Source organism: Nocardia niwae NBRC 108934 = DSM 45340, assembly GCF_001613465.1.
GTDB classification, from domain to species: Bacteria; Actinomycetota; Actinomycetes; order Mycobacteriales; family Mycobacteriaceae; genus Nocardia; species Nocardia niwae.
Window position 1 is genome coordinate 57672 of sequence record NZ_BDCK01000025.1, and the last position, 54597, is coordinate 112268.

Below are 54597 nucleotides of genomic sequence, written 5' to 3' on the forward strand. Positions count from 1 at the left end.
GATCGAGGCGGTCCAGGCGGCGCTGCGCACCCTGTCCGGTCCCGGCATCGGGGCGCGGTTGCTCTCGGTGCTGCGGCAGCTGCCCGCGATCGGCGAGCGCGGGCCCGACGCACTGGACGTGCTGTTGCCGGGGGAGAGCGCGCGGCCACCGGCGGAGATCACGGCGGACGTGCGTGGCGTCACCGTGTGGGAGCTGTTCGCGCGCCAAGTGGCCGCCACGCCGGACGCGCTCGCGCTCAGCACCGAGCGCGAGCGCTACACCTATCGCGAATTGGCCGACGCCGCACTCCGAGTCGCGGGTGAGCTCGCAGCACACGGCGCCGGTCCGGAAGACGTCGTGGCCCTGGCGTTGCCGCGGTCGGCACGGTCGATCGTCGCGATCCTCGCCGTCCTCGCCACCGGCGCCGCCTATGTGCCCGTCGATACCGCGCTGCCCGCCGCCCGCATCGAATCGATCCTGCGGCGATCCCGTCCACGCTTGATCCTGGTCGACGATTCCGCCTCGTCCGTGCTCGGCGCGATCGCGGACGGCTCGCGGGTACTGCGGATGGACGAGATCTCCGAGGACGCAGCGGGGTTCGCGCCGCCGCCCGGACGAGCCGACCAGTCCGCCTACCTGATCTTCACCTCCGGTTCCACCGGGGAACCCAAAGGCGTCGTTGGTACCCACGCCGCGCTGGCCGCGTACTTCGCCGACCACCGCGACCGGGTGTACCGGCCCGCCGTGACGCGGCTCGGGCGGCCACTGCGGATCGCGCACGCCTGGTCGCTCAGCTTCGACGCGTCCTGGCAGCCGCTGATCGGGTTGCTCGACGGACATGCCGTCCACCTGTTCGACGCCGAGGAAATGCGCGACGCTCGCCGCCTCGTCGACGGCATCGTGCGGCACGGCCTGGACATGATCGACACCACACCGTCGATGTTCGCCCAGCTCGCCGCGGCCGGACTGGTCGACGCGGGTACGACGCCGCTGTCGGTGCTCGCGCTCGGCGGCGAGGCCATCGGGGTGCCGCTGTGGAAGCAGCTGTGCGCGCTGCCCCGCACCGCTGTGCACAACTGCTACGGCCCCACCGAGACGACGGTGGAGGCGGTGGTCGCCGCGGTAGCCGACGGCGACGCCGACCCGTCCATCGGGGCGCCGGTCACCGGGATGACCGGCTATGTCCTGGATTCGCGGCTGCGGCAGGCGCCGGTCGGCGTCGTGGGCGAGTTGTATCTCTCCGGCGCGCAGGTCGCCCGCGGCTACATCGGCATGCCGGAGAGCACCGCAGGGCGATTCGTCGCCGATCCGCATCGCACCGGCGAACGGATGTACCGGACCGGCGACTTGGTGCGCCGTTTGCCCTCGGGCGATCTGGCCTACGTCGGCCGCGCGGACGACCAGGTGAAAATCCGCGGCTACCGGATCGAGATCGGTGATATCGAGACGGCGCTGCTGGCCTTGCCGGGCGTGCGGGCCGCCGCGGTGATCGTGGTGCGTCGCGCGGGCGGTCCCAGCCTGGCCGCATTCGCGGTGGGTGACGGTCTCGACGCGGTGCGGCTGCGCGTGGCGCTGGCCGAGCGGCTGCCCGGGTACATGGTGCCGAACCGGATCCTGGTCGTGGAACGACTGCCGGTGACCAGCAACGGAAAACTCGACGCTCAGCGGCTCGCGGCGCTGGCCGACGACCGTGCCGCCGGTACCGCAGCCGCGGCAGCGCCCGCGCGCACCGGCACCGAACACCGCCTCTGCGCCGCGGTGGCCGAGTTGTCCGGCGGTCGGGTTCCGAGCATCGATGACGATCTGATCAGCCTCGGCTTGGACAGCATCGTGGCCATCTCGCTGGTGAACCGGCTACGGCGCGACGGCCTCTCGATCAGCCCGAAAGCGGTGCTGAGCGCTTCGACGATCCGCGAGCTCGCCGCGCGGATCGACGCGGGAGCCCACCGGGAACGCACGACGGCCTCGGAGGGCTACGGGCCGGTCGATCCCACCCCGATCGTGTCGTGGATGCACGAGTACGGCGGCTACCGCAGGCTCGCCCTCAGCAATCTGCTCGAACTGCCCGACGGCATCGATCAGGACGGGCTGACCGCCGTGCTACAGGCGCTGCTCGACGGACACGACATGCTGCGTGCCCGCTTCGTGACAACGCCGTCGGGATACGAACTCCAGACGCGAGCGCCGGGCAGCGTACGCGCGCAGGACATCTTGTCCCGGGTGGAGGAAAGCGAACACTTCGAGGCGACACTGGCGGCTCGCGGCCGTGCGGTCGCCGACGAGATCGATCCCCGCACGGGTGATCTGGTGCGCGCCGTGCGGTTCGTCCGGTCCGGCGCCCCTGACGTGCTGCTGCTGACCATCCATCACCTGGCCGTCGACCCGGTCTCCTGGTACGTCATCTCCGCCGACCTCGCCGCCTCCTGGGCCGAGGTCGCCGCGGGGCGCACGCCGACCCCGGCGGTCGAGCACACCGGCTACCGGCGATGGGCCCGGCTGCTTGGCGCACGGGTCGGCACGGAAGCGGTTGCGGCGCAACGCGAGTACTGGGCCCGCCAAGTCGCCGCGCCGGATCCGGTGCTCGGGCGCCGGCTGCCCGACCCGAGAACGGACACCTGGGCTTCCTACCGGGTCCACCCCGTGCCCACCTCGGCGGCGACCAGCGCGGCGATTCTGGACAACCTCGGCGGCGCCACGGGAGTGCGCGAGTTCTTGCTCGCCGCGCTGACGATGACGCTGGCGAGCTGGCGTCTGGAACGCGGCCAGGACGCGGCGGCGGGCGCGTACGTCGCGATGGAAGGTCACGGCCGGGAGGACGCGGTCCTCGGCGCCGATGTGGACAGCGCGCACACGGTGGGCTGGTTCACCAGCATCGTGCCGGCCAGGCTCGCGGCGGGCGCGGAAAGCGTGGACGTGGCGACGGCGCTGGCGGATCCGGCTCGTGCCGCCGCGCTGCTCGAACATGTCACGGCGCATCTGGCGGACCTGCCGAACGGCGGTATCGATTACGGCGTGCTGCGCTATCTCGGCGCAGCGCCCGAACTGGTGGACGCACCGCAGCCACAGGTGTTGTTCGACTATCTGGGCCGGTTCGATCTGGCCGGTGCGGGCCGGCCCTGGGCGCCGATCCCGGATCTGGCGTTGCACGAATGCCTACCGCTCGTGGCGGAGCCCGACTTCCCGCTGCGCTACGCGCTCGACGTGGTTTCGGCGGTGCGCACCACCGGGGAGGGGCCGCAGCTGGTCACCATGCTCCGCTGGAGCGAAGCGGTGTTCACCGCGGCGGAGGTCGACCGGCTCGCCGAACTGTGGCGCGAGGCCGTCGCGGCACTCGAGCGGGCGGTCTCCGCGGTGACCGTCGGCGCCGACTGACCGCGATTCCACCAGCCACTCAGCTCCCTTCGAACTCCCAGCCTGGAGGACCCACCATGTCAGACGAGATCCTCGAGCGGCGCAAGCGGCTGCTCCAGCAGCGACTGCGCGATCAGCAACTCGCACCCGCGGCGAAAGCGGAGCCGAGCAGGCGTCCCGGGGAACCGTCCGCGCTGTCCTCCGCGCAACAGCGGATGTGGTTCCTGCAGACGGTGGCGCCGGAGGACACCACGCTCAACGTCTGCGTCGGCTACCGTCTCGACGGTCCGCTGGAGGTCGCGCGCCTGCGCGCCGCCTTCGACACCGTCCTCGCGCGGCACGAGATCCTGCGCACCACCTACCACGTCGGCGCGGACGGGAACCCCTACCAGGTCGCGCACGCCGATCTGGGACTCGGATGGCAGCAGCACGATCTCACCGATCTCACCGAGGAAGGCCGCGGCAGGCGGCTCGAGGTGCTGGCCAGGCGGGAGTTCACGCGTCCGTTCGACCTGACGTCGGAGTCTCCGTTGCGGGTGACGCTCGCGCGCACGGGTCCGGCCGAACACGTCCTGGTGCTGACGATCCACCACATCGGCTGGGACGACGATTCCTGGTCGATCTTCTTCGCAGAGCTGAACGCCGCCTACCGCGGTGATTCGCTCGCGCAGATCCGAGCGCAGTACGTCGACGTTTCGCCGGTCGAACGACCCGCCGAAGACGACGCCGACCTGGCGTACTGGCGCGAGCGGTTGACACCGCTGCCGGACCGGCTCGAGCTGCCCGGCGCGCTCGGCGCGACCGGGGCCACGCGCAACGCCGACAAGTGCGTGTTGCCGTTGCCGCCGGAACTGCTCGATCAGGTCACCGAAGTGGCGCGTGATCGCTCCGCCACCCCGTTCATGGTGCTGCTGGCGGCCTTCCAGGCGCTGGTGCAGCGGTACACCGCGGCGACGGACTTCCTCGTCGCGGTGCCGGTGACCGACCGCCGCGGCCGCGACGCCGAGGCGCTGATCGGCTATTTCGGCAACACGCTGCTCTTGCGCGCCCGTATCGATCCGGCGCAGACCTTCGGCGAGCTGGTCGACGCGACGCGGGACGCCGCCCGCGACGCGTTCGCGCACCAAGGGGTCGGCGTCGAACGAGTCGTCCGCGAGGTGAGCGCCGACCGGATCGCTGGCAGCGACGGGCTGGCCCAGCTCGTGCAACTGAGCTTCAGTGTGCGCGGTGGGGCCAACGGCTTCGATCTCGCCGATGTCCGCTCCACCGAGCTGTCCTGGGGCAGCGCGGTCGCCCAGGAGCCCTTGGGGCTGATGGTCGTGCTCGACGACGCGGGCGCGCGGGTCGAGGCCACCTATCTGGTCGACGAGCTGGACCGGTCGGTGGTGGCCCAATTGCTGCGCCACTACCTGGCCTTGCTCGCCGATGCGGTGGGCGATCCAGGGCAGCCGGTCCGCGCGATCGATATGCTCGGCGCCGCCGACCGCGCCGAGATCCTCGCCGCGTCGCACGGTCCGCTCGTCGACGCGCCCGCGACCACGTTGGCGGAACTGGTCCAGCGGCAGGCCGCGGCGACCCCGGACCGCGTCGCGGTGGTGTCCGAGAAAGCCGAGTTCACCTACGCCGAGTTGAACCAGCGGGCCAATCGCTTGGCGCACTGGCTGATCCGGCGCGGCGTCGGCGCCGAGCGGCTCGTCGCGCTGCGCATGGCGAACTCCGTGGAGTTCATCGTCGCGGCCCTCGCGGTGCTCAAGTCGGGCGGGGCGTACCTGCCGATCGATCCGGCCTATCCACCGGACCGCATCGAATACCTGCTGTCCGATGCGCGGCCTGCGCTTTCGTTCGACGCCGAGGCGATCGCCGCGGCGATGACCGAGGCCGCCGGATTGCCGCCCACCGATCCGACCGACGCCGACCGCGAGTCGCCGCTGCGCCCGTCGAACATCGCCTACGTCATCTACACCTCGGGCTCCACCGGCCAGCCCAAGGGCGTGCCCGTTCCGCACGACGCGATCGCCGATCACCTGGTGAACTTCGCGGCGGACTGGGACGCGACCATCCCGGAGCGGGTCCTGCAGGCGACCTCGGTGAGCTTCGACGCGTCGCTGGCCGACATCTTCCTCCCCCTGATCGCGGGCGCGAGCATCGTCGTTCCGAAACCGAACGCCTACCGTGACATTCCGTATGTCGCCGAGTTGATCGCCGAGCACGGGATCACCGTGTTGCACATGGTGCCCTCGCTGCTGGCGACGTTCCTCATGCTCCCGGAGGCCAACGACTGGCGGGCGTTGCGGCACGTGCCGGTCGGCGGCGAGGCGTTGCCCGGCGAGATCGCCGACCGCTTCGCCGCGCAATTCGACGCCGACCTGCGTAACCACTACGGCCCGACCGAAGCGGTGGTGTGCTCCACCTCCATGCCGGTCGACGGGCCGCAGGGAACCAGGATCGTGCCGATCGGGTACCCGAACCGCAACGTCTACGTGTATCTGCTCGACGAGTCGATGCGGCTGGTGCCGCCGGGTGTGATCGGCGAGATCTATCTCGGTGGACGCCAGCTCGCCCGCGGCTACCTGGACCGGCCCGCCCTGACCGCGGAGCGGTTCGTCGCCGATCCTTTCCTCCCCGGCGGCAGGCTGTACCGGACCGGCGACCTGGCCCGGCGCACCGTCGAGGGTGAGATCGAATTCGTCGGCCGCGCCGACGAACAGGTGAAGGTTCGCGGTTTCCGCATCGAACTCGGTGAGGTGGAAGCGGCGGTGGCCGACCATCCCGATGTCGCGCAGTGCGTGGCGATCGTCACCGAGCACGAGCGGCTCGGCCCGATCCTGGCCGCGTACCTCGTACCGGCCCCGGGACACGAGATCGATGTGCAGCAGGTGCGCGCGACGGTCGCGGCGACACTGCCCGAGCACATGGTCCCGGCGGCCTTCGCCGTGATCGATGAGGTGCCGCTGAGCGCGCACGGCAAACTCGATCGCCGCGCGCTACCCGAACCGGTGCTGGCGAAGACCCGCACCTACCGGGAACCCGAGTCGCCCACCGAGATCCGCGTCGCCGCACTGTACGGCGAGCTGTTCGACACCGACCGGGTGGGCGCCGACGACTCGTTCTTCGAACTCGGCGGCCATTCCCTGCTCGCGGCCCGGCTGGTCGCCCTGATCCGCGATGCCTTCGGGGTCGACGTCGACGTGCGCGCGCCGTTCGACACCCCGACGGTCGCAGGTCTCGCCGCGCATCTGGTCGCCCGGTACCAGGATCAGTTCGGGGAGAATCTCGACGAAGTCGCTCCCACCGCACGACCCGTCGGCGAGGACCTCACCACGCCGACGAAACAGCAACGCCCCGAGCGGGTTCCGTTGTCGTACTCGCAGCGGGCGTTGTGGCTGCGCCGCAAGCTGGAAGGCCCGTTCGGATGGGAGAACTTCCGGTTCGCCATCCGCTTCGACGGCGAACTCGACCTCGCGGCGCTCGCCGACGCGGTCGCCGATGTCGTCGCCCGCCACGAGTCGTTGCGCACCAGCTTCCCCGAGCACGACGGGACGCCGTATCAGCGGGTGGCCCCGGCCGGCCCGGTCGAGCTGCCCCGCACCGTGCTCGAGGGCGCGGCGGACACGGTCGCGGTCCGCCTGGAAGAGGCTCTGGAAGCCGAGGCCGACCATGTCTTCGACTTGGCCGGGGAGTCGCTGGTCCGCTTGCGGCTGTTCGTCCTGGACGAGCGGACCCATGTGTTGTCGGTGCTGGCCCATCACATGGTCACCGACCGGGAATCGTGCCGGGTGTTCATCGAGGACCTGACCGCCGCCTACCGGGCGCGGGTGAGCGGCACGGCTCCGGCCTGGCCGGAGCTGACGCTGCAATTCGCCGACTTCGCGGTGTGGCAACGAAACACCTTCGACCACGCGCCGGGCCGCGACGATCTCAGCGACCACGGCAGGAGCCGGCTCGACTACTGGCGTGGCGCACTGGCGGAGCTGCCGGTGGAGATCGCGGTCGGGCACGATCGCCCGCGTCCCGCGCGACTCGGCCACGCCGGGACGAGCGCGACCAGGGTGGTTCCGGCCGAGACGTGGCAAGCGTTGCGAGCGCTCGCCGAGACGACGGGCGCGACGGAATTCATGCTGTGCCAGGCGGCGGCCGCGGTGCTGGTGCACGCGCTCGGCGGCGGTGACGACGTGCCGATCGGGGCCACGGTCGCCAACCGGCCCGGACGGTCGGTGGACCGGCTGATCGGGCTGTTCGCCGACATGATGGTCCTGCGCAACGATCTGTCGGGCGACCCGACGCCGCGGACCGTGCTGGAGCGGGTGCGCGAGTCCGCGCTCAGCGCCCTCGGCCACCAGGACGTGCCCTTCGAGCGGATCGTCGAAACGCTCAACCCGCCCCGGGTACTCGGTCGCAATCCCTTGTTCCAGGTGATCATGCAGTTCGGGCACACCGCGCCGACCGTCGAGTTCACCGCGCGTGGCGAGACGACCCTGACCCCGCTCACGCCACAGTACGACGCCGCGTTCATGGACTTCCATCTGGATTTCCTGGTGCAACCCGGCGGCGAGCTGCTGACCCGGGTCGTGGTCAACTCCGAGCTCTACGAGCCGGCCACGGGGCAGATCTTCGCCGACACGCTGGTGCGAATCCTGACCGCGTTCGCCACGAAACCCGATGTGGCGCTCGCCGACTCGAATGTCGTGCCGCCGGGATGGGACACCTCGCGCACCGTGGTACGCCATTCGGCGTCCGAGGTCGCGGCCGGCGAGGCCGAGTCGGGGCCGCCGCGGACCGAGACCGAGCGCGCCCTCGCCGCGCTGCTCGAGGAATTGCTCGAGATCACCGACGTGAGCCGCACGGACGGATTCTTCGCCCTCGGCGGCGACAGCGTCATCGCCATCCAGTGGGCGGCGCGCGCGGGCGAGGCGGGTCTTGCCCTGACCCCGCAGATGATCTTCGAGCACTTCACGCTCTACGAGCTGGCGGCGGCGGTGGACGCGGCCACCGCTGCGGGCGCGGGCGCGCCGGCGCGGGCGGCGCAGGAGCATCGGTACGAGCCGATGTCGGCCTCGGGCCTGTCCGGTGACGCGCTGGCCATGCTGCGCGAATCCTGGTCCGCGCAGCGGTGACTCGCGGTGAGCCGGTCGCACACCTGACCGGCTCACCGCGATTGGCGTGGCGGGCGGCGGCGATTAGGGTCTGATGCCGATGGATTCGGTGCCTGTTTGGATCATGCTCCCGGTCATTCTGGTGGTCGCGGCGATCGCGGCGGGGCGATGGCTCCTGGTCGCGGACACCTTCACCGATCGCATGATCAACCATGCATGGGCGTGGAATCTCGGTGGCCTGGCGCTGTATATCCTCGCCGCGGCGGCGGGCTTTCCCGGGCTGGGGCAGCGGCTGTTCCTGTGCTGCGGCTTGATGACCACCGCCATGGTCCTGGTGCTCGCGCAACTGGCCGCGGGCGCGGACGCGGAGGTGATGCTGCGCAGGCAGAAAACCTACAGCGTCGTCGCCGCCGTGACTTCGGCGGCGCTGCTGGCGTTTTCACCCGCCGCACACGGTGTGTTGCACGTCGGTCTCGACGAGATCGTGTGGACGCTCTCCGAGCTTCCTATGGCCGCGAGCGGATACCTCGTCGCACGGGCCAGTTTCCGTGAACTGCGTACCGCCGCTCGTATGGCGAAAGAGAAGCTGACGTATTCGGTCCTTTTCATCCTCGCGGCGTACTGGGCGGCGGCGGCACTGCTGACTGTCGTCCGCGCGCTCTGCGGTGTCCCGCCGAGTCATCCGGGCAACGCTCTGGCGGTCTCGTCGTTCGTCTGCGTGCTCGTCATCGCCACACTCACGGCGATACCGCTGGTGACCGCCTTGTTGGTCCGAGCGGGGCTGGACCGAGCCGGTCGGCGCTGCCGTCGTCTGCGTCCGCTGTGGTGTGACCTGACCGCCGCGGTCCCGGAAGTCGTCTTGAGCCGCACCGACGACGGGGACAGCGGTGCGGCGTCCCGGCTGTATCGGATGACGGTGGAAATCCAGGACGCCCTGTTGCATCTGAAGCCGTATATGCCGTCCCCGGCCGAGGAGCCGGGAGCCGCCGACGCCGGGCAAGGCATCGGCGACTACGCGCGTCGAGTCGCCTATGCCGTCCGATGCAGAGCCGCCGGACTGCGTCCGGTGGCGCAGGCCGCCCCGCTCGCCGCCGCGCCGACCGGCGGCCACGATCGGGCCAACGGCCTGCGGCAGTTGCTCGACTTGGCGCTCGAATGGCCGAAAGCGCGCGCCGATGTAGGTTAGGCAAACCTATTTAGGCTCGGCTAAGCTATGCCCGGCAGTCTCGGTCCGCCGGTTCCGGCGGCAGGCAAGGAGTGGCAGCGCGATGGAGTCGACACAGCGTCGGGCAGAGGGAATGGTGGACATCGGCCTGGAGGAGATCCGGGCCGCGGTGGCCGGTCAACTGGGGCTCGACGCCACGGAGATCGCCGATCACGACGACCTCATCCAACTGGGTCTGGACTCGATCCGCACCATGAAGCTCGCGGGCGGCTGGCGTAAACGCGGCGCGGACATCAATTTCGCCCAACTGGCCGCCGATCCCACGGTGGCCTCCTGGCATGGCTTGCTCGGCGCGAAAGACGCGGCAGGCGCTCAGGCGTCCGGCCCGGCCTCGGTCGAGACGGCCGCCGAGGCAGCGGACGACGACCCCGCGGCGCCCTTTCCCTTGGCCACCATGCAGCACGCGTACTGGATCGGCCGCTCCGACGAGCAAGAACTCGGCGGAGTCGCGGCGCACCTGTACGTCGAATTCGACGGCGGCCGCATCGATCCCGCACGTCTGGAGCGCGCGGTGGCCGACTTGGTCGCCATGCATCCCATGCTGCGCACGAGGTTCCTGCCGGACGGCACACAGCAGACCATGACGGCCCCGGGTCAGCCGGTGTTCGATGTCGTCGACCTGCGCGGCCGGTCGCCGGAGGCGGCCGAGGCCGCGCTGACCGAGCTGCGCGACCGCAAGACCCATCAGCGCCTGGCCATCGAAGACGGCCAGGCCATCGACGTCACACTCACCCTGCGCGACGGGGACCGCAGCCGGTTGCATCTGGACGTCGACATGCTCGCGGGCGATGCCATGAGCTACCGGATCCTGATCTCCGATCTGGCCGAGCTCTACCACGGGACGGCCCTGCCGGTCCCCGGTTACACCTACCGGCAGCACCGCACCGAGCACCGCGAGGACGTCGCCGCACGCGAGCGCGACCGGCAGTGGTGGCAGCGGCGGATGCCGGAATTGCCCGGCGCACCGGAGCTTCCCACGGTGCCGGTCAGCGAGCGCACCGATCCGAATCGCACCGTGCGCTACGACCACTGGCTGTCGCCGGAAGCCAAGCAGCGGTTGCTCGCCGCCGCACACGAGCGCGGCATCACTCCCGCGATGGCGCTGGCGGCGGTGTTCGCCGAGACCATCGGCGGTTGGTCGGCGCAGAGCCGCTTCTTGCTGAATGTGCCGCTGTTCCATCGCGATCCGGTGCACCCCGACATCGATCGGGTGATCGGCGACTTCACCTCCTCGATCATGCTCGAGGTCGACGTCACCGACAGCATGTCGGTCACCGATCGCGCCCGCGCGCTGCAACGCAGCATGCACGAAAGCGGCGCCCACACCGCCTACTCCGGGCTCGAGGTGCTGCGTGATCTGGGCAGGCATCGCGGGGAGCCCGTGCTCGCCCCCGTCGTCTACACCAGCGCGCTGAACCTGGGCGAATTGTTCGCCGACAAGGTCACCGAGACCTTCGGCGAACCCGTGTGGATCATTTCGCAGGGACCGCAGGTGCTGCTCGACGCGCAGGTCACCGAGGTCCGCGGCGGACTGCTGCTGAACTGGGACGTGCGCGCGTCGGCCTTCCCCGAGGGCATGATCGACGCCATGTTCGCTCGATACTGCGCGGCGATCGGGCGGCTCGGCGACGGTGCGGCGGGGTGGAACGCGGAGGCCGCCGTGCGGCTGCCGGTGGCTCAGGCCGAAGTGCGGGCCGCGGTCAACGCCACCGACGGCCCAGTCAGTGAGCGTTGCCTGCACCAGGGCTTCTTCGAACACGCGGCGGCGCATCCCGAGGCGCCCGCCGTGCTGTGGGGTCTGGGCGACCAGCGGGGGATGTGCAGTTACGGGGAACTGGCCGCCCGCGCGCTGGCCGTGGCGGGCGCGCTACGCGCCGAAGGTGTGCAGCCCGGCGACGCGGTCGCCGTCCAGTTGCCGAAAGGGCCGGACCAGGTGCTTGCGGTGCTCGGCGTACTCGCGGCCGGAGCGACATACGTGCCGATCGGAATCGATCAACCGACGGGTCGTCGTGCGGAGATTCTCCGCACCGGAGCCGTCGACACGGCATTGACCGTCGAGGGCGCAGAGATGGACGCGCCGATCACGTGTGTGTCCATCGACGCCGCCCGCGAACACCCGCAGCCGCTCGCGGCGCCCGTCTATCCGGACACCGGCGATATCGCCTACGTGCTGTTCACCTCCGGGTCGACCGGCGTGCCGAAGGGCGTCGAGATACCGCACCGCGGTGCGATGAACACCATCGATGCGTTGAACGAGTGGTTCGGTGTCGGCGGCGACGATCGCGCGCTGGGATTGTCCGCCCTGGAATTCGATCTTTCGGTCTACGACATCTTCGGTCTGTTCTCGGTCGGCGGCGCCGTGGTGGCGGTCGATCCGGAGCAACGCGCCGATCCGTCCTCGTGGGTGGAACTGCTACGTACGCATCGCGTTTCGATCCTCAACTGCGTACCCAGCATGCTGGACATGATTGTGCAGATAGGCGGTGACCGACTGGGTGATTCGCTGCGCGCGGTCATCCTCGGCGGGGACTGGGTGGGTGCGGACCTGGCCCGAAGGCTGTCGGCCCAGGTACCGGGCTGCCGGTTCGCCGGCCTCGGCGGCGCGACCGAGACCTCCATTCACACCACCATCTGCGAGGTCGAGGGCGAGCCGCCCGCGCATTGGGCGACGGTGCCGTTCGGCGTTCCGTTGCGCAACGTCCGATGCCGGGTCGTCGGTCCCGCGGGCCGTGACTGCCCGGACTGGGTGCCCGGCGAACTATGGGTCGGCGGCGTCTGTGTCGCCGCGGGATACCGCAACGACCCGGAGCGGACCGCGGAGCGTTTCGTCGAACACGACGGTCTCCGCTGGTACAAGACCGGCGACATGGCCAGGTACTGGCCCGACGGCACCATCGAATTCCTCGGTCGCGCCGACCATCAGGTCCAGATCCGCGGGTACCGGGTGGAACTGGGCGAGGTGGAGAGCGCGTTGCGCACGGTGCCCGGCATCCGGCATGCCGTCGCAGCGGTCGTCGGTGCGGGCGCGCCCAAGCTGGTCGCCGCCGTCGCGGGCGACGTCGCCGAGATCGGCGATATCACCGCGGCGGCCTCGGATCGGTTGCCCGCCTACATGGTGCCCACCCGGGTCGAGCTCCTCGAACAGATGCCCCTGACCGCCAACGGCAAATTGGACCGCCGCGCCGTGGTCGCCCTCCTCGAACCAGGGAGCGAGCACGATCAGGACACCGCACCTCGCGATGACGTGGAGGCCGCGCTGGCCGATATCGTCGCGGCCGTCCTGGGCGTCGACGCGATCGGCGTGCACGACGATTTCTTCGGCCGCGGCGGCGATTCCGTCCTCGCCACGACCGTGATCGCCCGCGTGCGCGAGTGGCTGCAAGCCGACCACGCGCTGGTCGCGGACCTGTTCGCCACCCGAACCGTCGCGCGGCTCGCGGAGCGGCTGCAGGAACGCGAAATCCAGCAGGGCGCGGACGGCAGGCTGCCCGCGGTAGCCCGGCTCTACCTCGAGGTGGCATCGATGACGGACGAGGAGATCCTCGCCCAGACGTGAAGGGCCCAGCGGTCCCACGAAGCAACCGTTCGCGGCCTTACCGAGAGGCCGCGACGGTCGCGGCGAGGCTCGCACTCCGCGCGGCGAAGACGACCGCGGTGCGCTCAGATAGCCGGGCAGCCCCGAAATTCGTGCTCCCGGCCGCATTCTCGGGTTCGCCCAGGTCCGTCGTCGCGCCGAAAGGCCCACGTCACCCGCCGCCGTCGGCGAGCCTGCCGATCAACTCGCCGACATCATCGCCGACCGCGGCCGGCGCGCCGCCTACTTCGCCGCGGCGGCGAAGGCGGGCTCCAGCTTGTCCAGGATGTAGGGCACCGAGAGCGCCGTCGGCGTGTTCACGGCGCTGATCTCCTGGGTGGTGAGGAATACGACCGAGCCCTTCTTGACCGCGGGCAGGTCGGCGTATCCCGGCAACTGCCGGTACTTCTCGTCCAAGCCGGGGGCGTAACCGGCCAGCAACAGATCGGCGGTCAGCTCGTCGACCCGCTCGGGGGACAGGGCGAGCCTGCCCTGATCGGCGGCCGAGTCGGTGAGATTCTTCGGAATGCCGAGCCCCAGCTGGGCGAACACTTTCGACGACCCGTCGTTCGGGTCGGTCAGCACCATCAGCTGCGCCGGACCGGCCAGCCAGGTGCTGGCGAATGTCTTGCCCTGCAAGCCGGGGTTCGCGGCGGCGATGGCGGCTATCTTGTCGTCCACCTTCGCGATCGCCTTGTTCGCCTCGTCCTGCTTGCGCAGCACCTTGCCGAGCGTGGTGACCTGGTCCTGCCACGGCGCCACCGCCGCTTTGCTCAGCGCGGGCAGCGTCGGGGCGACGCGGGAGAGTTCGTCGTAGGTCTTCTGGTCGGCGATGAACGGGTCGACCAGGATCAGGTCCGGCTCCAGCGTCGCGACCTGTTCGGCGAGGTTGCCGGTGGTGGTGAGGGACTTGGCCGACTCGAGGCTTTTGGGCTCCCACGGCGGCGTGCTCTTGGACGCCATCGCGACGTTGTCGAGGTATCCGATGGGAACGACGCCGAGCGCGAGCGTGGCGTCCAGCCATTGGTTGCCCAGGGCGACGATCTTCTCCGGGGTGCCTTCGACGGTCGTCTCGCCGCGGGCGTGGGTGATGGTCACCTTCTCGCCGCCCGATGCCGAGTCGTCCTCCGCGGATCCGCACGCGGTGACGGCGAGAGCGAAGACTCCCGTCAGCACCGCCAGCGCCGCTCGTGACCAACGGCCGCCTGTCCGAACAGACTTCATCTGTCGCACCTTCCTTCCAAGCAAGATAGCCAAGGCTAACCTATCTCGATCGGGATGGACGACGGCGCGGGCGACCAACACCGGTTGATGGTTACATCCGCTAACTATATAGTTTGCGGTGGTAACTATCTGGTGAGAGGCTGCCGTGACGAATTCATCCATCGACGTCGATCCGGGCGATGTCCGCACCATCCGGCGCCGGTTGCGCTACGACCGGGACCATCCGAACTACAAGTGGATCGTTCTGACCAACACCACACTCGGTGTGCTGCTCACCGCGGTCAATTCCTCGATCGTGCTGATCTCGCTGCCCGCGATCTTCCGTGGCGTCGGGCTCAACCCGCTCGAGGCGGGCAATGTCGGTTACCTGCTGTGGATGCTGATGGGTTACCTGCTCGCCACGGCCGTGCTGGTCGTGATGTTCGGGCGGCTCGGCGACATCTTCGGCCGCGTGCGGGTCTACAACCTCGGCTTCACCATTTTCGCGCTTTCGGCGGTCGCGCTGTCGTTCGACCCGTGGCACGGTGGCTCCGGCGCGTTGTGGATCATCATCTGGCGCGTCGTCCAAGGGGTCGGCGGCGCGATGCTGACCGCCAACTCCTCGGCGATCCTCACCGATGCCTTCCCCGCGAGCCGGCGCGGCACCGCGCTCGGCATCAACATGGTCGCCGCGGTGGCGGGTTCGTTCTTCGGTCTGCTCATCGGCGGCGTGCTGTCGGAATGGGATTGGCGAGCCGTGTTCTGGGTCAGCGTCCCGATCGGCGTCCTCGGGGCCGTCTGGTCCTATCGCTCACTGCACGAAGTCGGCATCAGGACCGCGGGCAAGCTGGACTGGGCGGGGACAATCACCTTCGGCCTCGGGCTCACGGCGCTGCTCACCGGTATCACCTACGGCATCCAGCCCCACGGTGGGCACGCGACGGGCTGGACCAGCCCGTGGGTGCTGTCCGCGGTGTTCGGCGGCATCCTGCTGCTCGTCGCGTTCTGTGTGGTGGAGAGCCGGGTGCCCGACCCGATGTTCAACCTCGGGTTGTTCCGCCACCGCGCCTTCGGGCTCGGCAACTTCGCCAACCTGATGGTCTCGATCGGCCGCGGCGGCATGCAATTCATGCTCATCATCTGGTTGCAGGGCATCTGGCTTCCGCTGCACGGTTACGACTTCGAGTCGACCCCGCTGTGGGCGGGCATCTACCTGCTGCCGATGACGATCGGATTCCTCGCCGCCGGACCGGTTTCCGGCTGGCTGTCCGATCGCTACGGGCCCCGGCCGTTCACCACCGGCGGCGCGTTGCTGACGGGTGTGACTTTTCTGTTGCTGCTGGTCATCCCGGTGAACTTCGACTACTGGCTGTTCGCGTCGATCACCTTGCTCAACGGCGTCGGCAGCGGCCTGTTCTTCTCGCCGAACACCGCCGCGATCATGTCCAGCGTTCCCGCCGCTCAGCGCGGCGCGGCCTCCGGCATGCGCGGCACCCTCTTCAACGGCGGCAACGCGCTGTCGATGGGCATCTTCTTCTCCCTGATGGTCGTCGGGCTCGCGGCGAGCCTGCCCTCGGCGCTGGATTCGGGGTTGCGCGCCCAGGGCGTCTCCGCGGGAGCTGCCGCCGATCTGGCCGGAATGCCACCGGTGGCAAGCATGTTCGCCGCGTTTCTCGGCTACAACCCCATCCAGGAGCTACTCGGCCCGTCGGGCGAACTCGGCAAGCCAGGTGTCGACGCCGAAACCCTGACCGGCCAGGAGTTCTTCCCGAACTTGCTCACCGGCCCGTTCCATTCCGGATTGGTGGTGGTGTTCGTCGCGGCGGCCGTGATGATGTTTCTCGCCGCGGTGGCCTCGTGGTCCATCGGCGACAAGTACGTCTACGACGAGGCGGCCGAGCAGGCCGAGGCCGATCAGGCGGCGGAGCCGAGCGCCGCGGTACCCGCTCGCTGATCGGGGCCGCCGCGGCGATCGGCCACTCGAGTTGGCCTCGCGCCGCGCGACGACATACCGTCGATCGAGATGAACGCTGTTCCGGTTCCGGTGGTGCTGTCGGTTGTCGTCTTCGTCGCGCTCATGACCGCGGGGCGCTGGCTGCTCGTCGACGAGACGGCCACCGATCGGCTGATCAACCGTACGTTCAGCTGGAATCTCCTGGGTCTGCTGCTGTACGAGGTGGCCGTCGCAGTGCATTGTCCCGACCTCGGGCCGCGCATCTACCTCGCCTGTGGTCTCCTGGCACTCGCCAGCTTCTTCGGGTTGGCCAGGCTCGTCGACGGCGCCGATGTGGCAGCCGTGCACCGGCGTCAGCGGCGATACGATGCGACGGCGGCCGCCGTCGCCGTTTCGCTGATCGTCGTCACACCGGTCCTGCGGTGGGCCTGGGGGATCGACTATGTCGAAGTCATCTGGACGGTGTCGGCGCTTCCCGGGGCCTTCTGTGGCTTGCTTTTCGGCCGTGCCTGCGTTCGCGAGTTGCGCGCCGGAGGCGTCGCGGTGCGAGAGAAGCTCACCTTCGCCGTGTTGTTCGCGTTCTCGGTCTATTGGTTGATCTCGATGACGATCATGGTCGGTCGCTCGCTCGCCGGTACGCCGCCGAGCGAACCGGGAAAGGCGTGGGCGGTCGCCGCGGTCCTCATGTTCTCCGCGGTGACCCTGTTGGCGGTGATTCCCCTGGTCACCGCGCTGATGGCGCGGACAGGTTGGGATCAGACCGGGCGCGCCTGCCGTCGGCTGCGGCCGCTGTGGCGAGATCTCACCGCCGTGGTACCCGAAGTGGTCTTGGCCGAAGACCATTCCGCGCCCAGGGAAGCCACGTCCCAGCTCTACCGGATGACCGTCGAGATCTGGGACGCGCTGCTGCACTTGAAGCCCTATGTGCCCGCCTCGTCCGAGCCCGGCTCGCCCGAGTCGATCGACAACGACGCGCGCCACTATGCGTTTCAGGTCGCGCTGGCCGTGCGAGCCAAGCGCGACGGAAGCACGCCGGCCTCCAGCTCCGCCGTCGCGGGCGCGGCGCAGGCCGAGGTTCGTGATCGTGCGGCGGAATTCCGATTCCTGTTGGAACTGGCTCGTCTATGGCCGGGAGCCGTCGCCGCGGTGGATCACCGGTCGATGGGAGTGCAGACGCCGACGACCGCCGCCGTATCCCAGTAGAACGGCCGTACCTCCGCGATGCGTCCATCGGCGAAGCCGATCGTCTGCAAGATCGCGAAGGTGAGTTCCCGGCCGGTCGCGCGGGCGCGGGCGTGTACCTCGGTGTGCACCACGGCGGTATCCCCGGTCGCGAGGAAGCGCTGCTCCCGCATATCGAATCTCTCCCAGGTGTCGCGCATGGCGCGGAAGAACCGCTCCATGCCGTCGTGGCCGCGCCAGGTTCCGCCATACGGCAGGCTCTCGGCTTGATGAAGCACCACCGAAGCGTGGAAGAACGGAGCCAGCAACTCGAACGAGGCGTTGCCCGGACCGCCTGCGGCCAGATATTGCGCTTCCGCCGCGTACATTCCGGTCAGGACGGTCATCGAGTCGGTCGTTGTCGGCGTCATGCGGCCAGTCTGTCCGCCGGGCGGTCGCCGGACCGGCGGTAATCGGTCGTCGCGGTACAGGGTTGTTCCCGCGCAGTGATCTCCTGCGCGGGAACAACGGCGACTCACCGCGCGGCAACGGGCTCCTGCCTGGTTTCGTGGCGCAGCCCGATGGACATGATGTCGGACGGTTCGTCGAGCTCGATGCGATGCCAGCGGTTGCGGGGCACCACGAAAGCGGTGCCCGCGGTGAGGCGCACCATCGTCTCGTCGTCGCCGGGCCGCTCGGCGCGCAGGTAGAGGCGCACCGCACCGGCCAGACAGCACACCGCCTCGTCGCTGCCCGGGTGGATTTCCCACTGATCGGCATGGACGTCGGCATCGGATTCGACATGGAATGTCGCTAGCTGCCAGTCGCCGTCGCCGGTGCTCATCCGGCGGGCACCGGCTGCTACCCGGCCGTTCCGGCCGAAAAGGATCGCGCGGCCGAACAAGTCGATCGAGGTCTGGTTCATGGTGTGTCCTTCGATGAGATGGGTGAGACTTTCTCGGTCGGTCGATTGCGGCGTCCGAGAAGCGGGGGCAACGGAGCGGTCGAGGGTCGGCCGAGAGCAAGCGGGGCGCTTGCTCGGTGCAGTCCGAGCGACATGGTGGGGTGGCGTATCCCGACGCTGTGGGCGGCAGGTCGATGGCCTCGTGCCGAAGGGTGAGTGCGCCGTTTGTGCGTCACCGTTTTCACCCGATGCTTTGTCGGGATCGATAGCGCACCCGCGTATGTGGTTCGGAGCCGTGAGAGGTTGCTGCTCGCGACCGGGGCAAGTGTGCGGCGACGACCCGACCGGCTTCGCTCGCGAGGCGCTCGGTGGCCTTCATGGTCGCGCGGCGGAGAACCCGGCGGCCGTCTCGGCGCCCGGCGACATCGTGTCGGCTGCGGGCGTCGCTGTGGGAGTCGTGCGGTGCGTGCTCGGCAGCACAGTCGCGGCGACCACGCTCGCCACGGCGAAAAGCCCCGCAGCGCAGCCCAATGCGAGCGCGTATCCATCGTTCAGGGCGGCCGGTGCGGCGCTGTCTCCGGTGCGTGCCGCCGCAATGGTGGCGAGCGCGGCCACTCCGACGCAGCCGCCCAGCTGGCGCGCGCTGTTGAACACCCCGGAGGCCATGCCCGCTTCGTGCGGCGCGACGCCCGTGGTCGCGGCGGCGGCCACCGGAGCCAGGCACAGTCCGAGACCGAAGCCGCCGAGCAGCGAAGGGCCGAGGACGTCGGCGAGGAAGCCGCCGTCGGCGCTGATGAACGCGAACCAGCCGATACCGGCCGTGGTCAGCACCCCGCCGAGAACGAGCGCCGCTTTCGGCGATCGCGTGCCGCCCACGCGGGTGGCCACCACCGTCCCGGCGATGACGCTGAGCGAGAACGGCACGAAAGCCGCGCCCGCCGCGCCCGCGCTCATGCCCAGTACCTGCTGTTGATACAGCGACACCAGATAGAACGCGCTGAATTGTCCCGCTCCGGCCAGAAATACGAACACATTCGCGCCCGTCACCCAGCGGTTGCCGAACAGTCCGAGCCGGACCAATGGCGTCGATGTCCGTGCCTCGACGGCGAGAAAAGCCGCGAGCAGCACCGCTCCTGAGCCGAGGGTGACCGCCGTGGCGGCGGAGAGCCAACCGTGGTGTTCACTGCGCACCACGCCCACCACCAGCAAACCTATTGCGCTGGTGCCGAGCGCAGCGCCCGGCACATCGATCCGAGCTCGCCCACTCACTCGATCGGCCGCCACGCCGGCCACCGCCGCGACCGAGGCGATCGCCACTATCGGGACGTTGATGAACATCACCCAGCGCCAGTCGGCGTACTCGGTCAGCAATCCACCCACCAGCACGCCGAGCGCGCCGCCCGCCGCGTTCACCGCGCTCCACACGCCGAGTGCCCGCACCCGGGCGGGTCCTTCCGGAAATGTCGTGGTCAGCGTGGCCAGAGCGGCGGGCGCCACGGCCGCCGCCGCGAGGCCCTGAATCGCTCGCGCGGTGACGAGCTGCCACGGCTGCTGCGCGAATCCGCCGGCCAGCGAGGCGATGCCGAACACAGCGAGCCCGGCGGTGAGCAGTCTGCGCCGCCCGAACAGGTCACACGCCTTCCCGCCGAGCAGCAGGAATCCGCCGAAGGTCAGCGCGTAGACGTGCACCACCCACGCCAGATCGACCGGGGCGAAGCCCAGATCGGCGCGGATGGCGGGTAGCGCGACGTTCACCACCGCGAGGTCCAACGCGACCATGAACTGCGCGACGGCCACCGCCGTCAACGCGACGCCCGGCCGCCCGAGAGAGTTTCTATACATGTATAAAAACTAGCGCGATGGGACGCCCCGTGTCCATACCCGGCTCGGGGGATGGGTGAAGATGGACCAATGCCGAGCTCGTCGTCGCAGTCCCAGCGCACCGGCCGACCTGCGCGTATCTCCCGGGCGGAGATCGTCGCGTCGGCCAACTCCGTGATCGGGGCGGAGGGTGTGGAGAAGCTGACCATGCGCCGCCTCGCCGCCGAACTCGGTTGCACGCCGATGGCGCTCTACCACCACGTCCGGGATAAGGAAGACCTGCTGCGGCTGCTGCTCAACGACTACGCCGAGCAGGTGGTGTGGCCGGATCTGCCGGAGGATCCGCGACAGCGCGTCCGCGTGGCGGCGCGGGCCATGCGCGACGCGCTCGCCGCGCGCCCGTGGGTCGTCGAAATACTCGCCGCCGACGACCTTCTCGGTGTTTCCGCGCTCTGGGTCACCGAATCGATCGTGGACGGGTTCGTCGCGGGGGGCCTGCCGGTGGATCGCGCCGTCCACGCCTACCGGGCCATCTGGCAGTACACGGCGGGCAACCTCATCGTGCGCGCCCGTTCCGCCCGCCGGGCCGGGGAGGACCGCCCCACCTTCCGCGCGCAGGTCTTCGCCGACCTCGACCCCGAGACCTACCCCCGCCTGGCCGCCCTCGGCCCCGGTTACGTGTCCCTCGCCGCCCAGGACACCTACGACCTCGGCCTCGACGCCCTCATCGACGGCCTGCTCCGGTCCGCATAGCAATCGAGCCCGCCACGACGGGCGGGCTCGAATGCTCGATCACATGCTCAGAAAGTGATCCGCTGGTCGGGAGGCATGTACAACTTGTCGCCTTCCTTCACATCGAACGTCTTGTAGAACTCCTCGAGATTGCGCACGACCTGGTTGCAGCGGAATTCGTTGGGGGAGTGCGTATCAATGCTGAGATAGCGGACGGTGAGTTCCTTCGTCTGCTTCTCGCGCCAGCTGCGCGCCCAGGACAAGAACATGGTGCGGTAGTCGGGATTGTCGATGCCCCGGCGTTTCTCGGCGATGCGGAAAGCGGCCAGCGTGATCTGCAGGCCGCGCAGATCGGCCAGGTTCTCACCGACCGTGAGTGCGCCGTCGACGTGCTGGTTCGGCTCGAGACCCTCCGGGACGAGCGCGTTGTACTGGTCGATCAGTTGCTTGGCCTTGGCGTCGAACGCCGCGCGGTCCTCGGGCGTCCACCAGTCGCGGCGGTTGCCGTCACCGTCGTACTTGGAGCCCTGGTCGTCGAAGCCGTGCCCGATCTCGTGCCCGATGGTGGAGCCCACCGCGCCGTAGTTGACGGCGGGCAGAGCGTCCTTGTCGAAGAAGGGCGGCTGGAGGTAGGCGGCGGGGAAGACGATCTGATTGGAGTTCGACGAGTAGTAGGCATTCACCGTTTGCGGCGACATGCCCCACTCGGATTTGTCGACCGGCGTCCCCAGTCGCGCGAACGCGCGCTTGACCTCGAACTCGTTGATGGCGAGCAGCGACTCGATCAACTTGCCCTTGATGATCTTCAGCGTCGAGTAGTCGACCCACTTGTCCGGGTAGCCGATCTTGGGATCGATCTTGTCCAGTTTCTCCAGAGACGCCGCCCTCGTCGCGGGCGACATCCAAATCGAATTGGTGAAGTTCTCCCGATAGGCCGCGACGACGTCGGCGAGCATCTCCTTGGCCCGCTCCTTGGCCTCCGGCGGAAAGTGCTTGGCCACATACAGTTTTCCGAGCTGCTCGCCGAGCTTCTCGTCGACGATGCCCACGCCGTACTTCCACCGTTCGGGGCGCTGGTCCTGCCCGTTGAGAATTCTGCCCTTGAAGTCGAAATTCGCGTCGTTGACGGCCTTGGGCAGGTACGGAGCGAACTCCCGCAGCACCGACAGCTTCAGGTAATCCCGCCACGTGGCGATGTCCACCTCGGTCCACAGTCGGCCCGCCGCCGTGATGAAGGACGGCTGGTTCACCACCATCGTCGCGAACAACTCCCGCGGGCGGCCGGTGTTCCCCGCCAGCCACGGATCCCAGTCGAAGCCAGGGGCGAGCGCGGTCATATCGGCCCAGCTGTAGACGTTGTACGTCGCGTCGGTGTCGCGGTTGCGCACGTTGTCCCAGTGCGCGGGCGCGATGCGCTTCTCCAGGTCGAACACCCGCTGGGCGAGGCCGGCCGGGTCGGCGAACCCCGCGCCCGCGGCGATCCGCTCGAGGAAGGTGCGGTACTGCGCGAGCACCTCGCCGTACTCCGGCTTCCGGTAGTACTGCTCACCCAGGCCGAGCCCGGACTGGCCGACCGAAGGGATGTAGGCGTTGGAATTCTTCCGGTCGACGCCGATGCCGAGCCCGATCAACCCGCCGATCGGCAGCTCGGCCATCACCTTGGCCAAGTCCGCCTTGGTGGCGGCGCCGTCGATCTTCGCGAACAGGGGCGCCAGCGGCGTCATGCCGAGCCGTTCGATCTCGTCCCAGTCCACCCTGGCGTCGTAGAGGTCTCTGATCTGCTGCTCTTCCGAGCCCGGCTTCGGGTCCCGGATGCCGTCGATGATCTCCCGCAGCTGCTGCTCGGTGCGATCGCCCGCCTCACTGCCCGCGCCGTAGCTGACCTTGTCCGGCGGCAGCTGGTACTCCCGCAGCCACTTCCCGTTGACGTGCCGGTACAGGTCGTCCTGCGGCCGGATCGCCTCGTCGGCTCCGCTGAGATCGACGCCGGTGAGCGTCCTGCTCGCGGGTTCGGTGTCGTCCGAGCACGCGACCAGGGCGGCGGCGGCCGGAACGGCCCCGAGGGCGATCAGGAAGGCACGACGATCCAGCTTCGATGGCCGACCGGTAGATGTCACGAGAATCCTCTCCCCGACGCGGCGGTGCCGCAGATGTACGAAGGCAGCCTTGCAGGACACCGAGGCTACCGGCGCGGTGGCGGACCGGCCGGGATTGGGGAAACGGGCACCCGCGTGTGGCCCCGATTTGGGAACGACCTGCGGATTCCCATACACTAGACCGGTTGCCTGCGGGAGCTGTGCCCGCAATCCGGCAGTGAACCCCCAGTGGTTGGTTCCGCGTTTCTTGCTCGAACCGAGGAAACCGCTGGCAGGCGCGCGTCCGGAGGGCAACCGACCATGCCCGTCGGGTCGGCAATCCGGCGTGCACATACGTCCAGGTCAAGGAGGACGCTGAAGTGATTCAGCAGGAGTCGCGACTGCGCGTCGCCGACAACACGGGCGCGAAGGAGATCCTTTGCATCCGCGTTCTCGGTGGTTCGTCGCGTCGCTATGCCGGTATCGGCGACATCATCGTCGCTACCGTGAAGGACGCCATCCCCGGCGGCAACGTGAAGCGGGGTGACGTCGTCAAGGCCGTCGTCGTGCGCACCACCAAGGAGCGCCGTCGTCCCGATGGTTCCTACATCAAGTTCGACGAGAACGCGGCCGTGCTCATCAAGGCGGACAACGACCCGCGCGGCACTCGTATCTTCGGCCCGGTCGGCCGCGAGCTGCGCGACAAGAAGTTCATGAAGATCGTGTCGCTGGCTCCGGAGGTGCTCTGACATGAAGGTGCACAAAGGTGACACCGTGCTCGTCATCTCGGGCAAGGACAAGGGTGCCAAGGGCAAGGTCATCCAGGCCTACCCGAAGGAGAACCGGGTCCTCGTCGAGGGCGTGAACCGGATCAAGAAGCACGTCGCGAACTCCGCCAACCAGCGCGGCGCCTCCTCGGGCGGCATCGTGACCCAGGAAGCCCCCATCCACGTCTCGAACGTGATGGTCGTCGACTCCGACGGCAAGCCGGCCCGCGTCGGCTACCGGACCGACGAGGAGAGCGGCAAGCGGGTCCGGATCTCCCGTAAGAACGGGAAGGACATCTGACATGACCACGACGGAAAAAGTGCAGCCCCGGCTGAAGCAGCGCTACCGCGAAGAGATCAAGGACGCGCTGAACAAGGAATTCGACTACGCCAACGTGATGCAGATCCCGGGCGTGGTGAAGGTCGTCGTCAACATGGGTGTCGGCGACGCCGCCCGCGACGCGAAGCTGATCAACGGCGCTGTCGAGGACCTGGCCCTGATCACCGGTCAGAAGCCGCAGATCCGCAAGGCGACCAAGTCCATCGCGCAGTTCAAGCTGCGTGAGGGCATGCCGATCGGCGCCAAGGTCACCCTGCGCGGCGACCGGATGTGGGAGTTCCTGGACCGCCTGGTCTCCATCGCGCTGCCGCGTATCCGCGACTTCCGCGGCCTGTCGCCGAAGCAGTTCGACGGCAACGGCAACTACACGTTCGGCCTGAGCGAGCAGTCGATGTTCCACGAGATCGACGTGGACCGGATCGACCGTCCGCGTGGTATGGACATCACCGTGGTGACCACCGCGACCAACAACGAAGAAGGCCGTGCCCTGCTCAAGCACCTCGGCTTCCCGTTCAAGGAGAACTGAGCACATGGCAAAGAAAGCACTGGTCAACAAGGCCAACGCCAAGCCGAAGTTCGCTGTCCGCGCCTACACCCGCTGCCAGCGCTGCGGCCGTCCCCATGCGGTCTACCGCAAGTTCGGCCTGTGCCGCGTGTGCCTGCGCGAAATGGCGCACCGCGGCGAGCTGCCGGGCGTGCACAAGAGCTCCTGGTGAGCTGACGCTCCGCTGAGCGTCGTCAACTGAACATCTGAGCGAGGGCACGGACTCCAGTCGAGTCCGTGCCTTTGCTGTCTCCAGTAGTTTCTCTGCTGTCTCATCGCTGCCGTGCTCGCGGGCGCGCCCGCCCGTCCCGCACAGCCGGGGAAGTTCGCGCTGTCGCGAGTTGCCCGGTGAGATTTATGTGGTGGTGTTGTCGAGGTACCGTCGGCGTGCCTGGTTCAGTTCGCGGCTCCACGTTGTTCCTTCGTCGGCCAACCGGCGTTGGAGCGTCCGTGGCCCGACCTCGAGGAGTCGGGCGGCGTCCGCCAGCGAGGGCGTACCTTCGGTGAGGGCGCCCTCCAGTGCGGTGCCCACCCGGTCCGACCATGTCGGAGAGCACACGGGCGGCGGCATCGTGGCACAACGGCGCCCGCGCGCTGTGGGAACCCCGGCTGCGTGGTGGGTTTCGAATGCGGCTGGATGAGATCCGTCAATGCCCGACACCAGTCGATCGGTCAGTTCCCTCGATCGGCGCCTCTGGAAATCTCGGGGTGTTTCGCCGTAGCGTGCCTTGAACGCTTGGGAGAACCAGGTTTGTGTGAAACCGCAACGTGCGGCCACCTCACTGACAGTCGTGCTCTTTCCCTGTTGGGAGAGCAGGTCGCGCGCGGCGCGCAGCGCCTCGTCCTGCCGCACTTCCCGGTAGGTGGTACCGCTCTGCTGGAGGGCGAGCCGCAATTGCCGGGGCGACCAGCCGAGAGCCGATGCCACCGCAGGCAGACGCAAGTCCCCGACACCGACATGCTCCCGCACGTACTGACGAACGGCTGCAGCCGTTTCAGCCAGATGGCTTCGTTGCGGGCCCATATCGCCGAGCAGCATCAAGCAGATCAGCTCAGTGATTCGATCGCAGACGGCGTTGAATTGCCAGTCCGTGAGGTTGGATCGCTCGGCATGCGTTTCGCGGATCATGCACTGCACGATCCGTCCCAGGCCCGACTCCATGTCGAGCGTCGTTTGCGGCGGTCCGGCGGAAGACAGGCGATTGTCGATATCAGCACGCGGTATACGAACCGCGTTCGTCACCATGCGTGGCATGTAGTACCGAAACGGCTGATCTGGGCTCAATAGCATTGCGCTACCGGGAGTAACGCGCGTTACCGTATCATTCATTTCGAAGGTATTGACTCCTCCCACAGCCCGCTGCGGCACGACCAACCAGTAGTCGCTACCGCCCTGACGGGTGTGTGACGGGGTCCGCCAGGCCAGACGCTCGCTGCGTTGGTCGAAGCACAGGAGAGTGTGAGCAACAGTGTCCTGAACGGTGGCACGGATCCACCAGTTGCGCGGATCACGATACCGGGACTCGGACGGCAGAAAGCTGTCGCTGAGTGCTTCCCACTCGTCGATGTCTTTCGTAACAAGCTCGGTGTACATCATGATGACGCCTTGGCGGATGTGTTATTCGGGACTTTACGATTCAACATCACCTTGGAGGCCCGGTAGCTGTCCTGCATATCCCGCCGTGAGAAGGGGACAAGTGGGAAACGCTGCGAACGATCGGCGTGACCGACGCCCGATCGCAGCGTCGGTCACGGGCGTCACTCCGTCGGCTACGGACGCACCGGTCTCGAAAAAGCGCGAAACTCGCCGGGCTGTGTTGAATTCACTCTCCACTACGCGCGGGTTCCAGCAGTACGGGAAGTGCGAGGGGCCCGCAGGTGATGAAGTTCGGGCCGTAGACCTGGGTGATGTCACCAGCCAGACGCAATCGCGGGAATCGCTTGAACAGCGTAGACAACGCGATGTGGCTTTCCAGCCGGGCCAGGTGAGCGCCGAGGCAGACATGCGGTCCCCGGCCGAACGCCAGCTGGTCTCGGTGATCGCGGTCGATGTCGAAGGTACCGGCGTCCGGATAGCGCTCCGGGTCCCGCCCGACGCCGCCGTACCACCCCACCATGGCTCCCGCGGGAATGTCTACGCCGGCGACGGTGATGTCTTGCAGCGCATAGCGAGTGGGAAGAATAGCGGCCACCGAAGAGCGGAAGCGCAGCATCTCCTCCACGACGTCCTTCCACCGGTCTTCGGCCTGGGCTTTGGCGAGCTGCTCGGGATGGGTGCACAGCGTGACGACCGCGTTGCCGAGCAGGTGCACGGTGGTCTCATGTCCGGCCATGAGCACCAACCACAACATGTTGACCAGTTCGTCGTCGGTCAAACCGTTCGCTTCGTTGGCCTCCAGCAGCGCGGAGGTGAGGTCGTCGCCGGGTGTGCGCCGTTTGCGGCCGAGGAGTTCGGTGAGGTAGCCGAGCATATCCGCCATCGCGGCCTGAATCTCGTCGCCGGTGCTCAGATGCGACATGACCGTGGACGCCCAGATCCGGAATTGTTGTTGTTCGGACGCCGGTACACCGAACAGTTCGCCGATCACCCGCACCGGCAGGGGGGTGGTGTAGCTGGAGACGAGATTGATTTCCGCCTTGTGGTCGGGAATATCGTCGAGGAGTTCGGTGGCGATCTGCTGGATTCGGGGCTCGAGCGCGGCGACTCTGCGCGGGGTGAACGCCTGGCTTATCGTTCTCCGCAGCCGTCGATGATCCTCACCGTCCATGTTGATCATGTGATCGATATCGGTGAGCGCGCGCAAGGGCCAGTCGGCTGGAATCGTGCCGTCCTGCAGCGCCGGACAGTTGCGCGGGTTCTTGCTCAAGACGGTGCCGTCTCCGGCGAGGATTTCGCTCACCGCTTTGTGGCTGACGGCGAACCAGGCCACGACATTGCCGGGCAGTTCGATCGGAACGATCGGTCCACGCCGACGGATCCTGTCGAAGGTATCGAAAACCAACTCGCCAGCGGTAGGCAGCTGAGCGACGGGCTCGGTCATGATGTCTCCCATGGTGCGTTCGGTCACACACGGACACGGCTGACGTGTGCCCGCCCAGTGTCGGCCGCAACGACACGCCGAACGACCGGAACTGGGAATCGCTGCCTCGCAACGAAAGTGCGACGCAGAAGAACAAACGTGGGAGCGAGATGTGCCAAGACCCTGCTGGGATGCCCCGGCAGGTGGCATGACCGCGTACCGATTCGGTGATCGCACACTCGACGGAGGCGTTGCGTCCGGAATTCTGCACCAGCTCACCTGTCGGCCGCCGCAACCGTGCCTTCGAGTCGTCCGAGGCGATCACCGCGTTCACACCCGCTCTGGAACGGCGTCCTGCCAGTCCTTCCTTCCTGTGACTGTGTTCGGACTATCCAGGATCTGATGTGCGACCGGCCCGGGCTGTGATTTGTCCCGGATATCCGGTTCGATGACGCGTTCTGTGTCGATAGCGCTTACCGTCGCGGGGGCACAATAGTTGGTTCGGAAGGTGGCGGTGAGCGTGACAGGTACCGAGGCGAAGCTCGAGGAACTGGTCAAGATCCTGACGATCGCTGCGGAACCGGCGGGTGAGGCCGGTGCTGCCAAGCGGGAGAAGAAGGGTGTTCCGAGCGTTCGCCAGCGTGTGGCCATGCTGCTCGACCGCGGGACGTTCATCGAGACCGGTGCGTTGGCTCGTCAGCCCGACCGACCGGATGCTCTCTATGGTGACGGGCTGGTCACCGGTCGCGGTCTGATCGGGGGCCGTCCGGTGGTGGTGATCGCCCACGATCAGACCGTGTACGGCGGGTCGGTCGGTGTCACGTCCGCCCGCAAGTTCATGCGGGCGCTGCAACTCGCGTTCGACAACGCATGCCCGGTGGTGACGATCAATGATTCCGGCGGTGCGCGTATCCAGGACGCGGTGGGTTCGATCGCTTCGTTCGGTGATATTTCCCGGGTGTTGGAGAAACTGTCCGGATACGTGCCACAGGTGTCGATCATTCTCGGCAAGTGCGCAGCGGGTTCGGTGTACGGGCCGATCAACACCGACGTGCTCATCGGCACCAAAGATTCCTACATGTTCGTCACCGGGCCGGAGGTGATCAAAGCCGTCAACGGTGAGGACGTCTCCGCCGAGGAACTCGGTGGGGCCGAAGTGCAGGCCAGACGCGGCACCCTGCATCACGTGGCCGACACCGAGCAGGAAGCCTACGACTGGGCGCGCAATTACCTGAGCTACATGCCGACGAGCTGTCTCGAGCAGCCGCCGATCGTGAACCCCGGCCTGGAGCCGGAGATCACCGCTACCGATCGCGAGCTCGACACGATCATCCCGGATTCCGATCGCGCCGGTTACGACATGCACGAGATCCTGCTGCGGATTTTCGACGACGGCGAATTCCACGAAATCCGCGCCGCGTTCGCACCGAATCTGATCACCGGGTTCGCCAGGGTCGACGGCTATCCGGTCGGTGTGATCGCCAACCAGCCGTTGGTGCTGGGTGGTTCCATCGACGCCGCCTGCTCGGACAAGTCGACCTACTTCATCCGGCTCTGCGACGCGTTCAATATCCCGCTGGTGTTCGTCGCGGACACCCCTGGCGTGCTGCCGGGCCTCGAGCAGGAAGCCAACGGTGTGATCATCCGCGGCGGGCGGGTACCGCGTGCGATCATCGAGGCGACGGTCCCGATCATCAACCTGGTCGTGCGCAAGTCCTACGGTGGCGCCTACGGCATGATGGCGGCCCGGCAGGTGGGTGCCGACATCAGTTTCGCCTGGCCGACGGCCCGGATCGCTGTGATCGGCGCCGACAGCGCGGTCGACCTCATCGGCAAGCGGCAATTGGCGGCGGTGCCGGAGGAGCATCGGGCAGCGGCGCGCGAGTTCATGATCAACCAGTACAACGAGACGATCGCCACCCCGTGGATCGCCGCCGAACGCGGCTACATCGACGCGGTCATCGAACCGGCGCGGACCCGGCTGGAGATCCGGAACGCGCTGCGCCTGTTGCGGGACAAGCCGCCGGTCAAGCCGGAGTTCAACCCGCGCAAGCATCCGGTGTACCCGATGTGATCTTCCCGTTTACTCCGCGGCTGGGCGTATGGCACGGCGAGCGCTGGCGGACCGACAGGTTGCCGGAGAGGCATCTGGCGACCTACTCGACCGATGTCGGCGCCCTATCGGCGTCGCACTTATTCCTGGCCGCCGGCTTCCTGAAGCCACCGGTAATTGCGGACGCGACAGAGTCCGCGCGGCGACGGTGTGACCACCGAGCCTGCGCCGAGTAGCGAATCGCAGACGACCCGAAGAAGGCGCTGCGGCGGATGGGTTCCGCCGCAGCGCCTTTCGCGACCTCGGCTCAGCAGGTCAAGCGCTGATTGTCAGGGCAGCACCTGCGGAATGACTTCGGGTGCGACCGTACCCACGACCGCGCCGACCACGGCACCCAGGATGGCGGTGGTCACCACGCCGACCGCGGCGCACAGCACGTAACCGACGACGAAGGCAGCCACGGTCGGAATGCAGGTGATGAGGGCGGCGATCGCGCCGACGCCCGCGCCCGCGGCCGCACCGTTCATGACCGGATCCGGGTACTGCGCTCCCGGATTGGTCGCGATGTCCTTCAGTTCCGCGCCCGTCGCAGCCGATACTTGAGGCGTCGTCACCGACAGCGTGCGGCCGTCCTCGGACACCTTGGCATTCAGAGCGATGGCTGTACCGGACGGCGTGGCCAGCGTGCGCGGAAGCTCGGTGACCGCCGCGCCGGCGTTGTTCACCACCTTGATCGAGGCCTCGCCGAGCTGGAACGTGCCTGCGTCCAGCGTGGCGGAGACGGTTTTCAGGTCCGGCGCGACCGTGGTGTGGTAGCCGACGTCCGCGGACGTGCCCGACGTCGAGATCGCCTGGGCCAACTGTGCCTGCTGATCGGCGTAGTTGGTGGCCGATGCGGCTCCGGCACCGGCGAACGTAGTCGCCACCGCCAGCGGCAGCGCACCGATCAGCGCCTTACGGCCGATACCCTTTGCAGCGCGATAGAACATTGAATTCATTCTCCCTCCCAACCCCCGATCCCCCCGACGTGGACGAATCGAACGTCGCATCGTGTGAACGCACTATTGGTAGCGACTGCACGACCGTCAAGGCAAACCTTGTGAGATTGTCCACAAAGTGGAACCGATTGAGCAACAAGGTAATTGGATCCGAAATGAGGTCGCGGCAAACTGAAAGCGATGCTGTCGCCGACCCAACCGTCGCCTCGGGCGACTGCCGGGAAGCTCTCGTTTCGGCCCATCGAGACGCACTGCTCCCCGGCCTACATGTTGATATCGTTCAGTGCGTCCTCCGTCTACTTGTGCGTCTCGGTGTCGTGCAGCAATTCGATACTCCAGCCGGACCACGTGACCAGTCGCGTTGGCGGCGATGCCGCCGATGCGGGGGTGAAGGTCGGCGACGCCAGGTCGACCAGAAGCAGCCGGTGCCAGACGCTGTGAGCGAGCTGCTGGGTCAGGACCACGTACATGTGCCGAATCCCGCTGCGCGTAGCTGCGATCAGATCGGCCGTTGTGGTGCTGGTGTGTTGCGAAGAGGGCCGACTTCGACCTTCGGCCCCCATCGACTGCCGCCGCAAACTACCAGCAGTAGCGGTACGGCCCGCTGTTGTGGCACTCCTCCTGGTAGTCCCACTGGTCGGGGACATCGGAGTTGGGGATCGACGCGCCCGCAGTACCGCCGACCGCCATGCCGCCGAGCACACCGACGATCAGGCTCACCGGCAGGCTGATCGGAAGCAGCAGTCCACCCGCGGCGATGCCGATGACGAGGCCGACAATGGTGCCGCCGACGCCGCCGATCAGACCGCCCATCGCGATGCCCGCCTCGATGCTGCGCTGCCGTGGCGAGGTCTTGCGCCAATAGCCGACCTCCTGGGCGGAGACATCGGCGACCAGCGTGGTGCCGTTGACGTCCACACGCGGCTCCAACGTGATCACGTGCTGGTCGAGCGTGAGCGCGCGCGGAACGCTCGCGATGGAGCTGCCGTCGGCGGCGGCGATGTCGATCGTGTCATCGGTGACGCGGAAGATCCCGCTCATTAGCGTGGCGGTGAAACTGCTTCCGTCGCGGTGGGCCTCGTAGCGGACACCGCGGTCGATCCCCTGCACGCTGTCAGGCAGGGCTGCCACAGCTTCGGCGGTCGTTACGAGAGGCGCGGCGAAGGCGGTGTTCTGCGCCAAGCCGACCGCGGCGATTGCGAAAGCGGTGGTGACGACCAGCTTTTTGATTCTCATGGCGGCTTGTGTTCCTTGGTATCTGGAAACTAGAAGGTTGTGCAATAAGGGCTGGACTCTGCGCTACCCGCTTCGTGCAAAACGCTACTGCGAAGCGAAGATTTCGGTTCGGTACGACGACCAGCTGCCGGGGTTCGACGGTGTCTGCGTGAAGTCTCGTCCGACATGTGCCGCCGAACCCCGGAGCATTATCGAAGTGCGACCTTGACACCGCCAGAAAGCATGCTGTCGTGCAGCTCCAACACGGCAGGAACCGTGCCCGGTGGCACGTCAAACACGATCTTTACCTGAATCGTGAACCCGGGGTTCAAATCCGACGTCCATGTATCCGCGCCCAACCGTCGCGCGGCGGCCGAGTTGTTCGCGTACTCGCGGCCCTGATCATCGATCAGCTTCTGATTGCTGTCGAAGTACGATCGCGGCTCCTTGCCAGTGTTGGTGATGTCGACGTGCATGACCAGGAACTCTCCGCGCGCCTTCTCCTCCAGCACGCCGCTACCAACAGATGCGACCGGGGGATCGATGGCGGTCACCTTGAATTCGAACTGGCCGTCGCGGACGGCAGATCCAACGGCGGCAACGTTCTTGCCAGCGGGGCTTTTTCCGTCCGTTTTGGATTCGTTGGCGGAGAGTCCGACGATCCCGAAGCAGCCTCCGCAGAGCAGGATCATGGCGCCGATGAGGATCCATGGCCAGATAACTCGCTTCTTTGGCTGCTGGGGCGAAGCGTATCCGGGCGGGGGAGGAAAACCGGGTTGCTGAAAACCTGGCTGCTGATAGCCCGGTGGCGGCGTCGGCAGTCCTTGTGTGGGGTAGCCGGAGCCGGTGTTGGGCCCGGGGGACGGTGGCGGCGGTTGGGACACGGGTTGACCCCCTGAGTGATGGTGAATGTTGCTGGATTGATCGCTTCGGGCGGGACGCTGTTACGAAGCTCTCAAACTGTATTGGTTTGACGCGGCTTCTGGAGGGGTAAGGGGAATCGTCCCGCTCGGTCTGGTTAGTGCTGGATTCCAACATCAGTGCTAACTAAGAAGTTCTCGCTGACGTGCAGTCCATGATGCTCACCGGATTCGACGCGCCGCCCTTGCACACCCTCCTGAACTCCACCGAGGGAGTGGCTTGGTCGCGCGAGGTAGGTCTGAGGATCCCGACTACCAGATCGCCGATACCGATACCGAGGCGCAATGGGAACCCGTGTGGGCAGTGCTGTTCGGGAACTCACCGGCGGCCGACGAGCCAGCGACGGCCGCCGGAGTGCAGGCAACGCTCGACGCCGTGCAAGCGATGATCAGCGCCGACAAGTACCGCGAGGTCACTGCGCTACTCCCCGGCCTGATCCGCGACGCCGATAGTGTCGAAGACGGGCGCTTGACCCGGTTCCGTGTCTTGAACATGACGGCCTCGTTGCTGGTCCAGACCAGGCAGTCCGAGGCCGCCGACGCCGTGCTCGAGCGTGCGATGGACGCTGCCGAGACCCATATCGAGGCGGCCACGGTCATCGACACCATGCTCTGGGCGTTGCTGCGGCAAGGGCTTCTGGATGGCGCTCGGGCACTGGCGACCAAATGGGCCGACGACATCGAGCCGCGATTCTCGCGGGCGAGCGTGTCGACGGTGGCGATGCGGGATCGACTGTGGCTGAAGGTCACCAACGCCGCCGTGCGCGACAACCAGCCAGGCGAGGCTGAAGACGCGATGTCGATGGCGCGTGCGGCCGCATACCGGATCGGCCGTGAGATCTATATAGAACGGCTGCTCGGCCGCACGTTCGGGCCGTTGGAGGTTGCCTATATCTCGGCCGAGTCGTTTGCCATTGCCGGTGAGCCGGAGAAGACGCTCGCTATTGCTAGCCAAGTCCCTGTACCGACTATCGAACCGAACGGGGCCAGCAGGCCTCGGCATCGGCTGGACGTGGCCAATGCCCAGGTGCAGCTCGGTCAGTTCGGCGAAGCCTTGGACGGATTGTGAGGTGCGTAGAGGGCAGCTCCAGATGGCTTGTGCAGCAGCGCTATGCGCGCGACATCCTCGGCAAGATCGTGACAACCAGAGTGCACTTTTCGTGTTCGACACTGCCGGACAGCGCTTTTCACGTTACCGAGGCGGGAGTACCTTGTCGGTGGGACTGTTCGGTGACAGAGGGGACAGAGGGTTGGTCGGGGAGCAGCCATCACTGTCGGTCGATACCGATGCAGTCGAAGCGGTGGGGCGCTTGGCATTCGATGTCGCTACGCAGTGCCGGGACGGGTATTCGGCATTGGCGACCGATGTCCGGGACATGCTGGAGAGCTGGACCGGGAACAACGCCGGCGCTTTCGCGGCCGGGTGGGAAGAGTTCCATCAAGGGGCGGTGCAGGTGTGGGATGCGCTGTTCGAGCTGGCGGAAAAGCTGGGAATCACCGCGGACACCGTGCGCGGCGCCGATCAATCATTCGCGGCGGGCGTCAGCTCGCTCGATCTGCCTTGAGGGGGGACCTGATGTCTGACGCAGAGGCTTTCTCGGTCGACGTCGACAAACTCGAGAACTTGGCCGCTCGGATCCGAGGCTTCGCGGGGTTGCTTTCCGATCAGCTGGCGGCGATCGACCAGAAAGTCAAGGAAGTCGACGCCGCATCGGCCGGTGCGGCGATGGTGGCCTACCGCGAAGCGCACGACGAGTGGTTGGCGGGCGCCACCGACATCGCCGAAGGGCTCACGGCTTTGGAGGAGGCCGTGAAGCTCGCCCACGACGGCTATACCGGCGCTGTTGCCGAGGGCTTGAGGATCCTCGGCGTATGACGGCTCTGGCTGTCGATCCGAAGGCTTACTACCAAGCGGCCACCAACTGCTTCGACGCCGCATCCGCGCTGCGGGACAGCTTTCTGTACATCTTCGCGGAGTTGTCCGAATGTGGATCGATGGCGGGCGTGGACGAGAACGGCCAGGAGTGGGCGCGCTCGTACAACACCTCCGCCTACGAGGCGGTGGGGTTCTTCCAGGACGTCCACTCCACGCTGTACGCATATGGCAGCGCCCTCAACGACATCGGCTTCACGCACGCGCAAGCCGACGCCATCATGAAGGGCACACCGCAACCGGACCGGCCGACCGACCCGGGAATGCCTGTGTTCGGCCCGTTCTCGGTCCCGGCTTCCGCCGGTGGCCCTGGCCAAGGGATCGTCGACAAGGGCATCAATATCGTCAGCCACATCGGCATACCCGTTCCCGACGGCGACACCGGAAAGCTCGCCAAGGCCGCTGATGCCTGGGATCGCCTCGGCACGATCTACCAGAACACCAACGCTCGCGACAAAATAACGATCGCGGCGAGCCTGTTCGACAGTGTGACCGCCGACGACGCAGGCCATATCCGCGACGACCTCAAATCCCTGGCCAACTCCATCGACCAACTGCTGACCGCCTGCACCCAGATCAGCCAGTCCTGCATCGCCTACAAGGAAGCGCTGACCGAACTCCGTGCCGAAATCGAGGGCTTCTTGAAGTCGCTCGCCACCGACCTCGCCATCGACGCCGCGATCACGATCGGCCTCGCCCTGATCAGTTTCGGGGCGGGAGCGGTCACCGCAGGCAAGGCTCTGGTCACGGTGCAGAAATGGGCCGGGAAGATCAAAGACGGCATACTCGCCTGGCGTGGGCGCAAGGCGCTGCAGATAGCAGGTCTCAAGCAAGAGGCGAAAGACGCCGTCGTCAAGGCCAGGAAGGTGGTTACCGACCTACGTGACCGGCTGCGTAAGAAGGCCGACGACTTACCTAAGCCACCGAAAAAGTCACTCAAGGAAGAGTTGGAAAACGCCCAGGTGTGGACCGGGCGAAACCTGCCAACTCAGGGCGGTCCGCCGAACGGATATCTCGTCAAACGGGACGCTCAGGGAAACATCACCCATTACTCGCATTTCGATGCTGACGGGGTGGCCACCAGCCGAGTAGATGTTGTCGGAAAGCCGCACATGGACAAGGCGACAGGGCAATATATTCCGACACCGCACGTTGTGGAAGTTCAGAAAAATATAGACCCCGTCACAGGCCGGATTTTCGCGCGTACCATCAATGACAGTGTCAGACCCGCTCTACCTGAGGAGATCCCATAGTGAACACAGCAGATGAGCAAGTTGGTCTGCGGGCAGCTCTGGAGCATTCCCGAAGCGACGAAGGCCTGGTACGGCTTCGCGCCATCTCCGAGTTGAGCGCCCTGATCTTCGATCCTCAGGCGCGCAGACGCCTTGTGGAGATGCTGGACGATGACGTGGTCACGATGCAGATCGAAGCCGCCGAGGTTCTGGTGCGATATGGCGGACAGGAGGGCCTGCTGTCGGTTCTGGAGGAACTTGGTCGGCGCGATGACGGTGATGTCGATTACATCGCATACCGACTCAGCGATCTGGATAATTTAGGAGATTTTCCGGTTTTGGAGACCGCATCCGCCATTGCTGAATCAAAAATATCACCCGATGCGCGGCGCGGCCTGAAAGATCTGCACGACGTCATGGGGCGATGAGGGAGTGTGGAGGACTGTCCGGGGTGCGCTACCCTACGTGAGGATTGCTGGCCGTCCTCACTGAACTGGGTCGGCGCCGAAACGATCCTGACACAGACTACGCCGCTTATATGCTGAGCGAACTCGAAAAATTCGGAGAGTTTCCGGTCCTTCGCAATGCTCTGGCTATCGATCAGCCCCGATTGTCATCTGACGCTAAAATAGGTCTGAGTAACCTTGCGGGAACTCATGAATAAATGAAAGCTCGTTGGTAGATGCATCGAGAAGCTGGAAAATTTCTCCTCTGCAATTCCTCGGACGATTGGGCTACGATCGGTGAGACCGTGCGACCCGGCGAGTGACCACCCCGCGTCCGGAGGAGCCCGATATCCACCTGCGCGTCCTGCTCGGCGACCTGAGCCTGGACTTCGCCGCTTGCCACACCGCAGCCGTGCGATTCATCCGGGAGTGGTGCGCCGTACGCGCCGCTGCCGACCTCATCGTTGTTCCCGACGATACCGCCGGGTTGCCGCGTTTGCCGTGCGAGCGCCTCTACTTACAACCATGAGGACGCTCGCATCACACGTTGCGGACGAATCTTCGACTCGGCGCAATCACCCCGTGAGATGGAGCCGCGAGTGGCACACCGTCGAGAGGCTTACTCGGTCGATGGCACAGTGGTGTGCCACTCGCGGACGCCGCGTGTCACCGGCGGTCCGGATTGTCATCGAGGTCACCGGCGAGAATGTCGTCGACGCGCGCGGCGAATGTGGGATCGCCGCTGGCGAAACGGTTCAGGCGTAGCGGCCTCGATCGGCGAACCCGCATCGCGGCCAGATGAATAGCGGCGCGAATGATATCCGCACTGCTGACGCCCGTCCGCATTGCCGCGTCCTCGATGACGGCCAAGTCAGTGGTATCGGCGTGGACCGTGATTCGCTCGAGTGGCATATGCACACTGTGGCAGAGGTGTGCGCGAAGCCGTCGCGAGCATATGGGAGGCGGTTCATTTCGGCTCTGCGCGAGGGGGCGAACGCCCAAGGTCGGGCGCGGGCGCAGTAAGCGCTACGCCGCACTGGTGTGCGGCGTGAAACTGACGCGTGCGTCGTCGGCATCGATGGCGATGTTCAGCGAAGCGTCCAGGGCTCGTGCCAGCTTTGTCAGTAGCGGAAGGGTGGGGACGGCGTCAGATCCCTCGATCCGGGAAATCTTTGCCTGCGTCAGTCCCGCACGGGCGGCGAGTTCGGTTTGGGTGAGGCCGAGTTCGGTGCGGCGGTTGTAGACGGCGGCGGCGAGCTCCATGGCCAGTCGGATCTCATGACGCACTTCGCTGACGGCCTCGGGCTCGGTCAGTCCCTGGTCTCTACCCGTCTTCCATCGACTATGGGGCATCACAGCTCTCCCTTCTCAATAGTGCGAAGGAACTCGTCGTGGGCGGGGCCGTGTTCGGCCTCGCATATTCTTCGCATCTCAATAGCACGTTTGACCTCGGCATCCTCGCGGTCCTTGGTCTTACGGAATGTGGTCAGCAAGACGATCGTGCGGTCGGATCGGAACCAGTACGTGATCCGCGTGGCGGCTCCATCCAGCGTGGGGCGAAGTTCGCGCACACCCTCGCCCAGGTAGCGGGAGAAGGGTTCGTTGAGTGTGGTGGCGCGTTCCGCGAGCAGGGCCACGTAGGCTTCAACCTTCAGGAAGTGCTTGGCTGGAAGCGACTCCAGCCAAGAACGCACCTCGGGCTCGATCTCAATCGAGTAAAGCGAGTCCACTTCACCAGTCTATATGTCGTCGACGACATGTTCAGGTGCTAGGTGCTGGAGCGTGTTGGTCGGATCGGCGTGAACAGGCCCAGGCTGCGCGGTCAGAACTCCAACTCCGACCAGGGGATGTGGATCGGGAACGGAAAGTCGATGGTGATCGCGGCGGAATCGTTCGGTGCCCACTCGCCGATCAGCAGGTAGTTCGTCGGATATAGCGGGTGTACGCCGGGTGGAAGCTTGCCAGGGGTGATTTCCAGGGCGTATGCGCGGACCAGCGCGATTGTGCTCTTCTCACGCGCGAGCGTCACTTCCCAAAACCAGGGAACGCCTGCGTCGGCGTAGCGCCCCTGCTCGTCGTAAGGATCGGTAGCGGTGGTCCACGGCGAATGGATTCGGCCTGCCAGAAGTACGTCTTGGGCGCGGATGTCCTGGTAGGGGGTATCGAGGCGGCGGTAGACGAGCACGTCGGGGGTGGCGAAGTCCGACTTGCCGGTCTTGCCGAAGAAGACGTTGGTTTCGAAGTCGACACGCCACCAGCTCTGTGGCTGCTCGGCCATGCCATCGCGGGCGCAGCGCTTGAGTGCGCTGGTCAGCGCGAAGGTGAACGCTTGATGCTCGGCAGGTCCCCGCTCTCGCCAGACGACGCGCCCGTTGCGCAGTTCGATCTGTCCCGCGATCTCCTCGGGTAGTTGCTCGAGATCCTCCCAGGTCATGAACTCCGGGAGGTCGGGTCGTTCGACGCCTGAGCTCGACATAGGCCCATGCTAGCCCGATCACGCACTGTTTCCGCTGGTCATGAGCCCAGTGACTCGGGCCCCTCACAGACCCCGATTTTGCCCCGGTGAACCCCTTGCCTACACTAGAGCGGTTGCCTGGGCACCTCCATGCCCGCATGCGTGCGCCCGGGCGATCGAACCTCCTCCGGTCGGCAAGTGTCGGCCGGACCATCCGAATTGTCGTAGGCCCACCGCTACGCATGCCGATGTGCATGACGGCGCTGTATGGGAACCGCGGCGAGAAAGGTGTCTAGGTCGAACCATGACCATGACTGATCCGATCGCAGACTTCCTGACACGTCTGCGCAACGCCAACTCGGCGTACCACGATCAGGTGAAGGCTCCGCACTCGAAGCTCAAGGCGAACATCGCCGAGATCCTCAAGCGCGAGGGCTACATCGCCGACTACCGGACCGAGGACGCACAGGTGGGCAAGACGCTCATCGTCGACCTCAAGTACGGCCCGAGCCGTGAGCGCAGCCTCGCCGGCGTGCGCCGTGTCTCCAAGCCCGGTCTGCGCGTGTACGCGAAATCCACCAACCTGCCCAAGGTGCTCGGCGGCCTCGGCGTGGCGATCATCTCCACGTCCTCCGGCCTGCTCACCGACAAGCAGGCGGCCAAGCAGGGCGTGGGCGGCGAAGTCCTCGCTTACGTCTGGTAAGGGAGCGGAACTATGTCGCGTATTGGTAAGAAGCCCATCGCCCTCCCGGCCGGTGTGGACGTGACCATCGACGGCCAGGACATCTCGGTGAAGGGGCCCAAGGGCACCCTGTCGCTCACCGTCGCCGAGCCGATCACCGTCGCCAAGGGCGAGGACGGCCAGCTCGAGGTCGCCCGCCCGGATGACGAGCGCCGCAGCCGCGCGCTGCACGGCCTGACCCGCACCCTGGTGTCGAACATGATCGTCGGCGTCACCCAGGGCTACGAGAAGAAGATGGAAATCTTCGGCGTCGGTTACCGCGTCGCGCTGAAGGGCCAGAACCTCGAGTTCGCCCTCGGCTACAGCCACCCGGTGCCGATCGAGGCGCCGGAGGGCATCACGTTCGCGGTGGAGTCGCCCACCAAGTTCTCCGTGTCCGGAATCGACAAGCAGAAGGTCGGCCAGATTTCGGCGGTCATCCACGGCCTGCGCAAGCCCGACCCGTACAAGGGCAAGGGCATCCGCTACGCCGGCGAGGTCGTTCGCCGCAAGGTCGGAAAGACGGGTAAGTGATCATGGCGCAAACCGAAAACCAGAAGGCCAAGCGCATCCCCCTGGGCAAGGACGTGTCGACGCAGCGTCGTCTGTCGAAGACGCGCCGTCACTTCCGTCTGCGCAAGAAGGTGGAGGGAACCACCGAGCGTCCGCGCCTGGTGGTCAACCGCTCCTCGCGGCACCTGCACGCGCAGCTGGTCGACGACTCGGTCGGCAAGACCATCGCCGCCGCGTCGACCATCGAGGCCGACGTGCGCGCGCTGGACGGCGACAAGTCGGCCAAGAGCAAGAAGGTCGGCGCCCTGCTGGCCGAGCGTGCCAAGGCCGCCGGTGTCGAGGCCGTCGTGTTCGACCGTGGTGGGCACGATTACCACGGCCGGATCGCCGCACTGGCCGATGCCGCTCGCGAAGGTGGGTTGAAATTCTGATGATCGACAACAAGAACGGAAGGAACGTCTGATGCCGGGACGTCAGAGGCGTGACGGCGGAAACGGACCCGCCGGACAGAATGGCAGCGCCCCCGAGGGCGGCCGCGGCGACCGTCGCGGTGGTGGCGACCGTCGGGGCGGCGGCGACCGTCGCGACAACGCCGCCGAGAAGAACCAGCTCGAGCGGGTCGTCGCGATCAACCGCGTCTCCAAGGTCGTGAAGGGTGGTCGGCGCTTCAGCTTCACCGCCCTCGTGATCGTCGGTGATGGCAACGGTCTGGTCGGCGTCGGCTACGGCAAGGCCAAGGAAGTTCCCGCGGCCATCCAGAAGGGCGTCGAAGAGGCTCGCAAGAACTTCTTCCGCGTCCCGATGATCGGCTCCACCATCACGCACCCGGTGCAGGGTGAGGCGGCCGCCGGTGTGGTCATGCTGCGCCCGGCCTCGCCCGGTACCGGTGTGATCGCCGGTGGCGCGGCTCGTGCCGTGCTGGAATGCGCCGGTATCCACGACATTCTGGCGAAGTCGCTCGGTAGCGACAACGCCATCAACGTCGTGCACGCGACTGTCACTGCCCTCAAGCAGCTGCAGCGTCCGGAAGAGGTCGCGGCTCGCCGTGGCCTGCCGCTCGAGGACGTCGCTCCTGCCGGCATGCTGCGTGCGCGCGCTCAGGCTGCCGGAGGTGTCAAGTAATGGCAGATCTCAAGGTGACCCAGATCAAGAGCTCGATCGGCGCCAAGAAGAATCAGCGGGACAGCCTTCGGACCCTCGGTCTGCGCGGTATCCGCAAGACCGTGGTCCGCGAGGACAACGCCCAGAACCGCGGGCTGATCAACGTCGTGCGCCACCTCGTGACCGTTGAGGAGGTCTGACATGACCATCAAGTTGCACCACCTGCGTCCGGCTCCCGGCGCCAAGACCGAGAAGATCCGCGTGGGTCGCGGTGAGGCGTCCAAGGGCAAGACCGCGGGTCGCGGTACCAAGGGCACCAAGGCACGCAAGAACGTGCCCGCCGCCTTCGAGGGTGGGCAGATGCCGATCCACATGCGGCTGCCCAAGCTGAAGGGCTTCACGAACCCGTTCCGCACGGAATACCAGGTCGTGAACGTCGGCAAGATCGCGCAGCTGTTCCCCGAGGGCGGCGAGGTCGGCAAGGCCGAGCTCGTGGCGGCCGGCGCGGTTCGCAAGAACCAGCTGGTCAAGGTCCTCGGCGATGGCGAGATCGGCGTCGCGGTTCAGGTGACCGCGGACAAGGTCACCGGCGCGGCGAAGGAGAAGATCACCGCCGCCGGTGGCACCGTCACCGAGCTGGGCTGACGGTACTCTGCATGACAGTGGCACCGGACGAGTGAAGAGCTCGTCCGGTGCCACTGTTAGAGTTCAATTGTTGTCTGCCAGCCTCGCCGTGGTTTTCGGCGTCCCTTCTGTGTCGAGCAGGGACCATCGCTGAATATCCATGTCATGACCATGTCGTTCGCCAGGAGGATCAGTGCTTTCCGCCTTCGTATCGGCCTTCCGGACTCCGGACTTACGGCGGAAGATTCTCTTCACGCTGGGGTTGATCGCGTTGTACCGGCTGGGTGCCTCGCTGCCGTCCCCCGGCGTCGACTACAAGGCGGTCCAGGAGTGCATCGACCTGGTCTCGGGCGGTGAGTCCGGCGGCATCTACCAGCTGATCAACCTGTTCTCCGGTGGTGCGCTGCTGCAGCTGTCGGTCTTCGCGATCGGCATCATGCCCTACATCACCGCGAGCATCATCATCCAGCTGCTCACCGTCGTCATCCCGCGGTTCGAGGAACTGCGCAAGGAAGGCCAATCCGGCCAGACGAAGATGACGCAGTACACCAGATACCTCTCGATCGCGTTGGCGATCCTGCAGGCCACCGGCCTGGTCGCTCTCGCGGCCCGTGGCCAGCTGCTGCAGGGCTGCCAGAAGGACATCCTGGCCGACACCAGCATCTTCGGCATGATCATCATCGTGCTCGTGATGACCGCGGGCGCGGCGCTGGTGATGTGGTTCGGCGAGCAGATCACCGAGCGCGGCATCGGCAACGGTATGTCGCTGCTGATCTTCGCCGGCATCGCCGCCCGCATCCCGAGCGAGGGCAAGGCGATTCTGGACAGCCGGGGTGGTCTGGTGTTCGGCCTGGTCTGTGCCGCCGCACTGGCGATCGTCTCGGCCGTGATCTTCGTCGAGCAGGGCCAGCGCCGGATCCCGGTCCAATACGCCAAGCGCGTGGTGGGCCGGAAGATGTACGGCGGCTCCTCGACCTACCTGCCGTTGAAGGTGAACCAGGCGGGCGTGATCCCGGTCATCTTCGCCTCGTCGCTGCTGTACCTGCCGAACCTGGTGGCGCAGCTGACCGGCTCGCAGAACAACCAGAATCCGAGCTGGTGGCAGGAGATCATCCAGAAATACCTGGTGAATCCCGGCAACCCGGTGTACATCGCGATCTACTTCGGTCTGATCGTGTTCTTCACCTACTTCTACGTCGCGATCACCTTCAACCCGGAGGAGCGCGCGGACGAGATGAAGAAGTTCGGCGGCTTCATCCCGGGCTACCGGCCCGGCAAGCCGACCGCCGACTACCTCAACTTCGTCCTGAGCCGTATCACCCTCCCCGGCTCGATCTATCTCGGTCTGGTAGCGGTGCTGCCGAACCTGTTCCTCGACATCGGCGCCTCCGGTGGTACGCAGAACCTTCCGTTCGGCGGTACCGCGGTGCTGATCATGGTGAGCGTCGGTTTGGACACCGTGAAGCAGATCGAGAGCCAGCTGATGAATCGAAATTACGAAGGGTTCCTCAAGTGAGAGTTGTACTGCTCGGTCCGCCGGGCGCCGGTAAAGGCACCCAGGCCGTCCTGCTGTCGGAGAAGCTGGGCGTTCCGCACATCTCCACCGGGGACCTGTTCCGCGCGAATATCAGCCAGCAGACGCCGCTGGGCCGTGAGGCGCAGAAGTACATGGACGCGGGCGACCTGGTGCCCAGCGACGTGACCAACCGCATGGTGGAGGCGCGGGTCAATGAGCCCGACGCCGCCAACGGGTTCGTCCTCGACGGATACCCGCGCACGGTGGACCAGGCCGACGCGCTGGAGAAGATCCTCAAGGACATGAACACCAAGCTGGACGCGGTGCTGCGTTTCGTGGTGCCGGAGGACACCGTGGTCGAGCGGATGCTCGCCCGTGGCCGCGCCGACGACAACGAGGGCGTGATCCGCAACCGTCTGCGGGTGTACCGCGAAGAGACAGAACCGCTGCTGGACCACTACGACGGCCTGGTCGTCTCGGTGGACGGCGTCGGCGAGGTCGACGACGTCAACGCGCGGGCGCTGCGCGCGCTGGGCCACTGAGCCGGATCGCGATGGAGCGCTGAGGCCGGATGGTCTTCAACCGCAAGAAGAAGGTCGTGCCGTTCCGGACGGCAGGCGAACTGGATGCCATGGCGGCGGCCGGCGCGATCGTCGGCCGCGCCCTGGTCGCCGTGCGGGCCGCCGCCAAGCCCGGGGTGTCCACCCTGGAGTTGGACGAGGTCGCCGAGCAGGTGATCCGGGACGCCGGCGCGGTGCCGTCGTTCAAGGGCTACCACGGCTTCCCCGCGTCCATCTGCGCCTCGGTGAACGACCGTGTGGTGCACGGGATTCCGACCGCCGAGGAGATCCTCGCCGAGGGCGACCTGGTCTCCATCGACTGCGGGGCGATTCTCGACGGATGGCACGGCGATTCGGCCTGGACCTTCGGCGTCGGCACGATCATCGAGGCCGACCGGCTGCTCAGCGAGGCGACCAAGTCGTCGATGGAGGCCGGCATCGCGGCGATGCTGCCGGGCAACCGGTTGACCGACGTCTCGCACGCTATCGAGCTGGGCACCCGGGCGGCCGAGAAGGAGCACGGGCGCGCCTACGGCATCGTCGACGGCTACGGCGGGCACGCCATCGGGCGGGAGATGCACCTCGACCCGTTCCTCGCCAACGAGGGCGAACCGGGTAAGGGCCCCAAGCTCGTGGTCGGCTCCGTGCTCGCGATCGAGCCGATGCTCACGCTCGGCACCACCCAGACGAAGGTGCTCGGCGACGACTGGACCGTGGTCACCGTGGACGGCAGTCGTGCGGCACATTGGGAGCACACGGTCGCCGTCACGGAAGACGGACCCCGGATCCTGACGCTGCGTCCGGAGTAGCGCGCGGCGGACGGCCGTCGGACGGTCGGCGTTCGGTAACACTGCGCGGCGAGGAAACGAGCCGCACCGACGCCAGGAGTCCTGGTCGATCTCGCCGTCTTCGCGTGCCGGCACCCTGCGCCGGCACCGGGCGATACCCAGCTTTCGCTGGATCGGTGACGTCGTTCCTTGCACCCGCGTCCTGCGCGTTGAGCCGAAGCGGTGCGTCCGGGGGCGTGCCCGAGCGGGCGGAACGGTTACTTCTCCTTATTTCGATACTGTCCTGAACGATGCCGTCAGCGTATGGCCGGGCAGGTGGCGGGGACATGAGTAGACCGCTACTCGAATTCGCTTGTCGCGGGCCGCGGTTCGTCGTGACCCGGGCCTGCCCGTCGGCTCCGCGATGGCGCCGGGAGCGCTGTGGCCTGGGTGTTTCGTGCGCGTAAGTAGCGGTTCAGTCGACGGGGCGGAGGGTCGATCGCAGCGCCGAAGTCAGGATGGGCAAGTCGAATTCGCCCTCGGCTGTCTCCGGCCGCTCGCGCAGATAGGCCATGATCCGGGCGAGCACCTCGGCCCGCTCCTGCGCCGAGACCACCAGCGTGTGCGAGTGCGTGCCGATGGTCGCGGTCAGGGATTCGGCGGTGCGCCGATGCCGGTGCGGGAAGGTCGACTGTTCGAATTCGTGCTCGCGGAACAGCGGGTGGTCGGGTAGCTCGACGTGCCCGATCAGCGCCAGGGCCGTAGACGCGCTGGACCCGGCGACTCGCTTCAGCCCGGCGACCCAGTCCACCGTGCTGTCATCGGTGTTCCACAGCGCTGCGAGAACGCCGCCGGGGCGCAGCACTCTGCGGAACTCCGGGTAGGCGCGGTCCAAGTCGAACCAGTGGAATGCCTGACCGGCGATGATCGCGTCCACCGAATCATCCTGGACCGGGATGGCTTCGGCCGTTCCGGCGTGTGCCGTGACATCCGGGAGCCCGCGGGTCAGTTCGGCGCGCATGTGCTCGTCCGGTTCGACGGCGATCACCGTCGCGCCGACCGCGAGCAGGCCGCGCGTCAGCTTGCCGGTGCCTGCGCCGAGGTCGAGGACGGTGAACGGCCGCCGGTGGGCGACGGCGGCCAGCGCCCAGCGGATAGCGGCGGTGGGATAGTCGGGACGGTGCTCGGCATACGCGGCGGCATGATCACCGAACGAACTCGCCCTCCTGGCGTGCAGAGCGAACTCGTCGTCGGCGCGGTCGTCCGGGCTCCCCATCCATACCACCATACGGATGGGGAGCCGCGGGCGAACCTAGGACGCGCCAGGAAGTCTGCGCACGCCCGCGCATACCTCGGCCGCCAGGTCGTCGTAACCGACGGCCAGTTCGGCCAAGCGCTGCCAGGCGTCCCACAGATCCCACTCCGACGCACTGGCCAGCGCCGCATAGGCATTCGCGGTGAACTGGGCCAGGCGATCGATCACGGCGCCGACGGTCTCGGTGTGCACATGCGCCGCGCCGTGCGCGGGGGGCAGCTGCACCGTGATCCAGCGGTCGATGTCGCGAATCAGGCTCGCTCGCAACGCATCGATCTCGTCGAGCGAGTCGGACCCCGCGCTGAGCCTGCGTTCGTGCAACGTGGTGAGTTCGTGTGCGCAGCGCAGCAGCGGGTTGGCTTCGTGCAGCTCGCCTCGGCAGGCCTGCAGCACTTGGTGTTTCGCGGGCAAGGCCCCGGTCGTCATCGCCTGGCCGTTCTCGTGCAGGACCGGACGGTGTCGACGATGGACGCGCCGGAGGGGCGGAAACCGCTCTCCGGAGCCACGATCCAGTGCCGATAGCCGGCGTCGGCGGCGGCAGGCGAAGGCAGAGCGATCTCACCGCCGCTGGGCACGATGGAGACGTTCAGCCGGAAGAGCTCGGCGAACAACCGGACGTCGTCGGGTAAATCGGGGCGGGTCAGGAAGGTCCAGCGTTTGGACCGGACGTGCGAGATGATCGGACCCAGCTCGCTGCGGCGCTGGATGAGATCGTCGCGAACCTTTTGTCCCAACGCGGCGGGCATCGTGATCGCGCCGACGAATCCGGCGCGCAGAACGATTCGGCCGATATCCGGATGAACTCCGGCGGGCAGGTCGCAAGTGTGTCGATAGTAGGCGCATCGGGCGGTCGGGGTGTCCGCCAACGCCAGTTGGTCCATAGAGCCCTCGGGTAGCTTCGTGTGATTTTTTCCAAGCCGCCCGGACGGCGCTGCGGCATCCATGCTGTGATCCGGTACACCGTGCGAGCGTTGTCTCAGTAGAGCACTCCATGGAGCGGATCAAACATTCCGTTCAATTAGTTCGCGAGAAATTCGTTTGCCTGCTGGTTACCGGCGGGTGCGGTAACCAGCAGGCTTCGCGGCCCAGCTCGGCGTTCACTTCGGTGTACGTATCTGCTGGTCAAATGACCTGTGACGATGCGGGGGCGAAGACCCCTGCATTTTGTTCACCGCCGGTGTTACCTTGCCGCAAATCGATGCCGCGGCAAGCGCATCCCGTTGCGACCTCAGGGTGTGGTGCGGAAGAACAGCACGCGATCGCCGTGCTCGGACAGCGGCGTGTTTACGCTGATCTGGCGCAGGCCGCAGTCCGGCAGGTAGGTGAGGTTGGCGAACACCTTCGTGTTGCCGAAGGCCGCGCGCAGTTTGCTCTCGGTCGCCCGGTCGGGGTTGTACAAGGCCAGCGTTTCGAAGTCCAGTGGCGCGAGCGGTTTGTCGAGCGGAGCCTGCCCGGCCGGACGGCCGAGTGCGGCGTACTGGGTGGCCGCGCCGCGCTCGTACCAGCACAGCTCGTAGGCCACGTCCTCGGTCACGGTGATCGCCGCGACGGGCCAGTCCTGGGACAGGCGCAGCGCCAGCGGGTGTTTCGCCACCGGGGTGAGTTCCCAGTTCAGGCTCATGACCGTGACCCAGCCGCCGTATGGCTGGTCGATCAGCACGATGTCGTCGCCGAGTGTGGCGGAGGTGTTCAGCTTCGGCTCGCGGATCTTCCACTTCGACTCGTGCGTACCGAGGTAGCTCTCCCGGTCGAGCGGGTAGGCGTCGTCGACGGCGTAGGCCGCGATGATCGCGGCGCGCACCTGCGCGATGGCGTCCCGCGCCGGCAAGTACACGCTCAGCGCGCCGAAGGTGGAACCGATCTGCACCGGCATCGCGGGCTGATCCTGCTCGGCGCCCGGCGCGAGCGGCCGCAGGCCGACCAGGGCCAGCTTCCAGTTGATCTCCTCGACGGTCGACAGGTCGCCGGAGGACTTGAACATGATCTGCTGCTGGGTGAGCCGCCCCGCCTGTTCCAGCGTGCGGCAGCCCAGTTCGACCAGGGCGCGGTGCGACTTCGGGGTCAGATCCAGGTCTTGGATGCCGCACGCGCGCAACCGGATCGACATCGTGGTCGACGTGAAGGCGGCGTACCGCTCCCGGTACATGGCGATGGCCTGTTTGCGCGACCGGCCCACCATGAGCGTCCGCAGCAGCGTGCTGAGGCTGGCCAGGTACTTGCCGGACAGCTCCGGGTTCGCCGCGGCCAGAGCGGCGCGGATGCGGGCCGCCTCCTCGGTCGCGGCCACGGCGGCGTCCTGGTCCAGCCTGCCCAGCCAGACACCGCACTTGGACAGACCGTCGGCGCACGGGCCGGCGACCTCCGGATGCTCGCGCGCCACTTGGCGGTAGACGTCACAGGCGCGACGGATCGTCGTGGTGGCCAGTTCCCTGCGGCCACTGTGCCGTGCCGCCTGCTCGAACGAGCGCAGCGCATCGTTCAGCTCGCCGGCGAGGCGAGCGGTGAGCACCTGGCCCCTGGACAGCAGACGCAGGCGGATCGCCACCGCCTCCTCGGCGGGCGCCAGCGCCTCCCGCGTGCGGTCGCGCGTCGAGCCATTGGTCTTGGTGGCGATCAGACCCTTGGCGAGTTCGCCGAGGGAGGTGGCCAAGCGCAGTTCGGATTCGACCGCACGGTCGAGCGCCGCATACCGATCCGCCGCGATCTGGCGCTCCATCGCGTCCAGATCCATCGCGCTCCTTGTTTCCAGCATGATCCTCCGCCAACGCGCGGCAACCGCGCAACACAACTCTCTGCGCACCGAGTTTGTCACGCTTGCCGCCCGCGCGCACCTGTATCCGGCCAGGCTGACCGGGCCCTTCGGCGGCCGGGGACCCGTGCGACCGCCGCCGTCGGAGTGGAAGGCATGATCGAGGGTTGTGCGAGCCCTCCTACAGCGCGTGAGTTCGGCGCAGGTCACCGTCGACGACCAGGTCGTGGGCCGGATCGACCCGGCCGCCCACGACGTCCCGCACGGCCTGGTAGCGCTGGTCGGCGTGACGCACTCCGACACTGAGGCGACCGCGAAGGCATTGGCCGACAAAGTGTGGCGGCTGCGCATCCTCGACGGGGAGCGCTCGGCCGCGGACCTGCGCGCGCCGATCCTGGTGGTCAGTCAATTCACCCTGTACGCGGACACCAGGAAAGGCAGGCGTCCGTCGTGGTCCGCGGCCGCTCCCGGCGCGATCGCCGAACCGCTGGTCGACGTCTTCACGCACGCGTTGCGCGAACTCGGCGCAACCGTCGCGACGGGGCTGTTCGGGGCGCACATGCACATCGACTCGGTGAACGACGGACCGGTCACCGTCCTGTTGGAACTCTGAAGTCCGTTGGCCTGCCCCGAAATTGGGGGCGGAGACCACATCCGGCGATCCGGCACGTCGCTGTACCCTGGCACGCGGTCCGCCCGCGAACATCGAGGAAGTTCCCGTTCGCGTTGGCGTCACCGGTGATTATCAACAGCTGGTCCGGCGTGGCCGCCCGCTGGATGGGCCTGGCCGTCTCGGCGCTGACCGTGCTGGTCACGCCGGCCGTGCGGGGTCAGTTGTTCGGCGGCGGTGGACGCAGGAGCGCCGCCGCGGCCGACCGCCCGATGGCCGGGACCGCCATTGGTAATTCGGGATTCCAGCTGTCGGCCCTCCGCTCGAACAGCGCGCGCGAGGGGCCGAGCGCCAGCGGCCCCGCGATGCGCACCAACCGGAATCCCGCCGAACGGTAGTAGTCGTGCAGGTCGGTATTGGTCGTCCAGGCGTCCAGCCGCACCCATGCGCGTCTGTGCACGCGGGCGAGTAGTCCCGCGTGCGCGAGCATGTGGTGGCCCACGCGCTGGCCGGCGAAGCGCAGGTCGACGATCATGAAATGGACGATCACCGCGCCCTCGAGCTCCCACCGCGACCACAGCCCCACATCGGCGCGGTCGTTGACCGTGATGGTTCCCGCGGGCTCGCCCGCCACTTCGGCGATCCAGGTCTCGCCCGCGTCCAGCGAGCGTCCGACGGCGCGGGCGAAGATCTCGATCGGCAGGCCGCGTCCAGCGACGGTCCACTGGTCGGAGCCGCGCGCGGTGAGCCACGCAGTGCGCTGCACGCGCAGGCGGCAGATCGTGCCGAGATCTCCGATTGTCGCCTGGCGCAGCGCGATGCTCATGGGCTATGCCGAACCGGACCCGTGTGAGCCCGCGAGCGTGCTCCGGATGACCGCGGTGCCCTCGGCGTCGCCGAGTTCGTAGGCGAGCCGATTGCCGGTGGCGAGCGAACGATGCCGCGTGGCGCGGGTGACTCGCTGGTGTGTGGCCCCGATGCGGAGGTGGTCGAGCAAGATGGTGCCCGCGGCGACACCGAGCACCAAGGCTTCCTCCGCGGTGGCAGGTCGCGCGACGAGCGTGTCGCGGTGCGCGGTCTCGGCGTGACCCCGGTCCGCGAGTCGGCGGGTGGTGCCCTCCGGAATATCGTGCGGGGAGTCGATTCCAGTGGCCTCGGCCAGATCCCGGGGATAGAAGCTGACCTCCCAGGACCACGGTTCGTGGTCGAGGTACTGGACCACGGTCCTGGCCAGAACCCAGGAATCCGGCGGTACTCCCAGCCAAGACGCGACCTCGGGGCTGGCGGGCTCCATCTTCGCGCTGAACTCCTTCGACGGCTCCCGGCTCGCGGCCCGCGCGATCTCCTCGAAGATGTCGTGCGGGGTCTGCGGCCGGTCGGGGCGGATAGAGTCGGTCACCACGGATTCCAGAACTTCCAGGTTTCGAACGATGGTTCCGCGGGAAGTAGCTGTATAGACCAGATTTTCGGTCACCAACACCTGGATCGCGTTGCGAGCGGTGGTTATCGAGACCTGCATTTGATCGGCAAGCTCGGAATGACTGGGCAGTCGATCGCCCGGTTTCCACCTGGCTGCGCGGATCTCCTCGCGGAGGAGGTCTGCGATCCGGTGATACGTCGGACCGTCCGGCATCTTGCTCCTCGGTAGGTCATGCAGGTAACGAAGTGTACTCTTCGTGACTCCCTACGGCCGGTTAACGCTTGACAGGCGCCTTCAGAGGTTTATTGTAATGAAGTCCTGATCCGGTGTTGTGCGGCGATGACGGCGAGGCAACGTGGCAGGTTCGGATACAACGGTCGTAATGGCCCTCCCTGGCACACCTAGGTGTGTCGATCCTTCGGTGCGCTCTTCGGCACCGGGATTGCTTCCCACGTCCGACCTATTGGTTCGGGCGTGTCGCGGGCACCGGGTGGTCGGTGGCCCGCTGTTGTGGTTCGCTCGCGATCTGGCAGTGCTACATGAGCGCCGCCTGATCGGCCGCGGTGGTTCGGTGGACACCGCCGTGGCGGTGGTCCGTGAAATCGAGCGTCGCAGAGTCGAATTGGTGATGGCCATCGACGACTGGGTGATGCGCAGCGTGCCACAGCATCGGCTCGGTGCCACTTTGCACACCGAGACGGTAGGTGCGGTGATCGATCGCCTCGCCGAGTCTTCGGTGCGCGCGCACCACGCGTTGATGACTCTGAACGCGCACGACGAGTTGTTGCACAACGCGTGGCATCATCTCGCCGAACTCGCGGACGCCTACGACGATCTGGTGCGCGATGTCATGGCGGGCAGGCGACGCCTGCCCGAGTGGTGAGCGGCTGATCCGTACGCGCCCTTGCCCGCCGGGCCACGGCCCGGCGGGTGTCACGGACGGTAACGGCGATGATCGGTGGCGAAGTCGTCCGCGACGGTCGCGGCCAGCTCGACGTAGGCCCGCTTGGTCTGCTTGTGCAGCCGATGCAGATCGATCTCGGCGCCCTCGGACATGTGCGGGTCGAACGGGATGATGTGCACCGCGCGGCACCGGGACAGGAAGTACTCCCGCAACTGCTGGATACCGACATTCGGTGATCCGGCTCGCGGCGAGTTGATCACCACCACCGCGTTGCGCACCAAATGGTCGTGGCCGTGCAGCGACAACCAGTCCAAAGTCGCTGCGGCGCTGCGGGCTCCGTCGATCGCGGGGGACGAGATCAACACCAGCGAGTGCGCGAGGTCGAGGACACCGGCCATCGCCGAATGCATGAGCCCGGTGCCGCAATCGGTGAGGATGATGTTGTAGAACCGCTGCAGGATTCGGGCGACCGCGCGGTACTCGTCTTCGCTGAACGCCTCCGACGCGGCCGGATCCCGTTCGCTTGCCAGCACTTCCAGGCGGCTCGTCGCCTGCGAGGTGTGCCTGCGCACGTCCGAATAGCGCTGGATGGTCGAATCGAGGAGCAGGTCGCGCACGGTGGAGCGGGTCTGCAACGGCACCCGCTGCGAGAGCGTTCCGAAGTCGGGATTGGCGTCCACCGCGATCACGCGATCGCCCCGGATGGAGGCGAAGGTGGATCCGAGACCCATTGTGGTGGTGGTCTTCCCGACACCGCCTTTGAGCGAGAGCACCGCGATCCGGTAGTCACCGCGGACGGGCTGCCTGATCCGCACGACCAGTTCCTGCAGCCTGCGTTCCTCGGCCGACATACCGGGGTTGATCGCGCCGCCGGACACGTGGTGCACCGCCCTGCGCCACCCGGATCCCGCCGGTGCCTTCTTGGCCCGGCGCAGCGGCACATTGTCCAGCGAAGGCTGCTGGAACTGCGCGCCCGGTTGCGGCGCCTGTTGGGCGTAGTCCGGCGAAGGCTGCTGGAACTGTGTGCCCGGCGGCTGGGCGTAGCCGGAAGGAGTGCCCCACTGGGCAGCGGGCTGCCCTGTGACTTGGTGCTCGGCGTGATACGGCGGTGGCGCGGAAGCCGGTGCTGCCGGACGGGATTCGGGCGCGGCGGCATTGCGCCACTGGTCGACCGGTGCCTGAGCAGCTGGCCCCGGCGTCTGCGTACCAGCGAAATACGTTGCGTAGCCGGTGTTCATGCCGCTCGCGACCTGGGGACCGCCCAGGTTGGCCGGAGCCTGCTCTTGCACGGGAACCGGCCGCTGATCGAAGTTCGGCGCTTGTTCGACCGGAGCCTGCGGAGCCGACGGGTTGTTCGGGTCGGCGGAGAGCCGGTGCCGTCCGCCGCCCGGGCGCCCCGACGCCGCACCGACCTCGTTCGCGCCGGACCAGCCGGGCGTGGCGATTCCCGCGTCTTGTTGCGGACGAGTCGCGTCCACCGAGCCGGACTCACCCGGCTGCACGGCGGACTCCGGCACCGGTACAGGTATAGGCGGAGCGCCGGCCGCGAGGCCGCCGTGAGGCACCGGGACACCACCCTGCTCGTGCGGACCGGCTGCGGCGGCCGGTTCGGCAGCGCCGTGGTCCGCCGTTCGAGAGGGCGATGCCGATCGGTGATCGTCGTCCAGCCCTGGTTCCGGCGTCGAGTCGACGGGCGCTCGATCGGCCGGTGCGGCGGAGCCTTGCGGCGCGTGGGCCGGCCGATCGGGCGGCGGTGCGGTGTGTCCGAGCCAGGGCGGCGGACCATCCGCACCGCGCGTCGGCGGGCGGTGCTCGTCGTGTGCCGGTGCGGGAAAGCCACCCTGCGGCCGCTCGTGCGGCGCGGGCGGATCGGGCAGCGGCGACAGTCGGCGAGGCGCGTCCGTCGCGGATGCCTCGGAGTGCTCGGACCGCGGGGCGGCGAGCCAGGGCGGCGGACCATCGGAACTCACCGCGGTGGAACCGAGTGCGGCGGCCTGCGCTGCCGAAGCCTGACGATCGCCGCGCGCTGTCGGGTGGGCTTCGACGGGTGGTGTGGTGCCGCTCGTGCCTGCCACCGAGCCACCCTCCACCGACGTCGCCGGCAGGTGAACCGGCGTCTCGTCAGGACTCGGCGTGGCAGCATTCCCGCCGTGCGGTTGTTCGGCCGGGCTCTCGCCGCTGGGCGACGTCGCGGCCGTCGCGGCTCGGTGGCTTCCGGCCTGCCCGAACGCGTCCGCTCCCGCGGAAGCCGCGCTTTCTTCGCCGGGCGTGGATGTGGCTTCGCCGTTTCGCCGGGTCTGCTCGTCGGCAGGGAGCTCGGACCGCTCGACGCCCGGCGCCGCTGCCTCTCGCTGGATCCGGAGATCGGCTGCCTGCCGCACCGCCTGCTCAGCCGTGGTCGGCGCCCCAGCCGACGGTTCACCGCCGGTTGCGGCGTGCGTCGCGGTTGGCGATGCGGGATGCTCGCCGGTCGGCTCCCGACCGCTCTGCGCCACGATGTGCTCGGGGCCGGAGTTCGGGCTCTCGGCCGAACGTCCGCCGGTCGGGTCGGCGGACGGCGGAAGGGATTGCCCAGGTGGCCGGCTCGGGCCGGTCGGCTCCCCTGCCGAGTGCGGGAGGGTGGTCGGTATCGCCGGGTCGCTGCCGGGCGGGGTGAATTGTGCTCCCGTCGGCGCGGGTCCGTTTTGCCCTGTTGCTCGAGCCGGACTGGTCGGTGTTCCGGCCGTGCCCGGGCCGGTGGTCGGTATTGCCGCGGCGCTGCCGGGCGGTGGGGTGAATGGTGCGCCTGTCGGCGTAGGTCC

51 protein-coding genes (1 of these 51 cut by a window edge) are annotated in these 54597 nt (G+C 67.3%); 29 read left to right on the forward strand and 22 right to left on the reverse strand.

The genetic code is table 11. The annotated features are described in order from the left end of the window. From NNI01S_RS17965 to NNI01S_RS17980, 4 genes are all read left to right on the forward strand, one after another. Positions 1-3352, forward strand: partial view of a non-ribosomal peptide synthetase gene (locus tag NNI01S_RS17965; protein ID WP_063021281.1) — the 3' portion only. 1181 nt of this gene lie to the left of the window's left edge; only the last 3352 of its 4533 coding nucleotides appear in the window; its start codon lies off the left edge, out of view; the stop codon is at positions 3350-3352. A 56-nt stretch (positions 3353-3408) separates the two neighbouring features. Next, positions 3409-8445: a non-ribosomal peptide synthetase gene (locus NNI01S_RS17970; RefSeq protein ID WP_063021282.1), complete on the forward strand. Its 5037-nt coding sequence runs from the start codon at positions 3409-3411 to the stop codon at positions 8443-8445. 88 nt (positions 8446-8533) lie between these two features. Then, complete coding sequence (locus tag NNI01S_RS17975) at positions 8534-9610, forward strand: MAB_1171c family putative transporter (protein ID WP_169812982.1); 1077 nt, start codon at positions 8534-8536, stop codon at positions 9608-9610. A 112-nt stretch (positions 9611-9722) separates the two neighbouring features. Then, positions 9723-13205, forward strand: a complete 3483-nt coding sequence (locus NNI01S_RS17980) for a non-ribosomal peptide synthetase (RefSeq protein WP_063021284.1) — start codon at positions 9723-9725, stop codon at positions 13203-13205. 261 nt (positions 13206-13466) lie between these two features. On the opposite strand, the gene NNI01S_RS17985 is transcribed toward NNI01S_RS17980, so the two are convergent. Then, the gene (locus NNI01S_RS17985; protein ID WP_063021285.1) at positions 13467-14447 is read right to left on the reverse strand and encodes an ABC transporter substrate-binding protein; all 981 of its coding nucleotides are present in this window, start codon (positions 14445-14447) and stop codon (positions 13467-13469) included. 145 nt (positions 14448-14592) lie between these two features. Between NNI01S_RS17985 and NNI01S_RS17990 the strand changes: the two genes are divergently transcribed. Next, a complete protein-coding gene (locus tag NNI01S_RS17990) occupies positions 14593-16380 on the forward strand; it encodes an MFS transporter (RefSeq protein ID WP_063021286.1) in 1788 nt (595 codons plus the stop codon). Between the two features lie 69 nt (positions 16381-16449). Then, on the forward strand, positions 16450-17583 hold the full coding sequence (locus tag NNI01S_RS17995) for an MAB_1171c family putative transporter (RefSeq protein WP_063021287.1): 1134 nt from the start codon (positions 16450-16452) through the stop codon (positions 17581-17583). Here the strand turns inward: NNI01S_RS17995 and NNI01S_RS18000 are convergent. From NNI01S_RS18000 to NNI01S_RS18010, 3 genes are all read right to left on the reverse strand, one after another. Continuing rightward, on the reverse strand, positions 17532-17972 hold the full coding sequence (locus NNI01S_RS18000) for a nuclear transport factor 2 family protein (RefSeq protein WP_063021288.1): 441 nt from the start codon (positions 17970-17972) through the stop codon (positions 17532-17534). The genes NNI01S_RS17995 and NNI01S_RS18000 overlap by 52 nt on opposite strands. Before the next feature lie 104 nt (positions 17973-18076). After that, positions 18077-18466 carry a cupin domain-containing protein gene (locus tag NNI01S_RS18005; protein WP_063021289.1) on the reverse strand — a complete coding sequence of 130 codons (390 nt, stop codon included), beginning with the start codon at positions 18464-18466 and terminating at the stop codon, positions 18077-18079. A 354-nt stretch (positions 18467-18820) separates the two neighbouring features. Then, positions 18821-20287: an MFS transporter gene (locus NNI01S_RS18010; protein ID WP_063021290.1), complete on the reverse strand. Its 1467-nt coding sequence runs from the start codon at positions 20285-20287 to the stop codon at positions 18821-18823. A 69-nt stretch (positions 20288-20356) separates the two neighbouring features. On the opposite strand from NNI01S_RS18010, the gene NNI01S_RS18015 reads away from it, so the two are divergent. Continuing rightward, positions 20357-21019, forward strand: coding sequence for a TetR/AcrR family transcriptional regulator (locus tag NNI01S_RS18015; RefSeq protein WP_063021291.1), 663 nt, complete (start codon positions 20357-20359; stop codon positions 21017-21019). A 47-nt stretch (positions 21020-21066) separates the two neighbouring features. Here NNI01S_RS18015 and NNI01S_RS18020 read toward each other — a convergent pair whose 3' ends face one another. Continuing rightward, complete coding sequence (locus tag NNI01S_RS18020; RefSeq protein ID WP_245676260.1) at positions 21067-23115, reverse strand: M13 family metallopeptidase; 2049 nt, start codon at positions 23113-23115, stop codon at positions 21067-21069. A gap of 338 nt (positions 23116-23453) precedes the next feature. On the opposite strand from NNI01S_RS18020, the gene rplN reads away from it, so the two are divergent. The 4 genes from rplN to NNI01S_RS18040 are packed head-to-tail and all read left to right on the forward strand — an operon-like array spanning position 23454 to position 24896. Then, positions 23454-23822, forward strand: a complete 369-nt coding sequence (rplN, locus tag NNI01S_RS18025; protein WP_039795505.1) for a 50S ribosomal protein L14 — start codon at positions 23454-23456, stop codon at positions 23820-23822. Between the two features lies 1 nt (position 23823). After that, entirely contained in the window at positions 23824-24141 is a 318-nt protein-coding gene (rplX, locus tag NNI01S_RS18030) for a 50S ribosomal protein L24 (protein WP_039795507.1), read from the forward strand. 1 nt (position 24142) lies between these two features. Further along, entirely contained in the window at positions 24143-24706 is a 564-nt protein-coding gene (rplE, locus tag NNI01S_RS18035) for a 50S ribosomal protein L5 (protein ID WP_063021292.1), read from the forward strand. Between the two features lie 4 nt (positions 24707-24710). Next, positions 24711-24896 carry a type Z 30S ribosomal protein S14 gene (locus NNI01S_RS18040; protein ID WP_014981705.1) on the forward strand — a complete coding sequence of 62 codons (186 nt, stop codon included), beginning with the start codon at positions 24711-24713 and terminating at the stop codon, positions 24894-24896. A 183-nt stretch (positions 24897-25079) separates the two neighbouring features. On the opposite strand, the gene NNI01S_RS18045 is transcribed toward NNI01S_RS18040, so the two are convergent. Together NNI01S_RS18045 and NNI01S_RS18050 are read right to left on the reverse strand one after the other, a co-directional pair. Next, a complete protein-coding gene (locus NNI01S_RS18045; RefSeq protein WP_084488944.1) occupies positions 25080-26321 on the reverse strand; it encodes an AraC family transcriptional regulator in 1242 nt (413 codons plus the stop codon). Positions 26322-26547: 226 nt separating this feature from the next. Next, positions 26548-27765, reverse strand: coding sequence for a cytochrome P450 family protein (locus NNI01S_RS18050; RefSeq protein WP_169812983.1), 1218 nt, complete (start codon positions 27763-27765; stop codon positions 26548-26550). A gap of 499 nt (positions 27766-28264) precedes the next feature. Here NNI01S_RS18050 and NNI01S_RS18055 point away from each other — a divergent pair, with 499 nt between their 5' ends. Further along, entirely contained in the window at positions 28265-29818 is a 1554-nt protein-coding gene (locus NNI01S_RS18055; protein ID WP_063021326.1) for an acyl-CoA carboxylase subunit beta, read from the forward strand. A gap of 308 nt (positions 29819-30126) precedes the next feature. Here the strand turns inward: NNI01S_RS18055 and NNI01S_RS18060 are convergent, their stop codons facing one another. From NNI01S_RS18060 to NNI01S_RS18070, 4 genes are all read right to left on the reverse strand, one after another. Then, positions 30127-30795, reverse strand: coding sequence for a DUF8020 domain-containing protein (locus tag NNI01S_RS18060; protein ID WP_157114846.1), 669 nt, complete (start codon positions 30793-30795; stop codon positions 30127-30129). A 296-nt stretch (positions 30796-31091) separates the two neighbouring features. Continuing rightward, a complete protein-coding gene (locus tag NNI01S_RS34585) occupies positions 31092-31265 on the reverse strand; it encodes a hypothetical protein (protein WP_157114847.1) in 174 nt (57 codons plus the stop codon). A 109-nt stretch (positions 31266-31374) separates the two neighbouring features. Then, positions 31375-32031, reverse strand: coding sequence for a DUF8020 domain-containing protein (locus NNI01S_RS18065; protein ID WP_063021296.1), 657 nt, complete (start codon positions 32029-32031; stop codon positions 31375-31377). Positions 32032-32219: 188 nt separating this feature from the next. Continuing rightward, positions 32220-32702 carry a DUF4352 domain-containing protein gene (locus NNI01S_RS18070; RefSeq protein WP_063917541.1) on the reverse strand — a complete coding sequence of 161 codons (483 nt, stop codon included), beginning with the start codon at positions 32700-32702 and terminating at the stop codon, positions 32220-32222. Between the two features lie 448 nt (positions 32703-33150). Here NNI01S_RS18070 and NNI01S_RS18075 point away from each other — a divergent pair, with 448 nt between their 5' ends. The 6 genes from NNI01S_RS18075 to NNI01S_RS18100 all read left to right on the forward strand — a co-directional run bounded on the left by NNI01S_RS18075 (position 33151) and on the right by NNI01S_RS18100 (position 37070). After that, positions 33151-33999 (forward strand): transcriptional regulator, encoded by an 849-nt coding sequence (locus NNI01S_RS18075; RefSeq protein ID WP_157114848.1) that lies wholly within the window; start codon positions 33151-33153, stop codon positions 33997-33999. 148 nt (positions 34000-34147) lie between these two features. Beyond that, the gene (locus tag NNI01S_RS35325; RefSeq protein WP_245676265.1) at positions 34148-34495 is read left to right on the forward strand and encodes a WXG100 family type VII secretion target; all 348 of its coding nucleotides are present in this window, start codon (positions 34148-34150) and stop codon (positions 34493-34495) included. 11 nt (positions 34496-34506) lie between these two features. Next, positions 34507-34806 (forward strand): WXG100 family type VII secretion target, encoded by a 300-nt coding sequence (locus NNI01S_RS18085; protein ID WP_063021299.1) that lies wholly within the window; start codon positions 34507-34509, stop codon positions 34804-34806. Beyond that, positions 34803-36116, forward strand: a complete 1314-nt coding sequence (locus tag NNI01S_RS18090) for a polymorphic toxin type 24 domain-containing protein (RefSeq protein WP_063021300.1) — start codon at positions 34803-34805, stop codon at positions 36114-36116. The genes NNI01S_RS18085 and NNI01S_RS18090 overlap by 4 nt, the downstream gene beginning before the upstream one ends. Continuing rightward, complete coding sequence (locus tag NNI01S_RS18095) at positions 36116-36523, forward strand: HEAT repeat domain-containing protein (protein ID WP_169812985.1); 408 nt, start codon at positions 36116-36118, stop codon at positions 36521-36523. Before NNI01S_RS18090 ends, NNI01S_RS18095 begins: the two co-directional genes overlap by 1 nt. A gap of 337 nt (positions 36524-36860) precedes the next feature. Beyond that, positions 36861-37070, forward strand: a complete 210-nt coding sequence (locus tag NNI01S_RS18100; RefSeq protein ID WP_063021302.1) for a hypothetical protein — start codon at positions 36861-36863, stop codon at positions 37068-37070. 137 nt (positions 37071-37207) lie between these two features. Here NNI01S_RS18100 and NNI01S_RS18105 read toward each other — a convergent pair whose 3' ends face one another. The 4 genes from NNI01S_RS18105 to NNI01S_RS18120 all read right to left on the reverse strand — a co-directional run bounded on the left by NNI01S_RS18105 (position 37208) and on the right by NNI01S_RS18120 (position 39017). Continuing rightward, entirely contained in the window at positions 37208-37411 is a 204-nt protein-coding gene (locus tag NNI01S_RS18105; protein WP_157114850.1) for a hypothetical protein, read from the reverse strand. Positions 37412-37567: 156 nt separating this feature from the next. Further along, positions 37568-37894 carry a helix-turn-helix domain-containing protein gene (locus NNI01S_RS18110; RefSeq protein ID WP_063021304.1) on the reverse strand — a complete coding sequence of 109 codons (327 nt, stop codon included), beginning with the start codon at positions 37892-37894 and terminating at the stop codon, positions 37568-37570. Further along, on the reverse strand, positions 37894-38271 hold the full coding sequence (locus tag NNI01S_RS18115) for a type II toxin-antitoxin system RelE/ParE family toxin (protein ID WP_063021305.1): 378 nt from the start codon (positions 38269-38271) through the stop codon (positions 37894-37896). Before NNI01S_RS18115 ends, NNI01S_RS18110 begins: the two co-directional genes overlap by 1 nt. Before the next feature lie 92 nt (positions 38272-38363). After that, positions 38364-39017, reverse strand: coding sequence for a Uma2 family endonuclease (locus NNI01S_RS18120; protein WP_063021306.1), 654 nt, complete (start codon positions 39015-39017; stop codon positions 38364-38366). A gap of 283 nt (positions 39018-39300) precedes the next feature. Between NNI01S_RS18120 and rpsH the strand changes: the two genes are divergently transcribed. The 9 genes from rpsH (at position 39301) to map (ending at position 44840) form a co-directional block, all read left to right on the forward strand. After that, positions 39301-39699, forward strand: coding sequence for a 30S ribosomal protein S8 (gene rpsH / locus NNI01S_RS18125; RefSeq protein WP_039795549.1), 399 nt, complete (start codon positions 39301-39303; stop codon positions 39697-39699). 12 nt (positions 39700-39711) lie between these two features. Continuing rightward, positions 39712-40251: a 50S ribosomal protein L6 gene (rplF, locus tag NNI01S_RS18130; protein WP_063021307.1), complete on the forward strand. Its 540-nt coding sequence runs from the start codon at positions 39712-39714 to the stop codon at positions 40249-40251. Between the two features lie 2 nt (positions 40252-40253). Continuing rightward, on the forward strand, positions 40254-40661 hold the full coding sequence (gene rplR / locus NNI01S_RS18135; protein ID WP_063021308.1) for a 50S ribosomal protein L18: 408 nt from the start codon (positions 40254-40256) through the stop codon (positions 40659-40661). Between the two features lie 31 nt (positions 40662-40692). Beyond that, positions 40693-41352 (forward strand): 30S ribosomal protein S5, encoded by a 660-nt coding sequence (gene rpsE, locus NNI01S_RS18140; protein WP_063021309.1) that lies wholly within the window; start codon positions 40693-40695, stop codon positions 41350-41352. Beyond that, entirely contained in the window at positions 41352-41531 is a 180-nt protein-coding gene (gene rpmD, locus NNI01S_RS18145) for a 50S ribosomal protein L30 (protein ID WP_039795559.1), read from the forward strand. The genes rpsE and rpmD overlap by 1 nt, the downstream gene beginning before the upstream one ends. Position 41532: 1 nt before the next feature. Beyond that, positions 41533-41976, forward strand: a complete 444-nt coding sequence (gene rplO, locus NNI01S_RS18150; RefSeq protein ID WP_063021310.1) for a 50S ribosomal protein L15 — start codon at positions 41533-41535, stop codon at positions 41974-41976. Between the two features lie 172 nt (positions 41977-42148). Beyond that, positions 42149-43471, forward strand: a complete 1323-nt coding sequence (gene secY, locus NNI01S_RS18155) for a preprotein translocase subunit SecY (protein WP_063021311.1) — start codon at positions 42149-42151, stop codon at positions 43469-43471. Then, entirely contained in the window at positions 43468-44013 is a 546-nt protein-coding gene (locus NNI01S_RS18160) for an adenylate kinase (protein ID WP_063021312.1), read from the forward strand. Before secY ends, NNI01S_RS18160 begins: the two co-directional genes overlap by 4 nt. Before the next feature lie 29 nt (positions 44014-44042). Continuing rightward, entirely contained in the window at positions 44043-44840 is a 798-nt protein-coding gene (map, locus tag NNI01S_RS18165) for a type I methionyl aminopeptidase (RefSeq protein ID WP_063021313.1), read from the forward strand. Between the two features lie 433 nt (positions 44841-45273). On the opposite strand, the gene NNI01S_RS18170 is transcribed toward map, so the two are convergent. The 4 genes from NNI01S_RS18170 to NNI01S_RS18185 form a co-directional block, all read right to left on the reverse strand. Then, on the reverse strand, positions 45274-46074 hold the full coding sequence (locus NNI01S_RS18170; RefSeq protein ID WP_063021314.1) for a class I SAM-dependent methyltransferase: 801 nt from the start codon (positions 46072-46074) through the stop codon (positions 45274-45276). 36 nt (positions 46075-46110) lie between these two features. Continuing rightward, a complete protein-coding gene (locus NNI01S_RS18175; RefSeq protein ID WP_063021315.1) occupies positions 46111-46539 on the reverse strand; it encodes a DUF4254 domain-containing protein in 429 nt (142 codons plus the stop codon). Beyond that, on the reverse strand, positions 46536-46994 hold the full coding sequence (locus tag NNI01S_RS18180; RefSeq protein WP_063021316.1) for a hypothetical protein: 459 nt from the start codon (positions 46992-46994) through the stop codon (positions 46536-46538). The genes NNI01S_RS18175 and NNI01S_RS18180 overlap by 4 nt, the downstream gene beginning before the upstream one ends. Before the next feature lie 347 nt (positions 46995-47341). Beyond that, positions 47342-48865 carry a hypothetical protein gene (locus tag NNI01S_RS18185; RefSeq protein ID WP_245676261.1) on the reverse strand — a complete coding sequence of 508 codons (1524 nt, stop codon included), beginning with the start codon at positions 48863-48865 and terminating at the stop codon, positions 47342-47344. Positions 48866-49031: 166 nt separating this feature from the next. On the opposite strand from NNI01S_RS18185, the gene dtd reads away from it, so the two are divergent. Continuing rightward, a complete protein-coding gene (gene dtd / locus NNI01S_RS18190; RefSeq protein WP_063021318.1) occupies positions 49032-49475 on the forward strand; it encodes a D-aminoacyl-tRNA deacylase in 444 nt (147 codons plus the stop codon). Positions 49476-49692: 217 nt separating this feature from the next. Here dtd and NNI01S_RS18195 read toward each other — a convergent pair whose 3' ends face one another. Together NNI01S_RS18195 and NNI01S_RS18200 are read right to left on the reverse strand one after the other, a co-directional pair. After that, positions 49693-50298 carry a GNAT family N-acetyltransferase gene (locus NNI01S_RS18195; RefSeq protein ID WP_157114851.1) on the reverse strand — a complete coding sequence of 202 codons (606 nt, stop codon included), beginning with the start codon at positions 50296-50298 and terminating at the stop codon, positions 49693-49695. Between the two features lie 3 nt (positions 50299-50301). Continuing rightward, a complete protein-coding gene (locus tag NNI01S_RS18200; RefSeq protein ID WP_063021319.1) occupies positions 50302-51105 on the reverse strand; it encodes a GntR family transcriptional regulator in 804 nt (267 codons plus the stop codon). Between the two features lie 358 nt (positions 51106-51463). Between NNI01S_RS18200 and NNI01S_RS36030 the strand changes: the two genes are divergently transcribed. Continuing rightward, positions 51464-51775, forward strand: coding sequence for a DUF4254 domain-containing protein (locus NNI01S_RS36030; protein ID WP_223518746.1), 312 nt, complete (start codon positions 51464-51466; stop codon positions 51773-51775). A 50-nt stretch (positions 51776-51825) separates the two neighbouring features. On the opposite strand, the gene NNI01S_RS36035 is transcribed toward NNI01S_RS36030, so the two are convergent. Further along, positions 51826-53313 carry a MinD/ParA family ATP-binding protein gene (locus tag NNI01S_RS36035; protein ID WP_245676263.1) on the reverse strand — a complete coding sequence of 496 codons (1488 nt, stop codon included), beginning with the start codon at positions 53311-53313 and terminating at the stop codon, positions 51826-51828. Between the last annotated feature and the right edge of the window lie 1284 nt (positions 53314-54597).

Bases quoted from the DNA above. Each gene is read 5' to 3' on its own strand.
- NNI01S_RS18010 (WP_063021290.1), bottom strand. From the start codon at position 20,287: ATGTATAGAAACTCTCTCGGGCGGCCGGGCGTCGCGTTGACGGCGGTG.
- NNI01S_RS18180 (WP_063021316.1), bottom strand. From the start codon at position 46,994: ATGGACCAACTGGCGTTGGCGGACACCCCGACCGCCCGATGCGCCTAC.
- NNI01S_RS18175 (WP_063021315.1), bottom strand. From the start codon at position 46,539: ATGACGACCGGGGCCTTGCCCGCGAAACACCAAGTGCTGCAGGCCTGC.
- NNI01S_RS18040 (WP_014981705.1), top strand. From the start codon at position 24,711: ATGGCAAAGAAAGCACTGGTCAACAAGGCCAACGCCAAGCCGAAGTTC.
- map (WP_063021313.1), top strand. From the start codon at position 44,043: ATGGTCTTCAACCGCAAGAAGAAGGTCGTGCCGTTCCGGACGGCAGGC.
- rplE (WP_063021292.1), top strand. From the start codon at position 24,143: ATGACCACGACGGAAAAAGTGCAGCCCCGGCTGAAGCAGCGCTACCGC.
- NNI01S_RS18200 (WP_063021319.1), bottom strand. From the start codon at position 51,105: ATGCCGGACGGTCCGACGTATCACCGGATCGCAGACCTCCTCCGCGAG.
- rpsE (WP_063021309.1), top strand. From the start codon at position 40,693: ATGCCGGGACGTCAGAGGCGTGACGGCGGAAACGGACCCGCCGGACAG.
- NNI01S_RS18045 (WP_084488944.1), bottom strand. From the start codon at position 26,321: ATGATGTACACCGAGCTTGTTACGAAAGACATCGACGAGTGGGAAGCA.
- NNI01S_RS18015 (WP_063021291.1), top strand. From the start codon at position 20,357: ATGCCGAGCTCGTCGTCGCAGTCCCAGCGCACCGGCCGACCTGCGCGT.
- rplR (WP_063021308.1), top strand. From the start codon at position 40,254: ATGGCGCAAACCGAAAACCAGAAGGCCAAGCGCATCCCCCTGGGCAAG.
- NNI01S_RS18120 (WP_063021306.1), bottom strand. From the start codon at position 39,017: ATGTCGAGCTCAGGCGTCGAACGACCCGACCTCCCGGAGTTCATGACC.
- rpsH (WP_039795549.1), top strand. From the start codon at position 39,301: ATGACCATGACTGATCCGATCGCAGACTTCCTGACACGTCTGCGCAAC.
- NNI01S_RS18050 (WP_169812983.1), bottom strand. From the start codon at position 27,765: ATGACCGAGCCCGTCGCTCAGCTGCCTACCGCTGGCGAGTTGGTTTTC.
- NNI01S_RS17995 (WP_063021287.1), top strand. From the start codon at position 16,450: ATGAACGCTGTTCCGGTTCCGGTGGTGCTGTCGGTTGTCGTCTTCGTC.
- NNI01S_RS18085 (WP_063021299.1), top strand. From the start codon at position 34,507: ATGTCTGACGCAGAGGCTTTCTCGGTCGACGTCGACAAACTCGAGAAC.
- NNI01S_RS18060 (WP_157114846.1), bottom strand. From the start codon at position 30,795: ATGAATTCAATGTTCTATCGCGCTGCAAAGGGTATCGGCCGTAAGGCG.
- NNI01S_RS18065 (WP_063021296.1), bottom strand. From the start codon at position 32,031: ATGAGAATCAAAAAGCTGGTCGTCACCACCGCTTTCGCAATCGCCGCG.
- rplO (WP_063021310.1), top strand. From the start codon at position 41,533: ATGACCATCAAGTTGCACCACCTGCGTCCGGCTCCCGGCGCCAAGACC.
- NNI01S_RS34585 (WP_157114847.1), bottom strand. From the start codon at position 31,265: ATGTACGTGGTCCTGACCCAGCAGCTCGCTCACAGCGTCTGGCACCGG.
- NNI01S_RS18195 (WP_157114851.1), bottom strand. From the start codon at position 50,298: ATGAGCATCGCGCTGCGCCAGGCGACAATCGGAGATCTCGGCACGATC.
- NNI01S_RS18070 (WP_063917541.1), bottom strand. From the start codon at position 32,702: ATGATCCTGCTCTGCGGAGGCTGCTTCGGGATCGTCGGACTCTCCGCC.
- NNI01S_RS18170 (WP_063021314.1), bottom strand. From the start codon at position 46,074: ATGGGGAGCCCGGACGACCGCGCCGACGACGAGTTCGCTCTGCACGCC.
- NNI01S_RS17970 (WP_063021282.1), top strand. From the start codon at position 3,409: ATGTCAGACGAGATCCTCGAGCGGCGCAAGCGGCTGCTCCAGCAGCGA.
- NNI01S_RS18005 (WP_063021289.1), bottom strand. From the start codon at position 18,466: ATGAACCAGACCTCGATCGACTTGTTCGGCCGCGCGATCCTTTTCGGC.
- NNI01S_RS18090 (WP_063021300.1), top strand. From the start codon at position 34,803: ATGACGGCTCTGGCTGTCGATCCGAAGGCTTACTACCAAGCGGCCACC.
- NNI01S_RS18000 (WP_063021288.1), bottom strand. From the start codon at position 17,972: ATGACGCCGACAACGACCGACTCGATGACCGTCCTGACCGGAATGTAC.
- NNI01S_RS17985 (WP_063021285.1), bottom strand. From the start codon at position 14,447: ATGAAGTCTGTTCGGACAGGCGGCCGTTGGTCACGAGCGGCGCTGGCG.
- NNI01S_RS18110 (WP_063021304.1), bottom strand. From the start codon at position 37,894: ATGCCCCATAGTCGATGGAAGACGGGTAGAGACCAGGGACTGACCGAG.
- rplF (WP_063021307.1), top strand. From the start codon at position 39,712: ATGTCGCGTATTGGTAAGAAGCCCATCGCCCTCCCGGCCGGTGTGGAC.
- NNI01S_RS17980 (WP_063021284.1), top strand. From the start codon at position 9,723: ATGGTGGACATCGGCCTGGAGGAGATCCGGGCCGCGGTGGCCGGTCAA.
- NNI01S_RS18185 (WP_245676261.1), bottom strand. From the start codon at position 48,865: ATGCTGGAAACAAGGAGCGCGATGGATCTGGACGCGATGGAGCGCCAG.
- rpmD (WP_039795559.1), top strand. From the start codon at position 41,352: ATGGCAGATCTCAAGGTGACCCAGATCAAGAGCTCGATCGGCGCCAAG.
- rplX (WP_039795507.1), top strand. From the start codon at position 23,824: ATGAAGGTGCACAAAGGTGACACCGTGCTCGTCATCTCGGGCAAGGAC.